The sequence below is a fragment of the Pseudomonas benzopyrenica genome (assembly GCF_036884265.1).
GTDB classification, from domain to species: Bacteria; Pseudomonadota; Gammaproteobacteria; order Pseudomonadales; family Pseudomonadaceae; genus Chryseomonas; species Chryseomonas benzopyrenica.
In genome coordinates, this window is record NZ_CP145723.1 from 1140988 (window position 1) to 1197335 (window position 56348).

General features: G+C 67.0%; 52 protein-coding genes and 1 pseudogene (2 of these 53 only partly in view). 29 read left to right on the top strand and 24 right to left on the bottom strand.

Annotation, left to right across the window (positions count from 1 at the left end; translation table 11 throughout):
- Nucleotides 1-2023 carry the 5' portion of a cellulose biosynthesis protein BcsC gene (locus V6W80_RS05280; protein WP_338546071.1) on the bottom strand. The gene continues 995 nt to the left of window position 1, outside the view, so 2023 of the gene's 3018 nt are visible here — the first part of the coding sequence; the start codon lies at nt 2021-2023; its stop codon lies off the left edge, out of view.
- A gap of 251 nt (nt 2024-2274) precedes the next feature.
- On the opposite strand from V6W80_RS05280, the gene V6W80_RS05285 reads away from it, so the two are divergent.
- From V6W80_RS05285 to lipA, 12 genes are all read left to right on the top strand, one after another.
- Nucleotides 2275-3534 (top strand): glutamate-5-semialdehyde dehydrogenase, encoded by a 1260-nt coding sequence (locus V6W80_RS05285; RefSeq protein ID WP_338546072.1) that lies wholly within the window; start codon nt 2275-2277, stop codon nt 3532-3534.
- Nucleotides 3534-4196: a nicotinate-nucleotide adenylyltransferase gene (gene nadD, locus V6W80_RS05290; protein ID WP_338546073.1), complete on the top strand. Its 663-nt coding sequence runs from the start codon at nt 3534-3536 to the stop codon at nt 4194-4196. The genes V6W80_RS05285 and nadD overlap by 1 nt, the downstream gene beginning before the upstream one ends.
- A 10-nt stretch (nt 4197-4206) precedes the next feature.
- On the top strand, nt 4207-4557 hold the full coding sequence (gene rsfS, locus V6W80_RS05295; RefSeq protein ID WP_017642516.1) for a ribosome silencing factor: 351 nt from the start codon (nt 4207-4209) through the stop codon (nt 4555-4557).
- Between the two features lie 5 nt (nt 4558-4562).
- Nucleotides 4563-5030 (top strand): 23S rRNA (pseudouridine(1915)-N(3))-methyltransferase RlmH, encoded by a 468-nt coding sequence (gene rlmH / locus V6W80_RS05300; protein WP_007159668.1) that lies wholly within the window; start codon nt 4563-4565, stop codon nt 5028-5030.
- A 12-nt stretch (nt 5031-5042) separates the two neighbouring features.
- Nucleotides 5043-6950 carry a penicillin-binding protein 2 gene (gene mrdA / locus V6W80_RS05305; protein ID WP_064307941.1) on the top strand — a complete coding sequence of 636 codons (1908 nt, stop codon included), beginning with the start codon at nt 5043-5045 and terminating at the stop codon, nt 6948-6950.
- A 44-nt stretch (nt 6951-6994) separates the two neighbouring features.
- On the top strand, nt 6995-8098 hold the full coding sequence (gene rodA / locus V6W80_RS05310) for a rod shape-determining protein RodA (protein ID WP_085984320.1): 1104 nt from the start codon (nt 6995-6997) through the stop codon (nt 8096-8098).
- Nucleotides 8099-8137: 39 nt separating this feature from the next.
- A complete protein-coding gene (gene mltB / locus V6W80_RS05315) occupies nt 8138-9142 on the top strand; it encodes a lytic murein transglycosylase B (protein WP_017642513.1) in 1005 nt (334 codons plus the stop codon).
- The gene (locus V6W80_RS05320; RefSeq protein ID WP_064307939.1) at nt 9142-10131 is read left to right on the top strand and encodes a septal ring lytic transglycosylase RlpA family protein; all 990 of its coding nucleotides are present in this window, start codon (nt 9142-9144) and stop codon (nt 10129-10131) included. The genes mltB and V6W80_RS05320 overlap by 1 nt, the downstream gene beginning before the upstream one ends.
- Before the next feature lie 126 nt (nt 10132-10257).
- On the top strand, nt 10258-11418 hold the full coding sequence (locus V6W80_RS05325; protein ID WP_026084012.1) for a D-alanyl-D-alanine carboxypeptidase family protein: 1161 nt from the start codon (nt 10258-10260) through the stop codon (nt 11416-11418).
- A 73-nt stretch (nt 11419-11491) separates the two neighbouring features.
- Entirely contained in the window at nt 11492-11767 is a 276-nt protein-coding gene (locus tag V6W80_RS05330; protein ID WP_017642511.1) for a DUF493 domain-containing protein, read from the top strand.
- Entirely contained in the window at nt 11767-12423 is a 657-nt protein-coding gene (gene lipB, locus V6W80_RS05335; RefSeq protein WP_338546074.1) for a lipoyl(octanoyl) transferase LipB, read from the top strand. Before V6W80_RS05330 ends, lipB begins: the two co-directional genes overlap by 1 nt.
- Before the next feature lies 1 nt (nt 12424).
- Nucleotides 12425-13423: a lipoyl synthase gene (gene lipA, locus V6W80_RS05340; protein WP_017642509.1), complete on the top strand. Its 999-nt coding sequence runs from the start codon at nt 12425-12427 to the stop codon at nt 13421-13423.
- Between the two features lie 116 nt (nt 13424-13539).
- Here lipA and pgm read toward each other — a convergent pair whose 3' ends face one another.
- Together pgm and V6W80_RS05350 are read right to left on the bottom strand one after the other, a co-directional pair.
- Nucleotides 13540-15204 (bottom strand): phosphoglucomutase (alpha-D-glucose-1,6-bisphosphate-dependent), encoded by a 1665-nt coding sequence (gene pgm, locus V6W80_RS05345; protein ID WP_338546075.1) that lies wholly within the window; start codon nt 15202-15204, stop codon nt 13540-13542.
- Nucleotides 15205-15367: 163 nt separating this feature from the next.
- Entirely contained in the window at nt 15368-16117 is a 750-nt protein-coding gene (locus tag V6W80_RS05350; RefSeq protein WP_338546077.1) for a sulfite exporter TauE/SafE family protein, read from the bottom strand.
- Nucleotides 16118-16220: 103 nt separating this feature from the next.
- Between V6W80_RS05350 and V6W80_RS05355 the strand changes: the two genes are divergently transcribed.
- Nucleotides 16221-17120, top strand: a complete 900-nt coding sequence (locus tag V6W80_RS05355; protein ID WP_338546078.1) for a LysR family transcriptional regulator — start codon at nt 16221-16223, stop codon at nt 17118-17120.
- A gap of 45 nt (nt 17121-17165) precedes the next feature.
- On the opposite strand, the gene V6W80_RS05360 is transcribed toward V6W80_RS05355, so the two are convergent.
- The 5 genes from V6W80_RS05360 to leuS all read right to left on the bottom strand — a co-directional run bounded on the left by V6W80_RS05360 (nt 17166) and on the right by leuS (nt 23213).
- Entirely contained in the window at nt 17166-18488 is a 1323-nt protein-coding gene (locus V6W80_RS05360) for a lytic murein transglycosylase (protein WP_338546080.1), read from the bottom strand.
- A gap of 84 nt (nt 18489-18572) precedes the next feature.
- Nucleotides 18573-18734 carry an alternative ribosome rescue factor ArfA gene (gene arfA, locus V6W80_RS05365; RefSeq protein WP_007159657.1) on the bottom strand — a complete coding sequence of 54 codons (162 nt, stop codon included), beginning with the start codon at nt 18732-18734 and terminating at the stop codon, nt 18573-18575.
- An 89-nt stretch (nt 18735-18823) separates the two neighbouring features.
- Nucleotides 18824-19861: a DNA polymerase III subunit delta gene (gene holA / locus V6W80_RS05370; protein ID WP_017642504.1), complete on the bottom strand. Its 1038-nt coding sequence runs from the start codon at nt 19859-19861 to the stop codon at nt 18824-18826.
- A gap of 48 nt (nt 19862-19909) precedes the next feature.
- Nucleotides 19910-20524, bottom strand: a complete 615-nt coding sequence (lptE, locus tag V6W80_RS05375; RefSeq protein WP_017642503.1) for an LPS assembly lipoprotein LptE — start codon at nt 20522-20524, stop codon at nt 19910-19912.
- Between the two features lie 25 nt (nt 20525-20549).
- The gene (gene leuS, locus V6W80_RS05380; RefSeq protein ID WP_064308507.1) at nt 20550-23213 is read right to left on the bottom strand and encodes a leucine--tRNA ligase; all 2664 of its coding nucleotides are present in this window, start codon (nt 23211-23213) and stop codon (nt 20550-20552) included.
- A gap of 177 nt (nt 23214-23390) precedes the next feature.
- Here leuS and V6W80_RS05385 point away from each other — a divergent pair, with 177 nt between their 5' ends.
- Entirely contained in the window at nt 23391-23714 is a 324-nt protein-coding gene (locus V6W80_RS05385) for a hypothetical protein (RefSeq protein WP_237509619.1), read from the top strand.
- Nucleotides 23715-23754: 40 nt separating this feature from the next.
- The gene (locus V6W80_RS05390; RefSeq protein WP_184291655.1) at nt 23755-24516 is read left to right on the top strand and encodes a YdcF family protein; all 762 of its coding nucleotides are present in this window, start codon (nt 23755-23757) and stop codon (nt 24514-24516) included.
- Here V6W80_RS05390 and lnt read toward each other — a convergent pair.
- The 6 genes from lnt to V6W80_RS05420 all read right to left on the bottom strand — a co-directional run bounded on the left by lnt (nt 24507) and on the right by V6W80_RS05420 (nt 30598).
- On the bottom strand, nt 24507-26054 hold the full coding sequence (lnt, locus tag V6W80_RS05395) for an apolipoprotein N-acyltransferase (RefSeq protein ID WP_338546086.1): 1548 nt from the start codon (nt 26052-26054) through the stop codon (nt 24507-24509). The genes V6W80_RS05390 and lnt overlap by 10 nt on opposite strands.
- Before the next feature lie 273 nt (nt 26055-26327).
- On the bottom strand, nt 26328-27164 hold the full coding sequence (locus V6W80_RS05400) for an HlyC/CorC family transporter (RefSeq protein WP_017642498.1): 837 nt from the start codon (nt 27162-27164) through the stop codon (nt 26328-26330).
- 7 nt (nt 27165-27171) lie between these two features.
- Entirely contained in the window at nt 27172-27627 is a 456-nt protein-coding gene (ybeY, locus tag V6W80_RS05405; RefSeq protein ID WP_017642497.1) for an rRNA maturation RNase YbeY, read from the bottom strand.
- A complete protein-coding gene (locus V6W80_RS05410) occupies nt 27617-28633 on the bottom strand; it encodes a PhoH family protein (RefSeq protein ID WP_064308511.1) in 1017 nt (338 codons plus the stop codon). Before V6W80_RS05410 ends, ybeY begins: the two co-directional genes overlap by 11 nt.
- Before the next feature lie 100 nt (nt 28634-28733).
- Nucleotides 28734-30107, bottom strand: coding sequence for a tRNA (N6-isopentenyl adenosine(37)-C2)-methylthiotransferase MiaB (miaB, locus tag V6W80_RS05415; RefSeq protein ID WP_085984318.1), 1374 nt, complete (start codon nt 30105-30107; stop codon nt 28734-28736).
- An 86-nt stretch (nt 30108-30193) separates the two neighbouring features.
- Nucleotides 30194-30598, bottom strand: coding sequence for a RidA family protein (locus V6W80_RS05420; RefSeq protein WP_160923651.1), 405 nt, complete (start codon nt 30596-30598; stop codon nt 30194-30196).
- 119 nt (nt 30599-30717) lie between these two features.
- Between V6W80_RS05420 and V6W80_RS05425 the strand changes: the two genes are divergently transcribed.
- On the top strand, nt 30718-31641 hold the full coding sequence (locus V6W80_RS05425) for a LysR family transcriptional regulator (RefSeq protein ID WP_338546090.1): 924 nt from the start codon (nt 30718-30720) through the stop codon (nt 31639-31641).
- 65 nt (nt 31642-31706) lie between these two features.
- Nucleotides 31707-32042 carry a DUF1820 family protein gene (locus V6W80_RS05430; protein ID WP_007159644.1) on the top strand — a complete coding sequence of 112 codons (336 nt, stop codon included), beginning with the start codon at nt 31707-31709 and terminating at the stop codon, nt 32040-32042.
- A 12-nt stretch (nt 32043-32054) separates the two neighbouring features.
- Here V6W80_RS05430 and V6W80_RS05435 read toward each other — a convergent pair whose 3' ends face one another.
- The 4 genes from V6W80_RS05435 to V6W80_RS05450 form a co-directional block, all read right to left on the bottom strand.
- A complete protein-coding gene (locus tag V6W80_RS05435) occupies nt 32055-32600 on the bottom strand; it encodes a tetratricopeptide repeat protein (protein ID WP_338546092.1) in 546 nt (181 codons plus the stop codon).
- A 212-nt stretch (nt 32601-32812) separates the two neighbouring features.
- Nucleotides 32813-34099: a glutamate-1-semialdehyde 2,1-aminomutase gene (gene hemL, locus V6W80_RS05440; protein ID WP_064308514.1), complete on the bottom strand. Its 1287-nt coding sequence runs from the start codon at nt 34097-34099 to the stop codon at nt 32813-32815.
- 20 nt (nt 34100-34119) lie between these two features.
- Nucleotides 34120-34749 carry a thiamine phosphate synthase gene (gene thiE, locus V6W80_RS05445; protein ID WP_338546095.1) on the bottom strand — a complete coding sequence of 210 codons (630 nt, stop codon included), beginning with the start codon at nt 34747-34749 and terminating at the stop codon, nt 34120-34122.
- Nucleotides 34746-35543 carry a hydroxymethylpyrimidine/phosphomethylpyrimidine kinase gene (locus V6W80_RS05450; RefSeq protein ID WP_042136259.1) on the bottom strand — a complete coding sequence of 266 codons (798 nt, stop codon included), beginning with the start codon at nt 35541-35543 and terminating at the stop codon, nt 34746-34748. Before V6W80_RS05450 ends, thiE begins: the two co-directional genes overlap by 4 nt.
- Before the next feature lie 180 nt (nt 35544-35723).
- Here V6W80_RS05450 and V6W80_RS05455 point away from each other — a divergent pair, with 180 nt between their 5' ends.
- The 7 genes from V6W80_RS05455 to V6W80_RS05485 all read left to right on the top strand — a co-directional run bounded on the left by V6W80_RS05455 (nt 35724) and on the right by V6W80_RS05485 (nt 48014).
- Complete coding sequence (locus V6W80_RS05455) at nt 35724-37457, top strand: ABC transporter ATP-binding protein (RefSeq protein WP_338546097.1); 1734 nt, start codon at nt 35724-35726, stop codon at nt 37455-37457.
- Nucleotides 37454-39199 carry an ABC transporter ATP-binding protein gene (locus V6W80_RS05460; protein ID WP_338546098.1) on the top strand — a complete coding sequence of 582 codons (1746 nt, stop codon included), beginning with the start codon at nt 37454-37456 and terminating at the stop codon, nt 39197-39199. The genes V6W80_RS05455 and V6W80_RS05460 overlap by 4 nt, the downstream gene beginning before the upstream one ends.
- A 72-nt stretch (nt 39200-39271) precedes the next feature.
- Nucleotides 39272-40744, top strand: coding sequence for an AMP nucleosidase (amn, locus tag V6W80_RS05465; protein WP_093250511.1), 1473 nt, complete (start codon nt 39272-39274; stop codon nt 40742-40744).
- A 477-nt stretch (nt 40745-41221) separates the two neighbouring features.
- The gene (locus tag V6W80_RS05470; RefSeq protein WP_007159636.1) at nt 41222-42385 is read left to right on the top strand and encodes a type III PLP-dependent enzyme; all 1164 of its coding nucleotides are present in this window, start codon (nt 41222-41224) and stop codon (nt 42383-42385) included.
- 181 nt (nt 42386-42566) lie between these two features.
- Nucleotides 42567-44783, top strand: coding sequence for a TonB-dependent receptor (locus V6W80_RS05475; protein ID WP_231356675.1), 2217 nt, complete (start codon nt 42567-42569; stop codon nt 44781-44783).
- 64 nt (nt 44784-44847) lie between these two features.
- Nucleotides 44848-45531 (top strand): Fe2+-dependent dioxygenase, encoded by a 684-nt coding sequence (locus tag V6W80_RS05480; RefSeq protein WP_257703971.1) that lies wholly within the window; start codon nt 44848-44850, stop codon nt 45529-45531.
- Complete coding sequence (locus V6W80_RS05485) at nt 45516-48014, top strand: sulfite reductase flavoprotein subunit alpha (RefSeq protein ID WP_338546102.1); 2499 nt, start codon at nt 45516-45518, stop codon at nt 48012-48014. The genes V6W80_RS05480 and V6W80_RS05485 overlap by 16 nt, the downstream gene beginning before the upstream one ends.
- Here V6W80_RS05485 and V6W80_RS05490 read toward each other — a convergent pair.
- Nucleotides 48011-48454 carry a DMT family transporter gene (locus V6W80_RS05490; RefSeq protein ID WP_064308521.1) on the bottom strand — a complete coding sequence of 148 codons (444 nt, stop codon included), beginning with the start codon at nt 48452-48454 and terminating at the stop codon, nt 48011-48013. The genes V6W80_RS05485 and V6W80_RS05490 overlap by 4 nt on opposite strands.
- Before the next feature lie 115 nt (nt 48455-48569).
- Here V6W80_RS05490 and V6W80_RS05495 point away from each other — a divergent pair, with 115 nt between their 5' ends.
- Nucleotides 48570-49061 carry a hypothetical protein gene (locus V6W80_RS05495; protein ID WP_338546104.1) on the top strand — a complete coding sequence of 164 codons (492 nt, stop codon included), beginning with the start codon at nt 48570-48572 and terminating at the stop codon, nt 49059-49061.
- An 8-nt stretch (nt 49062-49069) separates the two neighbouring features.
- The gene (locus tag V6W80_RS05500) at nt 49070-49522 is read left to right on the top strand and encodes a DUF421 domain-containing protein (RefSeq protein WP_017642480.1); all 453 of its coding nucleotides are present in this window, start codon (nt 49070-49072) and stop codon (nt 49520-49522) included.
- Nucleotides 49523-49588: 66 nt separating this feature from the next.
- On the opposite strand, the pseudogene V6W80_RS05505 reads toward V6W80_RS05500, so the two are convergent.
- Nucleotides 49589-49738: pseudogene (locus V6W80_RS05505) on the bottom strand (general stress protein); the annotation flags it as partial.
- Between the two features lie 302 nt (nt 49739-50040).
- Complete coding sequence (locus V6W80_RS05510; RefSeq protein WP_338546108.1) at nt 50041-50904, bottom strand: MBL fold metallo-hydrolase; 864 nt, start codon at nt 50902-50904, stop codon at nt 50041-50043.
- A gap of 198 nt (nt 50905-51102) precedes the next feature.
- Between V6W80_RS05510 and V6W80_RS05515 the strand changes: the two genes are divergently transcribed.
- Both V6W80_RS05515 and V6W80_RS05520 read left to right on the top strand, forming a co-directional pair.
- On the top strand, nt 51103-51483 hold the full coding sequence (locus V6W80_RS05515; protein ID WP_338546110.1) for a GtrA family protein: 381 nt from the start codon (nt 51103-51105) through the stop codon (nt 51481-51483).
- Between the two features lie 8 nt (nt 51484-51491).
- Entirely contained in the window at nt 51492-52421 is a 930-nt protein-coding gene (locus V6W80_RS05520; protein WP_184291875.1) for a glycosyltransferase family 2 protein, read from the top strand.
- Here V6W80_RS05520 and zapE read toward each other — a convergent pair.
- Complete coding sequence (zapE, locus tag V6W80_RS05525) at nt 52418-53518, bottom strand: cell division protein ZapE (protein WP_064308523.1); 1101 nt, start codon at nt 53516-53518, stop codon at nt 52418-52420. The genes V6W80_RS05520 and zapE overlap by 4 nt on opposite strands.
- A 160-nt stretch (nt 53519-53678) precedes the next feature.
- Between zapE and V6W80_RS05530 the strand changes: the two genes are divergently transcribed.
- Nucleotides 53679-54899, top strand: a complete 1221-nt coding sequence (locus V6W80_RS05530; protein ID WP_338546113.1) for a pyridoxal phosphate-dependent aminotransferase — start codon at nt 53679-53681, stop codon at nt 54897-54899.
- Here V6W80_RS05530 and V6W80_RS05535 read toward each other — a convergent pair whose 3' ends face one another.
- Nucleotides 54900-55679: a hypothetical protein gene (locus V6W80_RS05535; protein ID WP_338546115.1), complete on the bottom strand. Its 780-nt coding sequence runs from the start codon at nt 55677-55679 to the stop codon at nt 54900-54902.
- A gap of 153 nt (nt 55680-55832) precedes the next feature.
- Nucleotides 55833-56348, bottom strand: partial view of a sigma-54-dependent transcriptional regulator gene (locus tag V6W80_RS05540; protein WP_160923668.1) — the 3' portion only. The gene runs 822 nt beyond the window's last position; the window shows 516 of its 1338 coding nt (coding positions 823-1338); the start codon falls outside the window, past its right edge — the gene reads right to left on this strand; the stop codon is at nt 55833-55835.

Sequence of the window (56348 nt, forward strand, 5' to 3'; positions counted from 1 at the left end):
TGACGGTGGTCTGACGCGAACTGCCGCTGGGATCGTAGCTGCGTACGCTCAGACCCTGGGTGATGCGGATGCTGCGCTCGCGCTGCAACTGGCCGAGGATCTGCTCGGTGGCCAGGCTGCTCGACAGGCTGCTGGTGGGCACCACGGACAGGTCGTTGAAGGGGTTGTTGGCAGCCTTCTGCGCCTGCAGCGGATCGCTCCAGGCGTAGTCGGCGCCGCCGGCGTTGCCACCCGCGGCGGCCGGAACGGCGGCCAGGGCGTCATCGCTGCGGGTCTGCCCGGGTAGGGTGGCGAAGGGATTGTCGCTGGCACCGGCGGCGCGGGCCGCGGATTCGCGATCCTTGCGCTCCACCTGTACCACCTGCTCCAGCAGGCCGGTCGCGGTACCGGCCATGCCGATGTCGCGATAGAGCAGGGCGGCGCGGCGCAGCACCTGGGGATCGCTCTGGCCGAGCTTGACCGCCTGATCCAGATACTGGCGGGCGGTGACGCTGTCCTGGGACTTGGCGGCGATCTCGGCGGCGCCCAGGTAGAGTTCGGCGTCCTTGGGCTGGTCGCTGAGCACGTCGCGATAGAGCTGGCGGGCCTTCTGGGTGTCGCCACTGGCCAGGTACATGCGCGCCAGGGCGGCCTGGGCGGCCTTGTCGTCGGGACGGGCCTTGAGCGCCGGGGCCAGGGTGTCGTAGGCGGCGGCCAGCTTGCCCTGATCGGTGAGGCGATCGGCCTGGCGGATGCGATAGCGGGCGAGGAGGTCGTCGTACTGTTGCTTCTCGCCACTGTCGAGTACCACGCCCTGCAGGTCGCGCAGGACGTTGCCCACGGTCTGGTCCTGGTTCAGCTGTAGCTGAATGCTGGCGTAGTGCAGCTGCATGGCGGGCGCCGGGCGGGTATCGCCGGAGATCATCGGCTTGAGCAGGGCCAGACCGTGTTCGGGATCGCCAGCGGTGGCGAAGGCCTCGGCCAGATCGCCGATCAGATCCGGATTGCGCCCGGCGCGGGCTTCCAGGCGCTGCATCAGGCTGCGCGCTTCCTCGCGGCGACCCTGCTTGGCCAGGGCCACGGTCTCGGCCAGTTGTTCGTTGAAGGTGATGCGCGCGGCCAGGGCGTTCATATCCGGCGAACGCTGCGCCTGGGGAATGCGCATCAGGGTCTGCATGGCGCGCGGGTATTCACCCAGCTCGTTGGACAGCAGGGCGCTGGCATAGAGCACCTCGGGGCGCTGGGCGCCATCCTTGACCAGACTGTCCACCAGATCGCGGGCGGCGCGCGGCCGGCCCTGACGGACCTCCAGGCGGGCCTGGGCCAGGCGCAGCCAGGGATCTTCCGGGGCTTCCTTGCGGGCCTGTTCCAGCAGGCGCGAGGCGCCCTGCAGATCGCCCCGCGCCTCGGCGGCTTCGGCCTCCTGCATGGCCTGGCCGGCGCGCAGGCGATCCAGGCCCTTGACCTGATTCTTGGCGCTGGGCTGCAGATTCTTGGTGAGTTGCAGGGCTTCTTCGGTGCGGCCCAGCTCGTTGAGCGCGGCGATGCGCCCATAGTAGGCGTCGACGTTGGCCGGCTCGCGCATCAGCACCTGGCGGTAGGTGGCCTCGGCCAGTTCCCATTGGCGCTTCTGGCTCTGGATGCCGGCGAGGAACAGCTGCGCCTCGACCGCTTCGGGCTTCAGCCGGATGGCTTCGACGCTGAGATCCCGCGCCTGGTCCAGCTCGCGCTTGTTCTCGGCCGCATGGGCGCGTTCCAGCAGGTGGTGGTAGCGCGCCTCGTCCAGCGCCGGCTGCCAGGTCTTACCGCCTTTCTGTACGGCCTGGGTCAGCAACTGCTCGGCATCGGTCCAGCGCTGCTGCGCCAGCCGGGCACTGCCCAGCTTGCCCAGGGCATCCGGATCCTGGGGCGTCTTCTTCAGCTGGGCTTCCAGCGCCTGGACGGCGGCCGCGGTCGGCGCGGCGTCGGCAGCGGCGGCCCAGGTCGCGTCGGCATGGATCAGCAGGGCGAGCAGACCAAGGGACAAGGTGAGGTGCTTGGGCATGGTTCTTTCCGTGAAGGCTGGTAGGCGTCGCTGCAGCACCTGGCGCAGAGCTGGAACGATTTCGGCTATTAGGGAATAGCTGAACGCAAGCTGAACGGCAAATACAGCCGCGGATGATTCCCGACAGGCCGTGGCGAGTCAACCAAATCGCGCAGGCGAATGCCATGGCCAAGCCCCTCGGCGCTGGCCGCGCAGGGCCCGGCGACGCTATACTCTGCGGCTTTCCCACCGTCTTTCGCAGGCCGCCGACCATGACCGAGTCCGTCTCCGCCTACATGACCCGTCTTGGCCAGGCTGCCCGTGCCGCGTCGCGGGTCCTTGCTCGTACGTCCACTGGCCAGAAGAACCTGGCGCTGAGCGCCATTGCGGATGCCTTGGGCGAAGATCGCGAGGCGTTGGTCGCAGCCAATGCCGAGGATGTCGTCGCGGCCACAGCAGCGGGACTCGAGCCGGCCTTGCTGGACCGGCTGACGCTGACGCCGGCACGGATCGACGCGATGATCAACGGTCTCAAACAGGTTGCCGCCTTGCCCGATCCCGTGGGCGCCGTTCGCGACCTGAGCGCTCGGCCTTCCGGTATCCAGATCGGCAAGATGCGCGTGCCGCTGGGGGTCATCGGCATCATCTATGAATCTCGTCCCAACGTGACGATCGATGCGGCCAGTCTCTGCCTGAAGTCGGGCAACGCGACCATCCTGCGCGGCGGCTCGGAAGCCATTCGCTCCAATCGCGCCATCGCGGCCTGCATTCAGAAGGGCCTGGCGAAGGTCGGATTGCCCGCCGCAGCGGTCCAGGTGGTGGAGACCACCGACCGGGCTGCCGTCGGCGCCCTGATCACCATGCCGGAGTTTGTCGACGTCATCGTGCCGCGGGGTGGCAAGAATCTGATCGAGCGCATCAGCAACGATGCCCGCGTCCCGGTGATCAAGCACCTCGACGGTATCTGCCACGTCTATGTCGACGAGGCGGCCGACCTTGCCAAGGCCGAGTCCATCGCCTTCAACGCCAAGTGCTACCGCTATGGCATCTGCGGTGCCATGGAAACGCTGCTGGTCGATGCCAAGGTGGCTGAAACCTTCCTGCCGGCCATGGCGCGCCGCTTCGAAGAGAAGGGCGTGGAACTGCGGGGCTGCGAGCGTACGCGTGACCTGATCCAGGCCCTGCCCGCCACCGAGGCCGACTGGTCCACCGAATACCTGGCACCCATTCTGTCGATCCGCATCGTCGAGGGTCTGGACGAGGCAATCGAGCATATCAACCACTACGGCTCCCATCACACCGATGCGATCGTGACGGAAAATCTCGGCCGTTCGCGACGCTTCCTCGCCGAAGTCGATTCCAGTTCGGTCATGGTCAATGCGCCGACCTGCTTCGCCGACGGCTTCGAATACGGCCTGGGCGCCGAGATCGGCATCTCCACTGACAAGCTGCACGCCCGCGGGCCGGTGGGCCTGGAAGGACTGACCAGCGAGAAATACGTGGTCTTCGGCGACGGTCACGTCCGCAGCTGATGAGCAGCCTGCCCACCCGCATCGGCTTGTTCGGCGGTACCTTCGATCCCGTGCACATCGGCCACCTGCGCGCGGCGCTGGAGGTGGCCGAAGCCTTGGCGCTGGACGAGCTACGGCTGATTCCCAGCGCCCGGCCGCCCCATCGCGAAGCGCCCAGCGTCTCCGCCGAGGATCGCCTAGCGATGGTGCGCCTGGCGGTGGCCGACGTCGCGACCCTGGTGGTCGATGACCGGGAACTGCGCCGGACGCGCCACTCCTATACCATAGAGACCCTGGAAAGCCTGCGCGCCGAACTCGGCGATGAGGTGCAGATGTTGCTCATGCTGGGCTGGGACGCCTTCTGCGGCCTGCCAGGCTGGCACCGCTGGCGCGAATTGCTGGAGCTGTGCCACATCCTGGTCCTGCAACGACCCGACGCCGACAGCGAGCCCTGCCAGGAATTGCGTGATTTCCTGGCGGCGCGCAGTCAGCCCGATCCCCAGGCCCTGAAGGGGCCGGGCGGGCAGATCACCTTTATCTGGCAGAACCCGCTCGCGGTGTCCGCCACCCAGATCCGCGGCCTCTTGGCTACCGGGAAGTCCATCCGCTTCCTGGTGCCCGATGCCGTGCTTGACTACATCCGGACGCACGGCCTCTATCCGGCGTCCTCCGAACCGAGGTAAGAGCTACACCATGCAAAGCGAACAACTCGTCCAGGTGGCCATCGCCGCCCTGGAAGACATGAAGGCGCAGGACATCATCTCCCTGGACGTCCGTGAGAAGACCAGCGTAACCGACATCATGGTCATCGCCAGCGGCACCTCCAGCCGCCACGTCAAGTCGCTGGCCGACAACGTGCTGGAAAAGGTCAAGCAGCAGGGCGTGCGTCCGCTGGGCAGCGAAGGCTTGGAAGGCGGCGAATGGGCGCTGCTGGACCTGGGCGACGTGGTCGTCCACGTGATGCTGCCGACCACCCGCGAGTTCTATGACCTCGAGCGCCTCTGGCGCGGTGCCGAGCAGAGCCGCGCCGCCCAAGGCGAATAAGTCCGGTGCGCCTGCGTCTCATCGCCGTCGGCTCGCGCATGCCGCGCTGGGTCGAGGAGGGCTGGCACGAGTACGTCAAGCGTCTACCGCCGGAACTGCCGCTGGAACTCGTCGAGATCCCACTGCAGACCCGCGGCAAGAACGCCGACGTCGCCCGGCTGATCCGCCAGGAGGGTGAGGCCATGCTGGCCAAGGTGCAGCCGGGCGAGCGCGTGGTGACCCTGGAGGTCACCGGCAAGCCCTGGAGCACCGAGCAACTGGCTGAAACACTCCAGCAGTGGCGCCTGGAGGCCCGGACCGTCAACCTCATGGTCGGCGGCCCCGAGGGCCTCGCGCCCGAGGTGCAGGCCCGCAGTGAACAGCGCTGGTCGCTCTCGCCGCTGACCCTGCCGCATCCGCTGGTGCGCATCCTCGTCGGTGAGCAGCTCTATCGCGCCTGGACCGTATTGGCCGGCCATCCGTATCACAAGTAGTCCGTACCTGCGATGTCGCAACCCATACGCCTCAAGGACCACGAGAAAGACGCCCAGCTCGTCCGCGCCCGCGTGACGATCGGGGCGGTGATCTTTCTCGCGCTCGCCTGCGTACTGGTGGCGCGCATGTACTACCTGCAGGTCATCCAGCACGACTACCATTCGACCCTGTCGGAAAACAACCGGGTCCATGTCCAGCCGATCCCGCCCACCCGGGGCCTGATCTACGACCGCAACGGCATCATCGTCGCCGACAACCGTCCCAGCTTCAGCCTGACCATCACCCGCGAGCGGGCCGACAACTGGCGGCAGACCCTCGATACCCTGGTGCAGGTCCTGGGCCTGACCGAGGAAGACCGCGAGCTGTTCGAGAAGCGCATGAAACAGGGCCGGCGTCCCTTCGAGCCGGTGCCGGTGCTGTTCGAGCTGACCGAGGAGCAGATCGCCAAGATCGCCGTCAATCAGTTCCGCCTGCCCGGGGTCGAGGTGACGGCGCAACTGGTGCGCCACTATCCCATGGGCGAGCACTTCGCCCATTCGGTGGGCTATGTCGGGCGGATCAACGAGCAGGAGCTCAAGCGCCTGGATCCGGTCAACTACAGCGGCACCCACCACATTGGCAAGACCGGCGTGGAGCGCTTCTACGAGCCCGAGCTGCACGGTGAGGTAGGCTACGAAGAGGTGGAGACCAATGCCCGCGGCCGGGTGCTGCGGGTGCTCAATCGCACCGACCCCAAGCCGGGCAAGGACATCGTCCTGACCATCGATTCGCGCCTGCAGGCCGCCGCCGAAGCCGCCCTGGGTGGGCGCCGTGGCGCCATCGTCGCCATCCAGCCCAAGACCGGCGAGGTGCTGGCCATGGTCAGCCAGCCGAGCTACGACCCCAATCCCTTCGTCACCGGGATCAGCTTCAAGGAATATTCCGAGCTACGCGACTCCATCGATCGCCCGCTCTACAACCGGGTGCTGCGTGGCCTCTATCCACCCGGTTCGACCATCAAGCCGGCGGTGGCCATCGCCGGTCTCGACAGCGGTGCCACCACGCCCCAGGCGCGGGTCTTCGATCCGGGCTACTACGAGTTGCCCAACTACGATCACAAGTACCGTAACTGGAACCATGGCGGCGACGGCTACGTGGATCTGGACATGGCGCTGATGAGATCCAACGACACCTACTTCTACGATCTCGCGCACAAGATCGGCATCGATCGGCTTTCCGAGTACATGGGCAAGTTCGGCCTCGGGCAAAAGGTCGCCCTGGACATGTTCGAAGAGGCACCGGGCCTGATGCCCTCGCGCCAGTGGAAGCGTGCCACCCGCCGCCAGGCCTGGTTCCCCGGCGAGACGCTGATCCTCGGTATCGGCCAGGGCTACATGCAGACCACGCCGCTGCAGCTGGCCCAGGTCACCACCCTGATCGCCAACCATGGCAAATGGATCCGCCCGCACCTGGCCAAGAGCCTCGATGGCCAGCCGCCGGTGGACAGCAATCCCATGCCCGACATCGAGCTCAAGGATCCCAGCTATTGGGATCGCGCCATCCACGGCATGGAAATGGTGGTGCAGAATCCCCGCGGCACCGCGCACAAGATCAACGTCGGTGCCCAGTACCGCATCGCCGGCAAGAGCGGCACGGCCCAGGTGGTCGCCATTCGCCAGAACGAAAAGTACAACTCGGCGGCGCTCAAGGAGCGGCATCGCGACCACGCCCTGTTCGTCGCCTTCGCCCCGGCCGACAATCCGCAGATCGCCGTGGCGGTGATGGTCGAGAACGGCGAGTCGGGCAGCGGCGTGGCCGCCCCGGTGGTGCGTCAGGTGCTCGACGCCTGGCTGCTCGATGAGCAGGGCCATCTCAAGGCCGAGTACGCCAAGCCGACCACCGCCGGGGCCACCGCCGCCGCGACCAAGGTGCAGCCATGAGTCTCGCTCCCAACTTCGATCGCACCATTCCCGAAGGGGACGTGATGAAGCGGCGGGCTACCCTGCTGCAGCGCCTGCACATCGACGGCCCTCTGCTGATCCTGCTGCTGATGCTGGGGGCGACCGGGCTGTTCGTCCTCTATTCCGCGGGCGGGCGTAATCTCGACCTGCTGTTCAAGCAGGCCAGCTCCTTTGGCCTCGGGCTGGTGGCCATGGCTGTCGTCGCCCAGCTCGAACCGCGCTTCATGGCGCGCTGGGTACCCCTGGGCTATGTGGTCGGCGTGGCCTTGCTGGTGGTGGTGGACGTCATGGGCCACAACGCCATGGGCGCGACCCGCTGGATCAACATTCCCGGGGTCATCCGCTTCCAGCCGTCGGAATTCATGAAGCTCTTGATGCCCATGATGATGGCCTGGTACCTGTCCAAGCGCAGTCTGCCGCCGAACTTCAAGCACAGCCTGATCAGCCTGTCGCTGGTGGTGGTGCCCTTCGTGCTGATCCTCGACCAGCCCGACCTCGGCACCGCCATGCTGGTGCTGGCCTCGGGCGGCTTCGTGCTGTTCGTAGGCGGCCTGCAGTGGCGCTGGCTGATCGGCGCGGTGAGCGCCGCGGTGCCCTTGGCGGTTGCCATGTGGTTCTTCGTGCTGCACGACTACCAGAAACGCCGCGTGCTGACCTTCCTCGATCCGGAAATGGATCCGCTGGGCGCCGGCTGGAACATCATCCAGTCCAAGGCCGCCATCGGCTCGGGCGGGGTGTTCGGCAAGGGCTGGCTGCTGGGTACCCAGTCTCATCTGGATTTTTTGCCGGAAAGTCACACGGACTTTATCATTGCCGTCCTCGGCGAAGAGTTCGGCATGGTCGGTGTCTGCCTGCTGCTGGTGCTCTATCTGCTGCTCATCGGTCGCGGCCTGACCATCACCGTGCAGGCCCAGACGTTGTTCGGCAAATTGCTCGCCGGCGGCGTGACCATGACCTTCTTCGTCTATGTCTTCGTCAACATCGGCATGGTCAGCGGCCTCCTGCCCGTGGTGGGTGTCCCGCTGCCATTCATCAGTTATGGCGGCACCTCGGTGGTCACCTTGCTCACCGGGTTCGGAGTTTTGATGTCGATCCACACGCACCGCAAGTGGATCGCCCAGGTTTAACACGCAACAAAGAAGGGTTAGATGCCGACAATGGGATGGATGCGTCGCTGCTTGCAGAGCCTCGGGCTCGCCACGGCGATGGGCGTGACGACCGGTGTCGTCGCGGGTGACTACGACACGGCACCGCTGACGCGCGACTTCATCGCCGAGATGAGTCAGAGCTATGGCTTCGCCCCGGAACAGTTGCAGGCGCTGTTCGGCGAAGTCGAGCGCAAGCAGGCCATCCTCGACGCCATCTCGCGACCGGCCGAGCGGGTCAAGCCCTGGAGCGAATACCGCCCCATCTTCATCACTGATAGGCGCATCGCCCAGGGCGTCGACTTCTGGAAGACCCACGAAGAGGCGCTGGCCCGCGCCGAGCGCGAATACGACGTGCCGGCCCAGTTCATCGTCGCCATCATCGGCGTGGAAACCTTCTACGGTCGCAATACCGGCAACTACCGGGTGCTGGATGCGCTCTCGACCCTGGCCTTCGACTATCCGCCGCGCGCGCCCTTCTTCCGCAGCCAGCTGCGTGAGTTCCTGCTGCTCGCCCGCGAGCAGCAGGTCGATCCGCTCAGCCTGACCGGTTCCTATGCCGGGGCCATGGGCCTACCGCAATTCATGCCGGGCAGCTTCCGCGCCTATGCGGTGGACTTCGATGGCGACGGCCACATCAACATCTGGTCCGATCCCACCGACGCCATCGGCAGCGTGGCCAACTACTTCAAGCGCCACGGCTGGTCCGGCCGCGGGCCGACCGCCATTCGCGCCCAGGTCAGCGGCGAGCGGGTGGAGGAGGGCGTGGTGGCCGGGATCGAGCCGGTCAAGAGCGTCGCCGAGCTGCGCGCCCTGGGCTGGAACGCTCAAGACCCTGCCCTGCGTGACGATTTGCGTGTAACCTCGTTCCGCCTCGACGGAGACAAGGGACCGGAGTACTGGATGGGCCTGCCCAATTTCTACGCCATTACCCGATACAACCGCAGCGTCATGTACGCCATGGCGGTGACCGATCTGGCGAACGCCATCGCCGAGCGCCATGCCGCGGAGGGTGCCAAGCCGTGATGCGTCTGACTGCCCTGGCGCGCCTGGCCGGCTGCCTGGGTCTCGGCCTGTTGCTGGTGAGTTGTTCCAGCCAGGCGCCCAAGCCGACCAGCAAGGGTGTGGCCGGGCCGGGTGGCTACCTGCGTCCGCACCGTGACGGTGCGCCCTGGTGGGACGTGGACGTCAGCCGCATTCCTGACGCCGTGCCCATGCCCTACAACGGGCCGCTGAAGAACAATCCCTACACCGTGCTGGGCAAGACCTATTTCCCGCTGACCGACTCGCGCAACTACCGCGTGACCGGCACCGCCTCCTGGTACGGCACCAAGTTCCACGGCCAGGCCACCGCCAACGGCGAGACCTACGATCTCTACGGCATGACCGCGGCGCACAAGACCCTGCCGCTGCCCAGCTACGTGCGGGTCACCAATCTGGACAACGGCCGCAGCGTCATCCTGCGCGTCAACGACCGCGGACCTTTCTATTCCGACCGGGTCATCGACCTGTCCTTCGCCGCCGCCAAGAAGCTCGGCTATGCCGAGATCGGCACCGCCCGGGTCAGCGTCGAAGGCATCGATCCGCAGCAGTACTGGGCCCAGCGCGGTCAGGCGGTGCCCATGGTGCTGGCCCAGCCGCGCCAGGCGCCGGTGGCCCAGAAGACCACCGAGACCCAGACCTTCGGCGCCATCGAGACCTATACGCCACCGGTCAACCAGCACGCCGAGCCGGTGACGCCCGCGGCCGTCGACGCAAAAAAAAACGTTTCTGCCCCAGCCGCTGGGCTCTATCTGCAGGTGGCGGCCTTCGCCAATCCGGACGCTGCGGAATTGCTCAAGGACAAGCTCAGCGACCTGACCGGTGCCCCGGTGTTCATCAGTTCGACGGTGCGCAACCAGCAGACCTTGCATCGGGTCCGCCTCGGACCGGTCCAGCCGGCTGAGGTCCCCCAGCTCCAGAACAGCGTACGCGTGGCCCGCTTGGGTCAGGCGTCTCTCGTGCAACCGGATTGAAGCAGGGATGCTTCATGACGCCCAGTCGCCGGCCCCGGCCGTCGTGATCCCCCTCGCGGGGATCGACGTGGACCGTGCGGTCTGGGTCCGCTGCTCCTGCCATACCCCAACCTTTCAGAGATTCGGATGACAATCGCAAAACTCGCTCGACGCCTGCTCCTCCTAGTAACGATCGCCTGTGTCCCGGCCGTCTGGGCGGCCGAGACCATGGTCCCGGCGGCGCCCCAGCTGGCCGCCAAGGCCTGGATTCTCATGGACGCCAACAGCGGCGCCGTGCTCACCGAATCCAACTCCGACCAGCGCCTGCCGCCGGCCAGCCTGACCAAGCTGATGACCGCCTACATCGCCACCCTGGAAATCAACCGGGGTCGCATCAAGGAATCGGACATGGTCACCGTCAGCGAGCACGCCTGGCGTACCGGCGGTTCACGGATGTTCATCAAGGTCGGCACCCAGGTGTCGGTCGGTGACCTGCTGCACGGCATCATCATCCAGTCCGGCAACGACGCCAGCGTCGCCCTGGCCGAGCACATCGCCGGCAGCGAAGACGCCTTCGCCGACATGATGAACACCACCGCGCAGAAGCTGGGCATGCAGAACACCCACTTCATGGACGCCACCGGCCTGCCGGATCCGAACCACTATTCCTCGGCCCATGACATGGCCATCCTGGCGCGCGCCATCATCAACGCCGATGCCCAGCACTACGCCATCTACTCCCAGAAGGAATTCTTCTGGAACAACATCAAGCAGCCCAACCGCAACCTGCTGCTGTGGCGCGACAAGACCGTCGACGGCCTGAAGACCGGCCACACCGACGAAGCCGGCTACTGCCTGGTGGCCTCGGCCGTTCGCGATGGCATGCGCCTGGTCGCCGTGGTGTTCGGCACCAACAGCGAACAGGCCCGTGCCGCCGAGACCCAGAAGCTGCTGACCTACGGCTTCCGCTTCTTCGAGACCCAGTCCTTCTACAAGAAGGGCACCGAACTGGCCAAGGCGCCGGTGTGGAAGGGCGACGCTCGTGAGGTCCAGGCCGGTCTGGCCAACGACCTGACCATGACCCTGCCGCGTGGCCAGGCCAAGAAGCTGCATGCCGAGATGGTGCTCAATCCGCAGCTGACCGCTCCCATCGCCCAGGGCCAGGTGATCGGCAAGGTCGAGGTTAAGCTGGATGACAAGGTGGTGCACACCGCCGACCTGGTCGCCTTGCAGCCGGTCGAGGAGGGTGGCCTCTTCCGTCGCCTGTGGGATAGCATTCGCCTGTTCTTCTACGGATTGTTCAACTGATCCGTTGTCCTGGAAAGGCCCGCGCTCGCGGGCCTTTCACCCCCTGCCGACCGTGATCGGCCTGGAAGTCCGCATGACCGAAGACGTACAACCCCCCAAGATCGAATTTCCCTGCCCGCGCTATCCCATCAAGGTGATCGGCGATGCCGGTGCCGATTTCGCCGAGCTGGTGCTCGACATCGTCCAGCGCCACGCGCCGGACCTGGATCGCGGCACCCTGGTGAGCCGTGACAGCCGCAACGGCCGCTTCCTCTCGGTGCAGGTGCTCATCACCGCCACCGGCGTGGACCAGCTGCAGGCCATCCACCAGGACCTGCGCGCCACCGGCCGCGTGCACATGGTGATCTGATGATGGCTTCCGCCCCGGCCAGCCTGGGCGTGCGCCGCTGGGGCCTGCGGCCCTACGCGGCGACCCTGGAGGCCATGCGTCGCTTCACCGACGAGCGCGGCCCGGCCACCCCCGACGAACTCTGGCTGCTGCAGCACCCTGCGGTCTTCACCCAGGGGCAGGCCGGCAAGCCCGAGCACCTACTCGCCGTGGGCGACATTCCGGTGGTGCAGGTCGATCGCGGCGGCCAGGTCACGTACCATGGACCCGGTCAGCTCATCGCCTATGTGCTGCTGGATGTTCGCCGCAAGGGCCTGGGCGTGCGAGAATTGGTCAGCGCCATGGAAGACAGCCTGATCGCGCTGCTCGCCGACTGGGGTGTGCAGGCCGCTGCCCGGGCCGATGCGCCAGGCGTCTATGTGGATGGCGCCAAGATCGCCTCCCTGGGCCTGCGCATCCGCAATGGCCGGTCCTTCCACGGCCTGGCGCTCAACGTTGACATGGATCTGGCACCCTTCCGCCGGATCAACCCCTGCGGTTATGCCGGCCTGGCCATGACCCAGCTCCGCGATCTGGTGACCGGGCCACTAGCTTTCGACGAGGTCCGCGAGTCTCTGGTCCGTCACCTGAGTCTGCGCCTGGGCTACCCCGAACCGATCACCCTGGAATCGGATTGACATGACCACTACAGTACAAGACAGCGTCCAGACCCTTACCCCGCCCGCCCGCCCCAACAAGGTGGAAGCCGGCGTCAAGTTGCGCGGCGCCGAAAAGGTCGCGCGCATCCCGGTAAAGATCATTCCCACCGAGGAGCTGCCGCGCAAGCCGGACTGGATCCGCGTACGCATCCCGGTCACCCCCGAGGTCGAGCGCATCAAGCAGCTGCTGCGCAAGCACAAGCTGCACAGTGTCTGCGAAGAGGCCTCCTGCCCGAACCTGGGCGAGTGCTTCTCCGGTGGCACGGCCACCTTCATGATCATGGGTGACATCTGCACCCGTCGCTGCCCCTTCTGCGACGTCGGCCACGGCCGGCCGAAGCCGCTGGACGTGGACGAGCCGAAGAACCTGGCGGTGGCCATCGCCGACCTGGGCCTCAAGTACGTGGTGATCACCTCGGTGGACCGCGACGACCTGCGCGACGGCGGTGCCCAGCACTTCGTCGACTGCCTGCGCGAGATCCGCAAGCTGACCCCCGGCATTCAGCTGGAGACCCTGGTGCCCGACTACCGCGGCCGCATGGACGTTGCCCTGGCGATCACCGAGCAGGAGCCGCCGGATGTCTTCAACCACAACCTGGAGACCGTCCCGCGCCTGTACAAGGCCGCGCGCCCGGGTTCGGATTTCGAGTGGTCGCTGGACCTGCTGCAGAACTTCAAGAAGCGCGTGCCCCACGTGCCGACCAAGTCCGGCCTGATGCTGGGTCTGGGCGAGACCGACGAGGAAGTCATCGAGGTCATGCAGCGCATGCGCGAGCACGAGATCGACATGCTGACCCTCGGCCAGTACCTGCAGCCCTCGCGCAACCACCTGCCGGTGCAGCGCTTCGTCCACCCGGATACCTTCGCCTGGTATGCCGAAGAAGGCGCCAAGATGGGCTTCAAGAACGTCGCGTCCGGTCCGCTGGTACGCTCGTCCTACCACGCCGACCAGCAGGCCCACGGCACCAAGATCAACTGATCCTGGCGTCGTCATGGAAAAGGGCAGCCCAGTGGCTGCCCTTTTCCATTGCGGAGATGAACCCCTCACCCCGACCCTCTCCCTTTGGGAGAGGGTCGGGGTGAGAGCGCGCGCCGTCAGCCGCGCAGCACGCCATCCACCAGCGCCTTGGCTTCTTCCTGGATGCGACCCAGGTGGGCTTCGCCCTCGAAGCTCTCGGCGTAGATCTTGTAGACGTCCTCGGTACCCGAAGGACGGGCGGCGAACCAGCCGTTCTCGGTGACTACCTTGAGGCCACCGATGGCGGCGCCATTGCCGGGGGCTTCGGTAAGGATGGCGGTGATCGGCTGGCCGGCCAGCTCCTTGGCGGTGACCTGGGCGGCGGACAGCTTGCCGAGACGGGCCTTCTGCTCGCGGTCGGCGGCAGCGTCGATGCGCTGGTAGACCGGTGCGCCGAAGCGCTCGGTCAGGGCCTGGTAGCGCTCGCCCGGGTCCTTGCCGGTCACGGCGGTGATCTCCGCGGCCAGCAGGCCGAGGATGAGGCCGTCCTTGTCGGTGGACCAGGCGCCGCCGGCCTTGCGCAGGAAGGACGCGCCGGCGGATTCCTCGCCACCGAAGCCCAGGCTGCCATCCAGCAGGCCATCGACGAACCACTTGAAGCCCACCGGCACTTCCACCACCTGGCGGCCAATGCCCTGGGCCACGCGGTCGATCATCGACGAAGACACCAGGGTCTTGCCGATGCCGGCCTGCTGGCTCCACTGCGGACGATGGGTGAAGAGGTATTCGATGGCCACCGCCAGGTAGTGGTTGGGATTGAGCAGGCCCACCGAGCGGGCGACGATGCCGTGGCGGTCGTGATCGGTGTCGCAGGCGAAGGAGACGTCGAATCTGTCCTTGTTCTCGATCAGGCCGGCCATGGCGTGGGGCGAGCTGCAGTCCATGCGGATCTTGCCGTCCCAGTCCAGGCGCATGAAGCGGAAGGTCTGATCGACACGGGTCGACAGCACTTCCAGCGGCAGGCCATAGCGCTCGGCGATGCGCGGCCAGTAGTGCACCCCGGCGCCGCCGAGGGGATCGACGCCAAAGGTCAGGCCGGAGCCACGGATGGCGTCCAGGTCGATGACCTGGCCCAGCCCGCTGACATAGCGGTCGAGGAAATCGAATCTCTGGGTAGTGGCAGCCTTGAGCGCCTGGCGGTAATCCATCCGCTTGACACCTTCCAGACCGTTCGCCAGCAGGGCATTGGCACGGTCCTGAATCCATTTGGTGACGTTGGTGTCGGCCGGGCCGCCATTGGTGGGGTTGTACTTGAAACCGCCATCGGCCGGCGGGTTGTGCGACGGGGTGATGACGATGCCATCGGCCAGGCCCGAGCTGCGGCCGGCGTTGTATTCGAGGATGGCGTTGGACAGCGCCGGGGTGGGGGTGTAACCCGGTTCGCCGTTGGTCTCGGCGCAGCCGGCGTCGATACGGACGTCCACGCCGTTGGCGGCCAGGACTTCCAGGGCGGAGATGAAGGCCGGCTCGGACAGCGCATGGGTGTCCATGCCCATGAACAGCGGACCGTCGACGCCCTGAGCCTGGCGGTATTCGCAGATGGCCTGGGTGATGGCGAGGATGTGCCACTCGTTGAAGCTGCGCTTGAGCGAGGAACCGCGGTGCCCGGAGGTGCCGAAGGCCACCTGCTGACCCGGATCGCTGGGGTCGGGGCGATCGCTGTAGTAGCGTGCCACCAGGCGCGGCAGATGGGTCAGGTTGTTCTCGTCGGGGAGGCGTCCTGCATTGGGAGCGAGCGTCATGAAAGCGTCCTGTATACGTCGGGAAAGGGCAACGGTCGGGCAAGGGGGCCGGGTCTGAAGGCTAACCGCTGTGCGGCGACCGTTCAGCTACGCCCATAGACCGTGACGCCCGCCGAAGGTGCAGCCTACACCGGCTGGGCCAGGCTGCACTGTGATGACGGGCTCAGCCAAGATAGCCCAGGCGCAGCAGATAATGCAGGACGGCGTAGGCACCCAACAGCAGCAACCCCCCAAAGAACAGCCGGCGGAACAACTGCTCGTCGAGTCCTTGACGCACGCGCTGGCCCACCCACATGCCCAGGAGGGCCGGCAGCAGCAGCAGGCTGGAGGCGCCCAGGCGTTCTATGGCCAGCGCGTCCTGCCACCAGAGGCCGATCAGCAGCGCCAGGGAGGCCACGGTGAAGGTCAGGCCCAAGGCCTCGATCAGCCGTTCCTTGTCCAGGGCCAGGCTTTGCAGGTAGGGCACCGCCGGCAGTACGAAGATCCCGGTCATGCCGGTGATCAGACCGGTGACGAAGCCCACCAGGGGCGCGATCTTGCCCTCGTGGCGGCCCGGCACGGGCGGCCGCCAGCCGGTCCAGCCGATCAGGCCATAGGCGACCAGCACCGCACCGAGCGCGGCGGCGAGTCCGGCGCTATCGCTCCCGGTCAGCAGCGGGATGCTGAGCAGGGTACCCGGCACCAGTGCCAGTTGCAGCAGCAACAGGCGTTTGACGCTCTGCCAGGGCGCGGGGCCGGCGCAGAATTGCCAGACATTGGTGAGCAGGGACGGGATCAACAGCAGGGCAGCGGCTTCGGCCGGGGTCATCAGCAGCGCCAGCAGACTCATGGCGACGGTGGGCAGGCCCAGGCCGAGCACACCCTTGGTCAGTCCCGCCAGCACGAAGATCAGGATACAGAGCAGCAGGGTCATGGTCGTCTCCTCGGGTGGAGGCGTTACCATGGGCTCCAGGACCCTGGGTGAGAAGCCGGGATTGGCGAAGGCTGCCTAAGGTCCATACAGAGGCTTTGAGGCGATGCGCTACGACCTGCTCGACCTGCGGCTGTTCCTCCATGTCGTGGAAGCGCGCAGCATCACCCTGGGCGCCGAACGGAGCCACCTAGCGTTGCCCTCGGCCAGTGCCCGCATCAAGGCCCTGGAAGACAGCCTGGGCACGCCGCTCCTGGTTCGTCATGCGCGTGGCGTGCGTCCCACACCGGCCGGCCTGACCCTGGAGCGCCATGCCCGGGCGATCCTGCTGCGGTTGGACGAGATGGCCCAGGATCTTGCCGGCGCGGTGGCCAGCAGCCGCACGCGGGTGCGTTTGTTGGCGAATGGCGCCGCGCTGATGGAGCACCTCGATGAGCCCCTGGCGGTTTTCCTCCAGGCGCAGCCCAGGGTGGATGTGGAAGTCGAGGAATTGCCGAGTTCGCGCATCGTACCGGCGCTCCGCGAAGGCCGTGCCGACCTGGGCCTCTTCGTCGCGGCGCCGGAGGTGGAAGGGCTGCACGTCCGGCCCTTCCGGGCGGACCCCCTGGTGCTGGTCGCAGCACCGGGACGCGTACCGCTGGCCACGGGTGAGGCGATCGAGTTCGCGCGGTTGCTCGAACAGCCCTTCGTCGGTCTGTCGCGTGGCAATGCCTTGCAGCTGCATGTGGAAGCCCAGGCGGCGCAGTGGGGGCGGGAGCTGGCGATCCGTATCCGGGTGCCGAGTCCGGCCCAAGCCTGTGCCCTGGTCGCCCGGGACCTGGGCGTGGCCATCCTGCCCGCGGCGAGTCTGGTCCAGGCGGAAAAGAGATGGGTACTGGCCAGCCATCCGCTGAGCGATGCCTGGGCGCGTCGGGAGCTGGTGGTGGGCTGTCGGGATTTCGCCGAACTGTCGCCAGCGGCAACGGCCCTGCTGGCGGTGCTGGTGGGAGAGGCGCGCTACGCCTGACGCTCGACGACCCGCTCCTGGCTGAGGTACGGGTCGTCGAAGGCCTCAGCCGCGCAGTTTTTCCAGCAGCTGGTGATTGGGATAGCCGTCGGCGGGCCAGCCCTGGGATTGCTGGTAGGCGCGGATGGCCTTGCGGGTGTTGGCGCCGATGATACCGTCGGCACTGCCCGGGTCCAGCCCCAGGGCAGCCAGGCGCTGCTGCAGTTCGACCCGCTCGCTACGGCTCAACGGCAGGTCATCGGTGGGCCAGTTGCCGGCGATCTGGCCGGCGTCGCGATAGCGCTCCGAGAGCAGCGCCACGCCCAGGGCATAGGAGCTGGAGTTGTTGTATCTGAGGATGGTGCGGAAGTTGTTGAACACCAGGAAGGCCGGACCGCGATGGCCGGCGGGCAGCAGCAGCGAGGCGCTGTCGCTGGGCTGGGCGGCCGGTTGCGGCAGGCCGAGGCCCTGGATGCCCAGGGCGTTCCACTCGGCCAGGCTCTTGCGCACGCCCATGTCGGCCAGGCTGTAGTCGAAGTTGGCCGGGACCCGGACCTCGTAGCCCCAGGGCTTGCCGTCCTGCCAGCCGGAGGCCTTGAGGTAGTTGGCGGTAGAGGCCAGGGCGTCGGCGGTGGAGCCCCAGATGTCGCGGCGACCGTCGCCGTCGAAGTCCACCGCGTACTGGTCGTAGGTGGTGGGAATGAACTGGGTCTGGCCCATGGCGCCGGCCCAGGAGCCGATCATGCGGTCGGCGGTGACGTCGCCGTGCTGCAGGATGCCAAGGGCGGCGATGAGCTGGTCCTGGGCGAAGTCCGGGCGGCGACCTTCATAGGCGAGGGTAGCCAGAGAGCGGATGACGCCCTTGTTGCCCATGTTGTTGCCGTAGTTGCTTTCCATGCCCCAGAAGGCCACCAGGCGCGCTGGCTCGATGCCGTAGCGGGCTTCCAGGGAGGCCAGCAGCCCGGCCTGCTGGATCAGCAGGCTCTTGCCGTTGCGCACCCGCAGGGGCGAGACGGCGGATTCCAGGTACTCCCAGACCGGCTTGGTGAATTCCGGCTGGCTGCGATCGGCGGCGATCACCGCCGGATCGGGTTGCACGCCGGCAAAGGCCTGGTCGAAGGTAGCGGCCGAGATGCCCCGGCCCAGGGCCAGGGTACGAAAGCGACTGCGCCATTGCTCGAAGCTCTCATCCGGTTGCGGCAGGGCCTCGGCCGCCGAGGCGGGGGCATTGGCCGCGGGTGCGGGTTTGGACGAGGCGGGTGAAGAGGGCGCCGCGGTGGGCGTCGTCTGGGTCTGGGCGCAGGCGGCCAGGGCGGCGGTCAGCAGGGTGACCAGGGTTCCGGCGAGGAGGCCGCCGGTCTTGAATCCGCGGGTTTTCCCGAATTGCATCTGTCTCCACCGGACGTCTAGGCAGGAAGGCTCACCTTAGCACGGCCCGGGTCCTGACGTCTGTCAGGCGTCTGAGCGCGGCTTTCAGGCGGCCAGAAAGACCGAAGCCTTCTCGTCTTGCAACGAGAAGGCTTCGCGGCGGTAGCTGCCTTTGCCCTTGGCGGGCTTTTCCTGGCGGGCGCGATAACGGGGATCGCTGACGAGGACCTTGGCCTTGTTGGGGCCGCGGCTGTATTTCTTGGCCATGAGTGCGTGCTCCGAGGGGTGGGGACTCCCCCTTGATGGGGGCACGCCAGTCTATTGCAAGGGCCGGCCATTACAAGCGCCGGCCAGCGCTAGGACCTGGGCAGGGCCAGTCGCTTGCCGGCGAGCGTCAGGGCCAGGCTGGCCAGCGTCAGCCAGACCTCGCCGGGCGCCTGGCCCTTGATCTGTTCGTCGGCGACCTGGGCCTCGCGCAGCAGGGCTTCCAGGCGGCGGGCGCCCTGGCGCTGCAGGGCGCGGCTGACCAGGGGGCGACGCTTGTCCCACACCGGCGGCTTGACCTGGGTGAAGGCGCGCTCCAGGGGCGTACCGCTTTCCTGCAGATGGGCCAGGTTGGCCAGCAGCCGCAGTTCCCGGGCCAGGGCCCAGAGCACCACGGCCGCCTCCACGCCTTCGCCACGCAGGCCTTCGAGAATGCGCAGGGCGTGCTCCGCATCGCCGGCCAGGGCGGCATCCAGCAGGCCGAAGACGTCGTAGCGGGCACTGTCGGCCACTGAGGCACGTACGGTCTCGGCGTCCACCTGGGAGCCTTCGATGAGCAGGCGGAGCTTTTCGATCTCCTGGGCGGCGGCCAGCAGATTGCCTTCCACCCGCTCGGCGATCAGTTCGACCGCTTCGGGGGTGGCGGCCAGCCCCAGGCGCGACAGGCGCTGGTTGATCCACTGCGGCAACTGCGCCAGTTCCACCGGCCAGATCTGCACGAATTGCGCCTGCGGGTGCTCCAGCAGGGCCTTGGCCCACTTGGTCTTCTGGGCGGCGGCGTCGAGGCGCGGCAGGCTGATCAGCAGCAGGGTGTCCTCGGCCGGGCGGGCGAGGTAGTCGAGCAAGGCAGCGGAGCCCTTGTCGCCGGGCTTGCCGGTGGGCAGGCGCAATTCGAGGATGCGCTTCTGGGCGAACAGCGAGAGGCTGGCGCCGGCCTCGTAGAGACGACCCCAGTCGAAGCCGGCATCGACGTCGAAGACCTCGCGCTCGTCGAAGCCCTGGGCGCGGGCCGCGCCGCGAATGGCATCGCTGGCTTCCTGGCAGAGCAGGGGCTCATCGCCGCTGACGGCATAGACGGCGGCCAGCGAGCCCTGGAGCTGCTTGCCCAGCTGATTGGCGTTGAGTTTCATGCTGAACCGGAAGGGCAAACCGGAGCCTTGCGGCTCCGGCTGCGGCGCTTAGCGCGCGGGGGTGGGGATGTCGATCGGCGACTGCTGCGGCGGGGCGGACTCGCGGGCGCGGCGGTCGGCTTCGGCCTTGGCGGCGGCGCGGGCATCGGCGTCGCGCTGCAGCTTGTCCAGGCGCTCCGGCGTCAGGGCCTGCAGGCGGGCGGCCAGCTGCTGCACCAGTTCGCGACGCATTTCGCGACGCAGCTGGTCCTTCTGCTGTTCGGAACCGACGATGTTGTTCTGGTCGGTCACGTAGTAGCGCTGGGTTTCCAGATAGTCGCTGACCAGCACCGCCTGGTTCTTGCCGATGATGGTGTAGGGCTGACGGGTGGTCAGCTCGACCTCGGCACTGCGTGCGCCGCTGGTGTAGCTGGCGGTGCGCTCGCTCTGGGCTTCGCCACCCAGATCCAGGGTGTAGGGCGCGCCCGAGGTGATCCGCACATGGGCGTCCTCGAGCATGTCGCGTACGTCCTTGACGGTCTGGCCATAGGCGTCGCGCGCCGTCAGGTTCAGCTCGTTCACGGTCAGGCGGGTTTCGCCGGTGCCACGCAGCTGGAAGCCGCAGGCGGTCAGCAGGGTCGCCAGGCCGACTACCGCAAGGCCGGGGAGAATCCTTTTCTTCATCTGTTGTCTGCTCCGTTCGCGTGTCTTAGTTGGCGACGATGTTGACCAGTTTACCCGGGACCACGACGACCTTGCGGATGGTCAGGCCCTCGGTGAAGCGTGCCACGTTCTCGTTGGCGCGGGCGGCGGCCTCGATGGCCTCGCGGCTGGCATCGGCCGGTACTTCGATCTGGCCGCGCAGCTTGCCGTTCACCTGGATGACGATCTGCAGACTGTCCTGCACCAGGGCGCTTTCGTCCACCTGCGGCCAGCGGGCGTCGATGACCGCATCGCTGTGGCCCAGCTGCTGCCAGAGACCGTGGGCGATGTGCGGGGTGATGGGGGCCAGCAGCAGGGTGACGGCCTCCAGGCCTTCCTGCAGCAGACGGCGATCGGTGTCGCTGTCCTGGGCAGCCTTTTCCAGCACATTCATCAGGGTCATGACCGCGGCGATGGCGGTGTTGAACTTGTGATGCTGACCGATATCCTGGCTGGCCTGGCGGATGGCCAGGTGGATGGCGCGGCGCACCTCCTTCTGGGCCGGCGACAGCTCGCCAAGGGCGTCGGCGCTCGGCAGGCCCTGGGTGACGTGGGCCTGGGCCAGACGCCAGACGCGGCGCAGGAAGCGGCTGGCGCCCTCGACGCCGGAATCGGACCATTCCAGACTCATGTCCGGCGGCGAGGCGAACATCATGAACAGCCGGCAGGTATCGGCACCGTACTGGTCGATCATCGCCTGGGGATCGACGCCGTTGTTCTTCGACTTGGACATCTTCTCGACGCCGCCGATTTCCACCGGCTGGCCGTCGCTCTTCAGGCGCGCGCCGATCACCTTGGCCTTGGCATCGCGCTCCACCTCGACATCGGCCGGGTTGAACCAGTCCTTGCTGCCGTTGGGCAGGGTGCGGTAGTAGGTCTCGGCCACCACCATGCCCTGGGTCAGCAGATTCTCGAAGGGCTCGTCGGAATCGATCAGGCCCTGGTCGCGCATCAGCTTGTGGAAGAAGCGCGAATAAAGTAGGTGCAGGATGGCGTGCTCGATGCCGCCGATGTACTGGTCGACGGGCAGCCAGTAGTTGGCTTCTTCCTTGTCCAGCATGCCGCCGGTGAAGTTCGGCGAGGCATAGCGGGCGAAATACCAGGAGCTTTCGACGAAGGTATCCATGGTGTCGGTTTCACGCCGGGCCGGCTGGCCATTGCGCGGATCGACGGTCTCATAGAACTCGGGCATGCGCGCCAGGGGCGAGCCGGCGCCGTCCGGCACCACGTCTTCGGGCAGCACCACCGGCAGCAGGTCGGCCGGCACCGGGATGTCGATGCCATCTTCGCCGTGGATGATCGGGATCGGGCAGCCCCAATAGCGCTGGCGGCTGATGCCCCAGTCGCGCAGGCGGAACTGGGTGCGCGGCTGACCCAGGCCCTTGGCCTGCAGATCGGCGCCGATGGCGTCGAAGGCGGCGTCGTAGCTCAGGTTGTCGTAGGCGCCGGAATTGATCAGGAAGCCTTCCTTGCTGCCGTACCAGTCCTTCCACTGCACCGGGTCGAACTGGTAGCGCTCGTATTCCGCGGGGCTGTAGTCGTCCGGATTGGCCAGCACGCGGGTGGCCTCGGCGGTATCCACCACCTGGACGATGGGCAACTGGTACTTGTTGGCGAATTCGAAGTCACGCTCGTCGTGACCGGGCACGGCCATGACCGCGCCGTCGCCATAGTGCATCAGCACATAGTTGGCGACCCACACCGGCAGGCGGGCGTCGGTCAGCGGATGGCGGACGAACAGGCCGGTGTCCAGGCCCTTCTTCTCCTGGGTGGCGATGTCGGCTTCGGCGACGCCGCCGCGCTTGCACTCGTCAATGAAGGCTTGCAGCTCGGCATTGCCCTGGGCGGCCTGGGTGGCCAGCGGGTGTTCCGCGGCCACGGCGACATAGGTGGCGCCGAGCAGGGTGTCGGGGCGGGTAGTGAAGACCTTCAGGGTGCCTTCGGCGCCGATGCTGTCCTGGTCATAGGGGAATTGCACCTCCATGCCGCGGGACTTGCCGATCCAGTTGCGCTGCATGGTCTTGACCTGCTCGGGCCAGCCGGGCAGGCCGTCGAGGGAGGTCAGCAACTCTTCCGCATAGTCGGTGATGCGGAAGTAGTACATGGGGATCTCGCGCTTCTCGATCAGCGCACCGCTGCGCCAGCCGCGGCCGTCGATGACCTGCTCGTTGGCCAGTACGGTCTGGTCCACCGGGTCCCAGTTCACCGTGCCGTTCTTGCGGTAGATGATGCCCTTCTCGAACAGCTGGGTGAACAGCCACTGCTCCCAGCGATAGTAGTCGGGCTTGCAGGTGGTGACCTCGCGGGACCAGTCGATCGCCAGGCCCAGGCTCTGCAGCTGGGACTTCATGTAGGCGATGTTCTCGTAGGTCCACTTGGCCGGGGCCACGCCGTTCTTCATGGCGGCGTTTTCGGCGGGCATGCCGAAGGCGTCCCAGCCCATGGGCTGCAGGACGTTCTTGCCCAGCATCCGCTGGTAGCGGGCGATGACGTCGCCGATGGTGTAGTTGCGCACGTGCCCCATGTGCAGCTTGCCGCTGGGGTAGGGGAACATCGACAGGCAGTAGAACTTCTCCTGGCCCGGACGCATGGTGGCCTTGAAGGACAGATTCTGGTCCCAGAAGGACTGGGCGGCGGCTTCTATTTCGCGGGGCTGATAGTGTTCGTGCATGGGCGTGTCGAGGGCTGCAGAGGCGTTTGATCGAGCCGCCAAGCATACATGACCCCCCGAGCGCGGGGAAATGTCCCGGGCTGTCGCTTGTTTCGCACTCCAGGGGAGGCAGGGTCGAGAAGGCCGTACTAGGCTGATCAAACGTCCGTTCAATTACCCGGGAGGATGATCGCCATCATGGGAAAGTTTCGACGCGAGTCCGACAAGCTGCCCGTCGACGTGCGCCTGCAACGGCGCCTGGCGCTGGCGCTGGATGAGGCGGCTACCCAGGAGCGTCTCTATGACAGCGCCGATGGGGAGGTCGAGGTGCAGGGCCTGAGTCCGGCCGAGTACGCCCTGATCAGGCGCTGGCTGGAACGTCACCAGGCGACGGAGGCGGTCATGGCCTGCTGCCTGGGCTGCGGGCGGGTACAGCCGGCGGGATCCTTTTGCAGTCATTGCCAGGGGCGGCAGGTCCTGGTCGAGAGTCCTTCTGCCCGGGTCCGCGCTCCCCTACACTGAGCGCCGCCGCGGCCCGGAGGTCGCCTCGACCGGAGAGACCATGGGTCTGCGCTATTTCTTCAAGCAACTGCTGCTGCCACCGGGCGGCCTGCTGCTGCTCCTGTTGCTGGGGTGGTGGTTGCGTCGTCGCTATCCCCGTTTGGGCCTGGCCTGCTTCCTGGGCGGTCTGCTGGGGCTCTGGGCCAGTACCCTGCCGGTGGTGGTGGAAACCGGCGGTCGCCTGCTGGAGCGCGACGCCGCCCTGCCCGAAGCGCGCTGGGCGACGCTTGCGCAGCAGGCCGATGCCATCGTGGTGCTGGGCGCCGGGCGCGAGGTGGACGATCCGGGCTGGGCCGGCGATGCCGCCAGTCACCTGGCGGTGGAGCGATTGCGCTATGCGGCGCGGCTGGCCAAGGCCAGCGGCCTGCCGGTGCTGATCACCGGAGGCTCGCCCAATGACCGCCCGCTGAGCGAGGCGGCACTGATGACCGAGGTGATGGAGCGCGACCTCGGGGTGCCGGTGCGCTGGCAGGAAGGTGCCAGCCGCACCACCTGGGAGAACGCCACCCTCAGTGCGCCGCTGCTGCGTGAGGCCGGGGTGAAGCGGGTGGTGCTGGTGACCCAGGCCTATCACATGGCCCGTTCGCGTTGGTGCTTCGAACGTCAGGGCTTCCAGGTGGTTGCCGCGCCCATGGGCTTCATCGGTATTCCCAACGCACGGCCCTTCGGTGGCTGGCTGCCGGAAGCCAAGGCGGTCGAGCAGACCGCCCAGTTGCTCAACGAGGCCGCCGGGCTTTTGCTCTATCCGCTCGCTTATCGCTGAGTCACCACCAGCGGTGCCTCTTCGGGACGATCCTGCCGACGCAGCAGCAGGCCCCACAGCAGCACCAGGGCGGAAAAGATCGCCAGCGGCCAGAGGCGGTAGTGCAGATAGGGCGTCAGGCCATCCATGGGCACCACGCTGCCCTGCAGCACGCCGACCTCGAACGCCGGGATCTGCCGGCTGATGCGACCGAAGGGATCGACCAGGGCGGTGATGCCGTCGTTGGTAACCCGTACCAGCCAGCGACCGCTTTCCAAAGCGCGCATCTGCGCCATCTGCAGGTGCTGCTGCGGACCGATGGACTTGCCGAACCAGGTGTCGTTGCTGATGGTGAGCAGCAACTGACTCTGGGCCGCCATGCTGGCGACGAATTCCGGATAGACCACCTCGTAACAGATGTAGGGCGCCACGCGATAGCCCTTCACCAGTAGTGGCTCCTGCTGCTCGGGGCCGCGGACGAAGTCGGACATGGGCAGGTCGAAGAAGCCGATCAGGCCGCGCAGGTATTCCTGCAGCGGCACGTATTCGCCGAAGGGCACCAGCTTCTGCTTGTAGTAGGTACCCGAGCCGTTGCCGACCGCGGTGATGCTGTTGAAGTAGCGCGAATCGCCGTCGGCGTCGCGTTCCCGGGCGGGCAGGCCGGTCACCAGGGCGCCGCCATGGGCCGCCACCTGGGCGCCTTCGGCGGCGAGGAAGTCACTGACGTATTCGCGCAGCACGGGAATGGCGTTTTCCGGCCAGACCACCAGGTCGGCGTCGGTCTGCTCGGCGGTACGGTCGCGATAGAGCGCCAGGGTGGCGCGGGCGTGGTCGGGATTCCACTTGAGTTCCTGGGCGATGTTGCCCTGGATCCCGGCGACCTTGAGCGGCGCGCCGGCCGGTTGCGTCCATACCTGGCCCTGGAAGACATCGCCGGCCACCCAGGGCAGGGCCACCAGCACCAGGGCCGCGACCAGGGCCACCGGTCGCAGGATCAGCCGCGGGGCGTTGACCAGCAGCGCCGCGGTAAAGGCCAGCACGGCCGAGATCAGCCAGACGCCGCCCAGGGGCGCCAGCCCCTGCAGGGGACCGCTGAGCTGGCTGTAGCCCAGCAGCAGCCAGGGAAAGCCGGTCAGCGCCCAGCTGCGAAACAGCTCCAGGGCGAACCACAGGCCGGCGAAGGTGAGGGCGTCGCCCAGGGGTGCCTGGTTGCGTCTCAGGCACAGCGCCCACAGGCCGGCGGGCAGGGCGAAGAACAGCGCGATGCCTGCGCAGAAGCCCACGGTGAGAAAGAGCGCCAGGGGCACCGGCGCGGCCCCGTAGGTGTGGATGCTGACGTAGATCCAGCTGGTGCCGGCGAGAAAGGCGCCGAAGCCGTAGCACCAGCCGCGCAGCAGGGCGCGCCAGGCGCCGAGCCCCTTGAGGCCCAGGTAGAAGAGACTGGCGGACAGCAGTGCCAGCGGCCAGATGTTGAAAGGGGCCAACGCCAGGGGCGTGAGGGCGCCAGCGAAGAGCGCCAGAAGGTTGCCCTTCCAGCCGGGTTGAGAGATCCAGCGCATCGAAAATCCTTGGTCCGATCGAGGCTGCGCAAGCTTACTCGCCAGCGCGAGTCAGTGCCAAAGGCGCTTGAGGGAGAGCGAGCCAGGTCGCAGTTGGGGAGGGGATGGTAAAGGCTATCGCGGCCATGGCGATCCGTCGGTTGGGCTAGGACGATTCTATCGTCGAAGCCCAACAGTCGTGCAGTCGAGGCAAGGCCTGTTGGGCTTCGCTGCGCTCAACCCAACCTACGGCGGTCCGTAGGAGGGCGTGCGATGGGCATTGCCTGGGCCGTGCTAGCGGTTGACCGGGGTCACGCGCAGCAGGTGGATGCGGCGGCCGTCGGCGTTGAGGACGCGGAAGCGGAAATCGTCGATCACCGTTTCCTCGTTGCGCTTGGGCAGGTGGCCCAGGCGATTCATCACCAGGCCGCCGGCCGTGTCGGCCTCGGTGTCGGCGAAGCGAGTTTCCAGAATCTCGTTGAGCGTCTCGATGGGGGTGAGCGCCTTGACCACGAAGTCGCCATTGGGCAGCGACTTGATGAAGCTCTCTTCCTCCACGTCGTGCTCGTCCTCGATCTCGCCGACGATCTGCTCCAGCACGTCCTCGATGGTCACCAGGCCGGCGACGCCGCCGTATTCGTCCACCACGATGGCCATGTGGCTGTGGGTGGAACGGAATTCGCGCAGGAGTACGTTGAGCCGCTTGGACTCGGGCACGAAGGTGGCCGGGCGCAGCGCCGTCTTGAAGTCGAAGACCCGTGCAGGGTCCAGCAGCAGCGGCAGCAGGTCCTTGGCCAGCAGCAGGCCGAGCACGTCGTCGGGGCCATCGCCGATCACCGGATAGCGCGAGTGGGCCGCCTCGATCACCGCCGGCAGGAATTCGGCGGGGGTCTGCTGGGCGCGAATGCTGATGATCTGCGAGCGCGGCACCATGATGTCGCGCACCTGCAGGTCGGCCACCGAGATGGCGCCTTCGACGATGGACAGCACCTCGCTGTCGAGCACCTTGTTCTCGTGCGCTTCGCGCAGCAGTTCCAGCAGTTCCTGGCGGCTCTTGGGTTCATGGGCAAATGCCTGGACGATGCGTTCCAGCCAGGAACGATGCCCAGTGCCTGATCGATCTTCGTTCATGTGTGTGTCATTCACCGTAGGGATCGGGGTAGCCCAGTTCAGCGAGCAATTGGCGTTCCAGGTCTTCCATCTCCTCGGCTTCGTCATCTTCCAGATGATCGTAGCCGAGCAGGTGCAGGCAGCCGTGGATGACCAGGTGCGCCCAGTGCGCCTTGGCGGGCTTGCCTTGCTCGGCGGCCTCGCGGGCCACCACGGGGGCGCAGATCACCAGGTCGCCGAGCAGGGGGATATCGAGGAATTCGTCCGGCACGTCGGCCGGAAAGGACAGCACGTTGGTGGCGTAGTCCTTGTGCCGCCAGGTGCGATTCAGCTCGCGGCCTTCGTCTTCGTCCACCAGGCGGATGGTGAGTTCCGAGTCGCCCTGGCGGGCGCGCAGGGCCAGTTCACACCAGCGGCGTAAGTCCGGCTCCTCGGGGAGGTCGGCCGCCTCGCTGGCGACCTGGACGTCCAGTTCAATCGCCATGGCGATCCTCTCCAGACGCACGCGGCTGGTCCTGCAGCGCCTCGAAGCGGTCGTAGGCCTCGACGATGCGCTGCACCAGCGGATGGCGCACCACGTCCTTGGACTCGAAGTGGGTGAAGCCGATGCCGGGCACGTCGCGCAGGACCTCGATGACGTGCTTGAGGCCCGACTTGGTGCCGCGCGGCAGGTCGACCTGGGTGACGTCACCGGTGATCACCGCGGTGGAGCCGAAACCGATGCGGGTCAGGAACATCTTCATCTGCTCGAGGGTGGTGTTCTGACTCTCGTCGAGAATGATGAAGCTATTGTTGAGGGTGCGGCCACGCATGTAGGCCAGCGGCGCGACCTCGATGACCTGGCGCTCGATGAGCTTGGCCACCTGCTCGAAGCCGAGCATCTCGTAGAGGGCGTCGTACAGCGGTCGCAGATAGGGGTCGATCTTCTGTGCCAGGTCGCCGGGCAGGAAGCCCAGCTTCTCGCCGGCTTCCACCGCCGGACGCACCAGCAGGATGCGGCGGATCTGCTCGCGCTCCAGGGCGTCCACGGCGCAGGCCACGGCCAAGTAGGTCTTGCCGGTACCGGCCGGACCGATGCCGAAGTTGATGTCGTGATCGAGGATCGACTTGACGTAGCGCTGCTGGTTGGCGCCGCGCGGGCGGATCATGCCCTTCTTGGTGCGCAGGGCGACGCTGGTGTCGCCACCGCTGCGGTGCTCTTCCTGCAGGGCTTCCAGACCGGATTCCTGCAGATAGAGGTGCACCAGTTCCGGTGCCACCGCCGTGCCGCTGGCGGTCTCGCGATAGAGGCGCTGCAAGAGATTCTGCGCTGCGCGGGTGCGCTCGGGCTCGCCGACCAGTTCGAACTGGTTGCCGCGATTGCGGATCTCGATGCCGAGACGGCGTTCGATCTGGCGCAGATTTTCATCGAGCTGGCCGCACAGGTTGGCGAAACGGTCGGCATCGAAGGGTTCGAGGGTGAAGTGCTGGAGCGTCTGGGGGGTATTCAAGGTGTGCTGGGAAACCCTTTGGATTGGCTTTACGAAAACTTGACGTAGCGTGAGAGTAACCTGGGTCGCGCCCTTGGCAAAGGGCGCGTGTGACCATCCATCAGGCCAGCGCGACGGCGACGGGCGGGCGCGCACCGCTGGCGACGGGGGCCAGCAGGGTGCCGCGCAGGGAGTGCGGCAGGGCTTCGTCGATGTGCACCTGGACGAACTGGCCGATCAGGCTGGCATCGCTGCAGCGGAAGTTGACGATGCGGTTGTTCTCGGTGCGGCCCTGCAGCATGCCGGGATCGCGCTTGGAGAAATCGCTGACCAGGATGGTCTGGACGCTGCCGGCCATGCGCCGGCTGATCTCGAAGCCCTGCTGGTGGATGCGCGTCTGCAGGATCTGCAGGCGCTGCTTCTTGACCTCGTCGGGGGTGTCGTCGACCAGGTCCGCCGCCGGGGTGCCGGGGCGGGCGCTGTAGATGAAGGAGAAGGAGAAGTCGAAACCGACGTCCTCTATCAGCTTCATGGTCTGTTCGAAGTCCTTCTCGGTCTCGCCGGGGAAACCGACGATGAAGTCCGAGCTGATGCAGATGTCCGGCACCGCCGCCTTGAGCCGGCGGATGCGCGACTTGTATTCCAGCGCCGTGTGGTTGCGCTTCATGGCCGCCAGGATGCGATCCGACCCGGCCTGCACCGGCAGGTGGACGAATTTCACCAGTTCCGGGATCTCGGCATGGGCCTGGATCAGGGCGTCGGAGAATTCCAGCGGGTGCGAGGTGGTGTAGCGGATGCGGTCGATGCCGTCCACCGCCGCCACCACATAGAGCAGCTCGGCGAAGTCGGCGATGCGGCCGTCGCCGGTGGCGCCCCGATAGCCGTTGACGTTCTGGCCCAGCAGGGTTACCTCGCGCACGCCGTGCTCGGCGAGGTGGATGATCTCGGCGAGGACGTCGTCCAGCGGCCGGCTGACCTCTTCGCCGCGGGTATAGGGCACCACGCAGAAGGTGCAGTACTTGCTGCAGCCTTCCATGATGGAGACGAAGGCGCTGGGGCCGTCGATGCGCGGCTCGGGCAGGCGGTCGAACTTCTCGATCTCGGGGAAGGAGATGTCCACCTGGGGCGCCCGGGTGGTGCGCGCGGCGTCGATCATCTCCGGCAGGCGGTGCAGGGTCTGGGGCCCGAAGACCACGTCGACATAGGGCGCGCGGTCGCGAATGGCAGCGCCTTCCTGACTGGCCACGCAGCCACCGACACCGATCACCAGATCGGGATTCTCCAGCTTGAGTTCGCGCCAGCGACCGAGCTGGGAGAACACCTTCTCCTGCGCCTTCTCGCGGATCGAGCAGGTGTTGAGCAGGATGACATCGGCCTCGGCCGGATTCTGGGTGACTTCCAGCGGCTCCCGTTCGCCGAGCAGGTCGACCATGCGCGACGAATCGTATTCGTTCATCTGGCAGCCATGGGTTTCGATATAGAGCTTCTTGGACATGCGCGGCAGGGAGTCGGTGGCGAGTGGACCGCGCATTATAATGATGGCCTTCCGGGCGGGGAAGAGCCGCCCGGAAGGCGGTCGGTCTAGGCCTGGGCAGCGTCCTCCGGCAGCCGGGCGATGACCTTGATTTCGAAGCGAAAGCCGGCCAGCCAGGTGGCGCCGACCGCGGTCACCGTGGGGTAGGGCGCCGTGCCCCAGTGCTCCAGCAGCACCGGCCAGATCCGCTCGAAGCTGGCTTCGGCATCGACCATGAACAGGGTGACGTCCACCACGTCGGCAAAGGTGGCGCCGGCCGCGGCGAGGACGGCGTCGAGATTGGCGAAGGCCAGGCGGACCTGATCCTCCAGCTCCGGCTCGGGTGAGCCATCGGCGCGGCTGCCGACCTGGCCCGAGACGAAGAGAAAGCCGTTGGAACGGATGGCTGGCGAATAGCGGTGCTGTTCGTAGAGGGCGTGGCGCTGGGCGGGAAAGACGACGTCGCGGGTCATGCTGGGGCTCCGGTAGGGATCGCTGGAGCCACCTTAGGCGCCGCTCGCCAGGGGATAAACCCGGCCAGGCGGTCAGCATTGTTTGTACAATCCAAACAATCCCCTGTTCAGGAATCGGCATGGATCTGTTCGCCGCGATGCAGACCTTCGTGCGGGTGGTGGAAGCCGGCAGCTTCACCCGCGCGGCCGAGACCCTCGGCAGCAGCCGCACCCGCGTCACCCAGCAGGTGCAGCAGCTGGAGGCGCACCTGCAGGTGCGCCTGCTCAATCGCACCACCCGGCAGGTGCAGGTCACCGCCGACGGCGCGGCCTATTACGACCGCTGCCTGGGCGTGCTGGCAGCGGTGGACGATGCCGAGACGGGGCTTTCGGTCGCCACCCGCACGCCCCGTGGCCGCCTGCGGGTGGACGTGCCCAGCCCGCTGGCGCGGCTGATCCTGATCCCGGCCCTGCCGGACTTCTTCGAGCGCTATCCGGATATCCAGCTCGAGCTGGGCGTCAGCGATCGCCAAGTGGATCTGATCGGCGATAACGTCGATTGCGTGATCCGCGGCGGGCCCATCCGCGAGCAGTACCTGGTGGCCCGGCCGCTGGGAGCGCTGCAACTGGGGTGCTATGCCGCACCGGCCTATCTCGCCGCCCAGGGTGTGCCGGTTCATCCCGCCGACCTGGCCGAGACGCCGCACCGGGTGGTGCGGTTTCTCTGGGGTAGGGGCAAGGGCTTTCCCTATGCCCTGCAGCGCGGCGCCGAGCGCCTGGAGCTGCAGGGCCGCCACAGTCTGGAGGTGGACGACGGCAATGCCTGCCTGGCGGCGGGGCAGGCCGGACTAGGGGTGGTCTGCCTGCCGCACTACCTGGCAGCGGAAGCGGTCGATCGTGGCGAACTGGTCAGGCTGTTCGCGGACTGGCAGGTGGCATCCCTGCCGCTGTATCTGGCCTTCGCGCCCAATCGTCATGTCAGCGCCAAGTTGCGGGTCTTCATCGACTGGGTGACAGTCGTGGTGGCCGAGCGGGCCTGGCTGGAAACCCCTGGCGAACGCTGACGGCTGCCGGGGCCGGCGTGCTATGCTCGCTGCCCCCTTTTTCCTCGGCGAAACCCGCGTCCACCATGAGCTCATCCCCCAGCAAGCCGGCCATCTACAAGGTCATCTTCGTCAACCAGGGTCAGGTCTTCGAGATCTACGCCAAGCAGATCTTCCAGAGCGATCTCTGGGGCTTCCTGGAAATCGAGGAGCTGGTGTTCGGCGAGCGCACCCAGGTGGTGGTGGATCCGAGCGAGGAAAAGCTCAAGGCGCAATTCGAAGGCGTGGTGCGCAGCTTCGTGCCCATGCATTCGATCATCCGCATCGATGAGGTGGAGCGCCTGGGGCAGCCCAAGATCAGCGAAGCCAAGGGTGGCACCAATGTCATGCCGTTTCCCATGCCCATGCCCGACAAGCCCTGACCGGGCTCGCCGTCAGTTCTGCGGCGGCTGGAAGGGATTGAGATTGTCCGCGGTCTGCATGTCCTGCAGATAGTCGCGGAAGATCTGGCCCAGCACCTGGGTGGCCATCTCCAGCTCGTCACGGCGCATCTGGGCGCTGACCAGGTCGGCGGTGTCCATGGCTTCGTCGTTGCCGTTGATGGCGGCCATCTTCAGCACGATGTAGGCCTGGATGTTGTTGGGTGGTACGCCCTCGCCACGAAAGAACATGTTGCCGAGGCGATTCTGCGCATCGGCATTGCCCTTGAGCGAGGCCTGCTCGAACCACTGGCGCGCCTGGTTGAGATCCTTGGGCGTCTGCTTGCCTTCGTAGTAGAAGTCACCGAGTTCGTACTGCGCCTGGGAATCGCCTTCATGGGCGATCTGCTGGCAGCGGGCGATCGCCTGCGCCAGGGCTTCGTTGGCCAGATTCAGGTTGCAACGGCTGGTGCTGGGGACGAGCAGCGAATTGCCTCCGGCCAGGGCGGCCAGGGGCATCAGGATCAGGGCTGCGCACAGGGTACGACCAGCGCGGTGCATGAAGCGCCTCCACGAGCGAGGCAGGTTCGGAGAACCCGGTCGGCGAAACGCGCCGACATCTCATTATGGGTCAAGCCGACGCACGCTTTCAAAACCTTTACGCGCAACGGCGGAACTTTTTTACCCGTGACGCCGGCTACTCAACTAGTGTGTGAGGCCGGCGGGGCAGAGAGGTTCCACAGGCGAGACGAACGACACCTGTCAGACGGGTCCTAGTCCTTGAAGGTGGCGAAGGCGCGCTCGGCGGCGTCCAGGGTGATGCGCAATTCCTCGTCGCCGTGGGCAATGGAGGTGAAGCCGGCTTCGAAGGCGCTGGGCGCCAGGTAGACGCCACCGTCCAGCATCAGGTGGAAGAAGCGCTTGAACCTCTCGCTATCGCTGGCCATGACATCGCTGAAGGTAACGATGTCTTCGGCGCCGCTGAAGTAGAGACCGAACATGCCGCCTGCCTGGGTGGTGACGAAGGGCACACCGGCGGCATCGGCGCGGTCCTGCAAGCCTTGCAGCATTCGCGTGGTGTAGTCGGTCAGCTCGGCGTGGAAGCCGGGACGGCGGATCAGTTGCAGGGTGGTAAGGCCGGCGGCCATGGCCAGCGGATTGCCCGACAGGGTGCCGGCCTGGTAGACCGGGCCGAGCGGGGCGATCTTCTCCATGATCTCGCGCTTGCCGCCAAAGCAGCCGACCGGCATGCCGCCGCCGACGATCTTGCCGAAGGTGGTGAGGTCCGGGCGGATGCCGTAGTGCGCCTGGGCACCACCCAGGGCGACGCGGAAGCCGGTCATGACCTCGTCGAAGATCAGCACCACGCCGTAGCGATCGCAGAGGCTGCGCAGCCCCTCCAGGAAACCCGGCGCCGGCGGTACGCAGTTCATGTTGCCGGCCACCGGCTCGACGATGATGCAGGCGATCTGGTCGCCCACCTTGGCCAGGGTTTCTTCCACTTCGCCCAGGTCGTTGTAGGCCAGGGTCAGGGTGTGCTGGGCGAAGGCCGCCGGGACGCCGGGGGAGCTGGGCACGCCCAGGGTCAGGGCGCCGGAACCGGCCTTGACCAGCAGGCTGTCGGAGTGACCGTGGTAGCAGCCCTCGAACTTGATGATGGTGTCGCGCCCGGTGTAGCCGCGCGCCAGGCGGATGGCGCTCATAGTGGCCTCGGTGCCGGAGCTGACCATGCGCACCATTTCCATGGACGGCACGATCTCGCAGATGAGGTCGGCCATGGTTGTTTCCAGGGCGGTCGGCGCGCCATAGGAGAGACCGTGTTCCAGCTGGCGGCGCACGGCGTCGAGCACGTCCGGATGGCTGTGGCCGAGGATCATCGGACCCCAGGAACCGACGTAGTCGACATAGCGCTTGTCATCCTCGTCGACGATATAGGCGCCCTGGGCGTGCTTGAAGAACAGCGGCGTGCCGCCGACGCTCTTGAAGGCGCGGACCGGCGAGTTGACGCCACCGGGGATGTGGCGCTGGGCCTGGTCGAAGAGTTGCGCGGAGCGGGACATAGGGGTCTCCTTGAAGGGGATCAGGCCGTGAATAGCCGGGCGAAGGCGCGCGCGCGGCGCTCCACCTCGCCCGCGCTAGCGGCGGAAAACAAGCTGTGGATGACGGCGAGCAGGTCGACGCCGTGGGCGAGCAGATGTGGGGCATTGTCCAGGGTGACACCGCCGATGGCGCAGACGGGCAGAGCGAAACGACTGCGGGCTTGGTCGAGCAATTCCAGGGGCGCTGGCGGGGCATCCGGCTTGGTGCTGGAGGCGAAGAAGCGACCGAAGGCTAGGTAGCTGACGCCGGCCTGGACCGCGGCCTCGGCCAATTCCAGACTGGCGTGGCAGGTGCCGCCGAGGATGGCCTCCGTACCCAGTTCGGCGCGGGCCGCGGCTAGGGAGCCGTCTTCCTGACCCAGGTGCAGGCCGACGCCCAGCTGGCGAGCCAGGGGCAGGTCGTCATTGATGATCAGCTGGGCCTGATGCTGCCGGCAGAGTTCGGCAAGAGCCGCGGCTTCGTCATGACGACGGTTGGCATCCCCTGACTTGTCGCGGTACTGCACCAGGCGGGCACCGCCCTGCAGGGCAGCTTCGACATAGGGCAGCAAGCGACCCTCGGCGAGCAGCACGCTGTCGGTGATGGCGTAGAGGCCGCGCAGGGGGCTCATGAGCAGAAGTCCAGTGGCAGGCGCCGCGGCACGTACTGGCCGCGACCGGGGCGCTCGGCGTCTCTCAGGGTGCGCCAGGTGTAGTCCAGGGCGCTGCGCACCGCACTGGGCAGGGCTTCGCCCAGGGCCAGGCGCCCGGCCAGGGTGCTGGCCAGGGTGCAGCCGGAGCCGTGGTAGCTGCCGGGCAGGCGCTGGCAGACGTGTGTCTCGCAGCCACCGGCACGGTCATAGAGGCGGTTGTGCACCTCGTGTTCTTCGCCATGGCCGCCGGTGATCAGGAGGTGGGCGCAAAAGGGCAGCAGGCGCTCGGCGCATTGCTCCGGGGTGCCCTCGGGCAACTCGGCGAGGATGCGCGCCTCGGGCAGGTTGGGGGTGGCGATGGTGGCGCGCGGCAAGAGGCGCTCGCGAATGGCGTAGCCGACCTCGTCCTTGCCCAGCGCGCCGCCACCGCCAGCGCGCAGCACCGGATCGCAGACCAGGGGCACGCCAGGGAGCGCTTCCATGATCTCCAGCACCGTCTCGACCATCTCCACCGAACCGAGCATGCCCAGCTTGACCGCCGCCACTGGCAGGTCGGCGATGATCGCCCGGGCCTGGGCCAGCACCCACTCGCGATCCAGCACCCGGAAGTCCCGCACGTCGACGGTGTCCTGCACGGTCAGCGCGGTGACCGCCGGGGCGGCATGGCAGCCCTGGGCGAGCAGGGCTTCGATGTCGGCCTGCAGCCCGGCGCCGCCACTCGGATCGTGGCCGGACAGGCAGAGGACGACGGGACGTTGGGGTTCGAGGGTCATGGACGTCAGCCTAGCAAAGGGAAAAAGGGGCGCCGCGGCCGGGCGCCGCAGGGAGTGGCACCCTACAACGACCTCGCGCCCCGCGCCACCCGTTGACATGGGACCCGGATCGGGACGAAGGAACTCCGCTGCCGGTTGGGTAGCCGATATACTGCACCTTTGCTCGGGTAAGGCGGTTCTATGGCGTTGTGGCGGTTGTTGCGTGATTTCTTCCTGCGCCAACGGCGTGCCTACGGGACGGCCATCCTCTGCCTGCTGGGCGTCGGTCTGCTCAACCTGACCCTGCCCTGGTGGATCGGCAAGGCCATCGACGCCCTGCGTGCCGGCGAGCTGGATCAGACCGGCCTGCTCTGGCGCGTCGCCCTGATCGTGGCGGTCGGCTGTGGCCTCTATGTGCTCCGCTATCAGTGGCGGGTGCGCCTGTTCGGCACCTCCTACCAGGTCGGCGTGGAGCTGCGCGATGCCTTCTTCGCCAAGCTGGCGCGGCTGGATCCCGGCTTCTTCCAGTCCAGTCGTACCGGTGACCTGCTGGCCCGCGCCACCCAGGACATCGACGCCGTGGAGACCGCCGCCGGCGAAGGGGTGCTGGCCAGTTTCGATGGCATGCTGACCCTGCTGCTGGTACTACTGGCCATGTTCATCGGCATCGACGCACCCCTGGCCGCCCTGGCGCTGTTGCCCTTTCCCTTCATGGCCTGGGGTTTCTATCGCGTGGCGCGGCGGGTGCAGCAGCGCTTCGGCCTGGCGCTGGCCGGCTTTTCCGCCCTCAACGACCGTACCCAGGAAGCCCTCAGCGGCCTGCGCATGCTGCGCCAGCATGCCCTGATCGAAGCCGAGCTGGATGACTTCGACGCCCGCGCCCGCAGCGTGGCCAAGGCCGACTACCAGGTGCAGCGCACCGAGGCGCGCTACGAGCCGATCATCTTCGTCGCCCTGAGTCTCGCCACCCTGCTGACCCTGGTCATGGGCAGCTGGCGCTATCTCGATGGCCACATCACCCTGGGCCAGCTGACCAGCTTCAGCCTCTATCTCGTGCAGCTGATCTGGCCGATGTTCGCCATCGGCTGGTGCTTCAACCTGCTGCAGCGCGGCGAAGCGGGTGCCCGTCGGCTGGAGGAGGTGTTCGCCGTCACCGAGCGCATCCGTGACGAAGGCACTCAGACGCCGCCGGACCAGGCGGATCTGTCGGTCTATATCCCGGCCTTCACCTATCCCCAGGCGCGCCAGCCGGCCTTGCAGGACGTGGTCATCGACCTGCCCGCGGGCGATACGCTGGGCATCGTCGGTGCCACCGGCAGCGGCAAGAGCACCCTGCTGCGCCTGCTGCTGCGCCAGTTTCCGCTGGAGCAGGGCTGCATTCGCCTGGGGGGGGTGCCGCTGGAGGACTATCGGCTGGGCGACCTGCGCGCCCAGTTCGCCTATGTGCCCCAGGATCCCTTCCTGTTCGCCCGTACCCTGGGCGAAAACGTCGCCCTCAGTCGCCCCGACGCCACCGCCGGAGAGATCCGCGAAGCCCTCGACGCCGCCGCCTTCGGCACCGACCTGGCGGGCCTGCCGCAAGGGCTGGATACGCCGGTGGGCGAGCGCGGCCTGACCCTCTCCGGCGGCCAGCGCCAGCGGGTGGCCCTGGCGCGGGCGCTGCTCTCTCCGGCGCCCATCCTGCTGCTGGACGACACCCTCTCGGCGGTGGATACCGCCACCGAAGCCCGTCTGCTCAAGACGCTGGCCGGACTGCAGGGGCGTACCACCCTGATCGTCAGCCACCGGCTCTCGGCCGTGCAGCACGCCGACGAGATCATCGTGCTCGACCAGGGCAGCCTGGTGGAGCGGGGCCGCCATGGCGAGCTGCTCGCCGCCGGTGGTCTCTATGCCCGACTCTGGAATCTGCAGCAGGCGGAGGAGGCCGGCCAATGACCAAGACCCGCGTGCTTTCCCTGCTGCTCAAGCCGGTGCTGGCCAATCCGCGCAAGCTGGCCGGCACCCTGGCGATCCTGGTCGTGGCGACCCTGTTCGATGTGTTGGGGCCCTGGCTGACCAAGCACTACCTGGACAACTACCTGGTGCCCCACGACCTGCGCCTCTGGCCGCTGGTGGGCCTGGTCGCCGCCTATGTGGTCTCCCAAAGCCTGGCCGCCTATGGCCGCTACCTGCAATCGCTACGCTTCGCCGAGATCGCCATGGACGTGGTGCTCCTGCAGCGGCGTCGGCTGTTCCGCCACGTGCTGAGCCTGCCGCAGAGCTTCCACGATCGCACCGCCACCGGCGAACTGGTGGCGCGGGTCACCAACGACACCGATGCCCTGCGCGAACTCTATGTGGCCTTTCTCGGCAACATGGTCGGCAACATCGTGCTGTTGATCGGCATCCTGGTGGCCATGGCGCTGCTCGACGTACGCCTGATGGCCATCGCCGTGCTGCTGATCCCGGCCGCGGTGCTGATCGTCTGGGCCTATCAGCGATACAGCGGGGCGGCGGCCATGGAGGTGCGGATGCTGCGCGCCGAGCAGAGCGCCCGGCTGGGCGAGGCCATCGGCGGCATGGGTCTGTTGCAGGCCTTCAACCAGACCGAGCGCTTCCGCCAGGATTTCCAGCGGCTCAACCAGGCCCAGTACGGCGCGCGCATGCGCACCATCCGTGTCTCCGGCCTGCTGCTGCGCTCGGCGCTGGATCTGGTCAGCGTGGCGGTGCTGGCGGTGCTGCTGCTGGTCTACGGTATGGGGCATCTGCAGGGCGGCGCCGAGATCGGCGTGCTCTATGCCTTCGTCACCTACCTGGGCCGGGTGACCGAGCCGCTGATGGACATCACCCAGAGATTCAACCTGTTCCAGCAGGCCACGGTGGCCGGCACCCGGCTGCTGCACCTGCTGGAAGAGAAGCCGGCGCTGAGCGGCGAAGATGACCGCCCCATCGCGACCGCGCACTTCCATCTCGACGCCGTGCGCTTCCGCCATGCCGGCGCCGGGCACGACACTCTGCACGGCATCGACCTGGACATCGCTCCGGGCACCTTTCTCGGTATCGTCGGCCCCACCGGCAGCGGCAAGTCGACCCTGCTCGACCTGCTCGCCGGACTGCAACCGGTCACCGGCGGCCACCTCTGCCTGGACGGTCGCGAACTGGGCACGCTGACTCCGGAAGTGCTGGGCGCCGCCTTGGCCAGCGTGCCCCAGGAGCCCTTCATCCGTTCCAGCAGTCTCAGGGACAACCTGCTGCTGGGTAGCCAGGTGCCGGATGCGCGCCTGCGCGAGGCCCTGGCCGCCGCCCACCTGGATGACCTGGTGGCACGGTTGCCGGAAGGCCTGGATACCCTGCTGGGCGAGCGTGGCTTCACCCTGTCCACCGGCGAGCGGCAGCTGCTGGCGCTGGCCCGGGCGCTCTTGCGCGAACCCAAGGTGCTGCTGCTGGACGAGGCCACCGCCAGCATCGACAGCGCCACCGAGGCGCGGCTCCAGGGGGCGCTGGACGAATTGCGTGGCCAGGTCACCCTGATCGTGGTGGCGCACCGGCTGTCCACCATCCGCCATGCCGATCGCATCCTGGTGCTGCGCGACGGCCGCAAGGTGGAGGAGGGTAGTCACGAATCGCTGCTGCAGCGGCCCGACGGCCACTATCGCCGGCTGTGGGAGCAGCATGCCCAGGGTGACAAACCCCTATGAGCCGTCACAGCCGTTGTCACCCAGGGGTGTTAGGGTGTCAGCTATAGCCAGCGCCCCAACAAGGAAACCTGCATGACCTCCGTATCCGAGGATTTCACCGTCGTCGCCACCGCCAGCGAGGCGGTCGACCGGCTCGCGGCGCTGCACCAGGAGGCCACCCAGGCCCTGGATGCGGCGCTCAAGCGCTATCTCAAGGATCGCGTCGAACCCAGCGCCGCCGAGCGCCAGCTGTTCCGCTATCCCGAGATCCGCATCCGCTATCGCGCGCCCGGCGTGCCGCCGGCCACCACCCGCGCCTACGCCAAGATCCAGCTGCCCGGCACCTATGTGGCCACCGTGACCCATCCGGCGGCCTTTCGCGGCTATCTGCTGGAGCAGCTCGAACCCCTGATGCGCGACTATGACGTCCAGGTCGAGGTCGGTCGCAGTCGCCAGGACATCCCCTACCCCTATGTGGTGGAGCAGGGCGACGAACTGGCCGGTAGCGGCGTGACCGCCGCCGAGCTGGCGCGGGTCTTTCCCAGCACCGATCTCTCCGCCGCCCACGACGACATCGCCGACGGCCACTACGACTGGGAGCGCATCGATCCGCTGCCGCTGGCCTTGTTCGATGCCGCCCGTACCGACTTCTCGCTGAGACGCATCGTTCACTACACCGGCAGCGACTGGCGCCACGTGCAGCCCTGGATCCTGCTGACCAACTACCATCGCTACGTCGACCAGTTCATCCAGCATGGCCTGGAGCAACTGCGCAGCGATCCGCGCTTCGAGCGCCTGGTGCTGCCGGGCAACGTCATCATCGAGCGCGACATGGACCCCACCGAGGCCCAGGCGGTCATCGCCGCCATCGCCTGGCACCGCTTCCAGATGCCGGCCTACCACCTGATCGCCGGCGACGGCCATGGCGTCACCCTGGTCAACATCGGCGTCGGCCCGTCCAACGCCAAGAACATCACCGACCACCTGGCGGTGCTGCGTCCGCACTGCTGGCTGATGATCGGCCACTGTGGCGGCCTGCGGCAGTCGCAGACCATCGGCGACTACGTGCTGGCCCACGCCTACATGAGACGCGACGGCATCCTCGACCGCGTGGTGCCGCCGCACATTCCCATCCCGGCGCTGGCCGAGGTGCAGGTGGCCCTGCAGGAAGCCGCCGCCAGCGTCACCGGCGAACGTGGGGAAGCGCTCAAGCGGCGCCTGCGTACCGGTACCGTGCTGACCTACGACGACCGCAACTGGGAGTTGCGCTGGGCCCAGGAACGCCCGCTGATCAACCTGGCGCGCGCCGTGGCGGTGGACATGGAGAGCGGCACCATCGCCGCCCAGGGCTATCGCTTACGGGTGCCCTACGGCACCCTGCTGTGCGTGTCCGACAAGCCCTTGCACAGCGAGATCAAGCTGCCCGGCTCGGCCAACGCCTTCTATGCCCGCGCGGTGAGCCAGCACCTGGCCATCGGCATCGCTGCCCTCGACCAGCTGCGTACCCAGCTCGACTCCCTGCACTCGCGCAAGCTGCGCAGCTTCGACGAGCCGCCGTTCCGGTAAGGCGCTGGGGTTGGGCGTGTTGGGCTTCGCTGCGCTCAACCCAACCTACGGGCCCAGGCTCTGGTAGGTTGGGTTGAGACGGCTCCATCGTCGAAGCCCAACGCTGCAACCTTCCCCACCTTCTCTGCCCGCTCGGCAACCCCCTGTCATCGCCCCTCCGGAACATCTCGTCGCCCGCTCCGGTCGGTTGCAGGAGTGGGGGTGAGTCCGCGCGCGTCACCGTTCGGTAAAGATCACGGATTTAACATTGATCTCTGGGACGTCTGGCCCTAAAGTTCGCGCCCGAACGTCCATGCTGGAAACGATCCATCCGGCTCAAGTACCGACGACGAGACAGCGAGGTCAACGCCAGTACGCGTTGACCTTTTTGCTTTCGGCGATGTGCCTTGGGAAGTAGGCGAACCAAAGTGGGGAAACGGATTAGGCGTTCAGAACACCCCCTCCTTCAATTTGTTCTGCCCATCGGGAGTCCGACGCATGTCCATCAAGGTCGAAGATTACTATTCTCGCGAAACCTTCCAGAAGATGAAGGCCTTCGCCGACCAGCAGGAAACCCCCTTCGTCGTCATCGACACCGCCACCATCGGCCGGGCCTATGACGATCTCGTTGGCAACTTCCCGTTCGCCAAGATCTACTACGCGGTCAAGGCCAACCCGGCCATCGAGATCACCGAGCTGCTGCGCGACAAGGGCTCGAATTTCGACATCGCCTCCATCTACGAGCTGGACAAGGTGCTGTCCACCGGCGTCGAGCCTGAGCGCATCAGCTACGGCAACACCATCAAGAAATCCAAGGACATCCGCTACTTCTACGAGAAGGGCGTGCGCATGTTCGCCACCGACTCCGAGGCCGACCTGCGCAACATCGCCAAGGCCGCCCCGGGCTCGCGCATCTATGTGCGGATCCTCACCGAAGGCTCCAACTCCGCCGACTGGCCGCTGTCGCGCAAGTTCGGCTGCCAGCCCGACATGGCTCTGGACCTACTGATCCTGGCCCGTCAGCTAGGCCTGGAGCCCTATGGCATCTCCTTCCACGTCGGCAGCCAGCAGCGCGACATCGACGTTTGGGACGCCGCCATCGCCAAGGTCAAGGTGATCTTCGAGCGCCTCAAGGAAGAAGACGGCATCACCCTGAAGATGATCAACATGGGCGGTGGCTTCCCGGCCAACTACATCCAGCGCACCAACAGCCTGGAGACCTATGCCGAGGAGATCATCCGCTTCCTCAAGGAAGACTTCGGCGACGAACTGCCGGAAATCATCCTGGAGCCGGGCCGTTCGCTGATCTCCAACGCCGGCATCCTGGTCAGCGAAGTGGTGCTGGTGGCGCGCAAGTCGCGTACCGCCGTCGAGCGCTGGGTCTATACCGACGTGGGCAAGTTCTCCGGCCTGATCGAAACCATGGACGAATCCATCAAGTTTCCGATCTGGACCGAGAAGAAGGGCGAGATGGAAGAAGTCGTCATCGCCGGGCCGACCTGCGACAGCGCCGACATCATGTACGAGCACTACAAGTACGGCCTGCCGCTGAACCTGGCCAGCGGTGACCGCCTGTACTGGCTGTCCACCGGTGCCTACACCACCAGCTACAGCGCGGTGGAATTCAACGGCTTCCCGCCGCTGAAGGCCTTCTACCTCTAAGGCCTCTGGGTGTCGATCGAGCCCGCGTCCCGCAAGGGACGCGGGCTTTTTCATGCCTGTCGCCAGGGCGCCTGTCAGGCAACGTCAGAATTTGTTAAGAATAGTTTACATTCGCTATGGATTTGATAATCGTTTGCAAATAGAATCGCGCCGCATTCACAAAAGGAGGCGGCTCGCCATCATGTCCAAGGAACTTTCCTCGCTGTCCCAGCGCCGTTTGCTGGTTTCTACCTTCAGTGTCGCCGTCGCTTCGCTATCCCTGGGGGTACAGGCCCAGGATGCCAAGGAGCCGGTGACCCGGCTGGAAAGTCTGACCATCGAGGGTCAGGCGCAGCAGGAGGGCTTCAAGGCCGAACAGTCCGCCTCGCGCAAGTACACCGCCCCCTTGCTGGACACCCCGCAGACCGTGACCGTGGTTCCCGCGCAGGTCATCCAGGACCAGCAGGCGCTGAGTCTGAGATCGGTGCTGTCCAACGTCTCCGGCATCACCTTCAACGCCGGTGAGGGCGGCGGCGGCTCCGGCGACAGCATCAACATCCGCGGCTTCAGCGCCAACTCGAACATCCAGATCGATGGTCTGCGCGACAGCACCCAGACCAACCGTACCGACACCTTCAACCTGGAATCGGTCGAGGTCATCAAGGGCCCCAACTCGGTGTTCGGCGGCGCCGGCACCACCGGTGGCTCCATCAACCTGATCAGCAAGAAGCCCCAGGAGCGCCAGTTCACCCGCATCGGCGCGGGCCTCGGCACCGACAGCTATCGCCGCCTGACCCTGGACACCAACCAGCCGCTGCAAGGCGTGGGTACCGACAGCGCCTTTCGCCTGAACCTGATGGCCCACGAGAACGACGTGCCCGGCCGCGACCAGATCGACCGCGAGCGCTGGGGAATCGCGCCGTCGCTGGCCCTGGGCCTGTCGGACGATACCCGCCTGACCCTGAGCTACTTCCACCAGACCGACGACAACCAGCCCGACTACGGGGTGCCGGCGTTCAACGGCAAGCGCCTGGGCGGGGTGGATCGCGATGCCTATTTCGGCTTCAAGAACATCGACAAGGAAGACATCAATAACAATGTCTTCACCGTGGAGCTGGAGCATCGCTTCAACGACAACCTGAGTCTGCAGAACCTGACCCGCTACAGCCGCATCGAACGCGACGCGGTGATCTCCGCTTCCCACGTCAACCTGAGTGGCGTAGCCGCGGGCCGCTATCGTCCGGCCGGTCCCCAGGGCTATGGCCGCGACGTGACCTCGGAGATGTGGATCAACCAGACCAACCTGACCGGCACCGTCGATACCTTCGGCCTGGGCCATTCCTTCGTGCTGGGCGCCGAATTCTCCCGCGAGGACTACGACCGCGACACCTACAGCTATGGCCTGACCTTCCCGGCCGCCGGCTATGCCCTGGCTGCACCGCCGGAGCGCTACGACGGCGCGACCGACAAGCAGACCTCGGCCATCGCCAACAACGTGCTGACCGACAAGGCCATCTATGCCTTCGATACCATCGCCCTCAATCAGTATTGGGATCTGAACCTGGGGCTGCGCTATGACTGGTTCGACGGTGACAGCGACACCACCCCGGTCGCCAACGGCGTGCGTGGCGCCAAGACCCAGCTGAGTTCCGATGACGCCAAGTTGAGCGGGCGCGCTGGCCTGGTATTCAAGCCGGCGCCGAACGGCCGTGTCTATGTGGCCTATGGCACCTCCTTCAACCCCTCGGCGGAAAGCCTGACCTCCACCGGCGCCGGCCTGAGCGCGGCCAACCAGGATCTGGGTCCGGAAAAGAACAAGACCTGGGAACTGGGCACCAAGTGGGAATTCCTCGACAGGCGCCTGGAGCTGGACGGCGCCCTGTTCCGCGTCGAGAAGAGCAATGCCCGGGAAACCCTGGCCGACGGCAGCACCGCCCTGGCAGGCGAGCAGCGCGTGCAGGGCATCGAACTGGGCGCCACCGGGCGGATCACCCCGCAGTGGAACGTCTACGCCAACTTCACCTTCCTCGACAGCGAGACGCTCAAGGCCGCCGATACCCTGGATGGACGCAATCGCGAAGGCCAGGCGCTGGCCAACACCCCGCCGCGTTCGCTCAATCTCTGGACCACCTATGAGCTGCCGGCCGGTTGGCGGGTGGGCTATGGTGCCCGCTACGTCAGCGAGCGCAACGTCACCTCCAGCAACGACGGCGCCAAACTCGACGACTACTGGCTGCACAACGCGATGGTCGGCTATCGCGTCAATCGCAACGTCGACCTGCAACTCAACGTCAACAATGTCTTCGACAAGGACTATGTGGAGCGGGTGCGCTCGCAACTGGGCGTGAGCACGAGGTCGTCGGCCATCGAATATGGCGATGCCCGTTCCGCCATCCTGACCGCGACCTACAGCTTCTAAGGTCGTCCGCCAGACGCCGAGCCCTGCACCCGCGGGGCTTTCGGCTTTGAGGAGAACAGCGCCAATGATGATCAGCGTTCCGGGTGTGCTCACGCCCGAGCAGGTAGGGGAGTGCCGCCAGCGACTGGAAGCGGCGGCCTGGGCCGATGGCCGGCACACGGCCGGCTTCCAGTCGGCCATGGCCAAGGACAATCTGCAGCTGCCGGCGGACGAGCCGGCGGCGCGGGCGGTGGGTGAACTGATCCAGCAGGCGTTGGCGCGGCATCCGCTGTTCGTCGCCGCGGCGCTGCCGGCGCGGGTGTTTCCGCCGCTGTTCAATCTTTATCAGGGCGGCCAGTCCTTCGGGCTGCACGTGGACAATGCGCTGCGGGCCCTGCCGGATGGTAGCGGCTATCTGCGTACCGACCTGTCGGCCACGCTGTTCCTGTGCGAGCCGGACACGTACGACGGCGGCGAGCTGGTGGTGGAAGACACCTATGGCGCCCACAGCGTCAAACTGGCGGCCGGCGACCTGATCCTCTATCCGGCCAGCAGCCTGCACCGGGTGCTGCCGGTCACTCGAGGCGCGCGGCTGTGTTCCTTCTTCTGGATCCAGAGCCTGGTGCGCGATGCCGGTCAGCGCAGTCAGCTGTTCGAACTCGACCAGGGCATCCAGCGGGTGGCCGCCGAGCTGGGGCAGGGCCATGAGGCCTGCCTGCAACTGACCGGCGTCTATCACAACCTCCTGCGCCAATGGGCTCAGCCCTGATCCGCAGGGGCCTCTTCCAGCTGCACAGCCTGCTCGGGCTGGCAGCGGGCCTGGTGCTGGTGGTGCTGGGGGTGACGGGGGCGCTCTACAGCTTCCAGCTGGAGCTCTTGCAACTGCTCAATCCGCCATCGACCACCGCCGCTCCGGACCAGCGTCCGCTGACGCTGCCGGAGGTGCGGCAGCGTCTCGTGCCTGCAGATCGGGAGTTGAGCTTCGTTTCCAGCATGGCGGGGGAGGACTACGGCCTGCTCGGTCTGGCACCGGCGAAGGGTCAGGGCCGTGGCGAGGTGCAGCTGTTCGATCGCTACACCGGCGAGGTGCTGACGTCGCCCCGTGGCCAGGCGTTCTTTCGCCTGATCCTTGACCTGCACCGCTCCCTGGCCCTGGGACCGGTGGGCAAGGCCCTGACCGGCGCCGCCACCCTGATCCTGCTGGTGCTCTGTCTGTCCGGGCTGTACCTGCGCTGGCCGCGTCAGGTACGCCGCTGGCGCACCTGGCTGACCCTGGACTGGCGCCGCCGGGGGCGCAGCTTCCACTGGGACCTGCACGCCGTGGCGGGCACCTGGTGCCTGCTGCTCTATCTGCTGGCGGCGCTGACCGGTCTCTATTGGTCCTATGACTGGTACCGCGAGGCCAGCGAGCGCCTGCTCGGCGCCGCCCCGGAGCCCCAGACTGCGGGGGTGGTGGCGCGCCAGGACGTGGATCTGGACGCGCTCTGGCAGAGCTTCCGCGCAGAGACCGGTGGACGCATCGAGGGCTACGGCCTGCTGCTGCCCAATCCGGCGCGCAAGGTCAGCCATCCCACCCTCTGGTACCTGCCCGAGGATGCCGAGCACCTCCGCGCCCTCAATCGCATCGTCTTCGATGAGCAGGGGCGGGTGCTCGACCATCGCCGCTACCGCGAGCAGCCGCTGGGTGCCCGGCTGTTGCTCAGCGTCTATGCCCTGCATTCGGGGGAGTATTTCGGCCTGGGGGGCCGGATAGCTCTGCTGCTCGCCAGCCTGGCCATGCCGCTGTTCATGGTGACCGGGCTCTGGCTCTATCTGGATCGCCGGCGCAAAGGCCGCCAGGCGCGCCAGGCGCAGATCGGGTTCACTCCGGCCGCGGCAGGGAGCGCCGACTGGCTGATCGGCTATGCCAGCCAGAGTGGCCAGGGCGAGGCGCTGGCCTGGCAGGCCGCCGGCCAGTTGCAGGCGGCGGGGCTGAGCGCCGAGGTGACAGCGCTGGGGCGGCTCTCGGTCGAGCGGCTGCAACGGGCCACCCGGGCACTGTTCGTCGTCGCCACCCACGGCGACGGCGAGGCCCCGGATGCCGCGCGCGGCTTCGAGCGGCGCATGCTGACCCAGGCGGCGACGCTGCCAAGTCTGAGCTATGGGGTGCTGGCCCTGGGCGACCGGCGCTATCCGGCCTACTGCGCCTTCGCCCGTCGGCTGGACGCCTGGCTGGCTGGGCAGGGCGCCCGATCACTGTTCGCCCCGGTGGAGGTGGACAATGGCGATCCCCTGGCGCTCGCCGTCTGGCAGGGGCAGTTGCAGGCCCTGGGCGCTGCGTGTGCCGAGCCACTGCCCGAGCGTCCGCTGCAGTCCTGGCAGCTGGCGGCGGTGCAGCGGCTCAACGCCGGCAGCCCCGGTGGAGCTGCCTTCGAGCTGCAGCTGCGGCCACCGCCTGGAAGCCACTGGGCACCGGGTGACCTGCTGGAGATCGCGCCGCGCCAGCGCGCCGAGCGTGTGGCGGCCTGGCTGCAGCCCCTGGCCGCTGACAGCAGGGTCGAGATCGGGGGGGTGACGCTCACCTTGGCGACGGCTCTGGAAACCCGTCTGCTGCCGGAAGACCAGACCGCGCTGCCGGGCCTGGACGCCCAGGCCCTAGTCGACGCCCTGAAGCCGCTCGCCGTACGTCAGTACTCCATCGCCTCGCTGCCCGGCGAAGGCGCCTTGCGGTTATTGGTACGCCAGGAGCGCAAGGCGGATGGCCGCCTGGGCATCGCCTCCGGTTGGCTGACCACGGCGCTACGACCCGGTGACCAGGTGCAGGCGCGGCTACGCGCCCATCCCGGCTTCCGACCGCCGCTGGACGAGCGCCCACTGATCCTGATCGCTGCCGGTACCGGCCTGGCCGGGGTACGCCCGCTGCTGGCCGCCCGCATCGCCGCCGGACACCGGCGCAATTGGCTGCTGTTTGGCGAACGCACGGCGGCGCACGACGATTTCTATGAAGCGGAGCTGGATGCCTGGCAGGCGCAAGGCGAGTTGGCCCGGCTGGACCGGGTGTTCTCGCGGGACGGCGACGGCTATGTGCAGGAGCGCCTGAGCGCGCAGGCGGACCTGCTGCTGGACTGGCTGGCGGCGGATGCCGTGATCATGGTCTGCGGCAGTCTGCAAGGGCTGGGGCGTGGCGTGCACGCCACCCTGCAGGGGCTGCTCGGCGAGGCCGAGGTCCAGCGGCTGTTGGAGGATGATCGCTACCGCCGCGATCTCTACTAGGCCCGGGCGATGCACCAGACGCCGGCGCCGATCAGCACCACGCCGGCCAGCTTGCCCAGGGTGACCGGGTCCTGACGAAAACCGGCCCAGCCGAAGTGATCCAGACTCAGGGACATGGCCAGTTGGCCAGCGATCACCAGCGCCATGAACAGGGTGGCGCCGATGCGCGGACCGGCAAAGGCGGCCATGGCGATAAAGAACATGCCCAGCAGGCCGCCGCACCAGTGCCACCAGTGCAACTCGCGCAAGGCCCCCAGGGTGGGGACGCCGCGCTGCCAGAGCGTCAGGCCCAGCAGGGCCAGTAGCCCGACCAGGAAGGAAATGGACGCCGCGGCGAAGACACTGGACAGCTGGCGGGCCAGTTGACCGTTGATGCCGGCCTGCAGCGGCAGGCAGGCACCGGCGATGAAGGGCAGGACGAGCAGCCACCAGACGGGCATCGACCGGACTCCGGGTAGAAAGGGGGCGCGCAGTATGCCCCAGGGTGGGGCGAAGCGGTCGAACCGGCGACCTTCGGTCAGGCTCCAAGGGCTATCGCATTCCGGAGCAACCGTCATGGCGTCACCCTTGGAGAAGCGCCTGCCGATCCGCGAGGAGCCGGGCCTGCAACGCTGGATCTGGCGCTGCGAGCGGCTGGGCTGGGTACTGCTGGCCCTGTTCGTGGCGCTGGCCCTGGCCGGGCTGTTCGCCAGTGGCGGGCCCTGGGCCAAGGCGACGCGGATCAGCGACGATGGCCAGCTCAAGGTCGACTACGAGCGTTTCCAGCGCCGCGGGGCAGCGGCGACCCTGACCCTGGAACTTGCGCCCGGCGTCAACCGCGTCGGCCTCGACGAGCGCCTGGTGGCCGACTGGACGGTGGAAGCTCTCTATCCGCAACCCCTGCGCATGACCAGCAGCGACGGGGTGCTCTGGTTGGAACTGGCCGGCGGTACGGGGTCGAATCGTGTGCACCTGGCGCTGCGTCCTGACGCCCTGGGCACGGTCGACTGGCGCATCCTGCGACCCGGCCAGCCACCCCTGGAACTCTCTGCCTTCGTCTATCCCTAGGAACTGCCATGGAATCCGTCCTGCGCGCCGCCGCGATCTACGTCTTCTTGCTGGTGCTCTTTCGCATCACCGGGCGCCGGGCGCTGTCGGAGATCACCACTTTCGATTTCGTCCTGCTGCTGGTGATCGGCGAGGCGACCCAGCAGGCGCTGTTGGGGGATGATTTTTCGGTGATCAACGCCTTCGTGGTGATCGCCACCCTGGTGCTGATCGACATCCTGCTTTCGTTGTTCAAGGAGCGCTCACCCAAGGTGGGGCGCTTTCTCGATGGCGTGCCGCTGATCGTGGTGGAGTACGGCAAGCCGTTGACCGCGCGGCTGCGCAAGGCCCGCCTGACCGAAGAGGACATCCTCGAAGCGGCGCGGCAGAGTCAGGGGCTGGAGCGGCTGGAGCAGATCCGCTTCGCGGTGCTGGAGAAGAATGGGCAGATATCAGTGATACCCGAGCCCGGAGCGAAGTAACGGAGAGGTGAAAGGCAGAAAGGGCAGGATGATCCTGCCCTTGGTCATGGTCTGAATGACGCCGGGTTACCGCTGGCCGCCACCCCTGTTCTGACCGCCCTTGCGACCGGCCTCGGACGCTTTCTCGCGGTCATTGGCGAAACTGCCGCCGCTGTTCTGACCGCCCTTGCTGCCGGCTTCGGCGGCTTTCTCGCGATCATTGGCGAAGTTGCCTGGATTGGAATTCGATTGCTTGGTGGTCATGGTCGCTCTACCTCTCGTGGGAATGTAGTGCAGAACGCATTGCCTGCCTTGGTATGGAGGGGCGAACGCGGCAAGGTTTCCCGGTCGGAGGATGGGCGGTCGCTGGCCAGGCGCCACTGTCTGGACCGTATCTAGCTTTGGCCGAAGGCCTGTCCAACCTGGCCGCTGGGTTGCAAGGTGCGCCAGGTGTGCCCCGCCCGGAAAAGCCTGGACGCAGCGGTGTCGCTGCGTCCAACTCCTGTGGCTATTGGCTTGTACGACAGATGGCGCCTGCGCTAGAAACCGTCGATGGGAATCTTCAGGTAACGGCGGCCATTGGCCTCGGCCGGCGGCAGGGTACCGGCACGGATGTTCACCTGGATCGCCGGCAGGATCAGCGTCGGCATGGACAGGGTGGCGTCGCGGCGGGTGCGCAGGGCGACGAAGGCGTCTTCGTCCACCCCATCGCGAACGTGGACGTTGAGGGCGCGCTCTTCACCCACGGTGGTCTCGTGGCGTGCCTCGCGACCCGCCGGCGGATAGTCGTGGCACAGGTAGAGGCGCGTGGCCTCCGGCAGGGTCAGCAACCGGCGGATCGAGCGATAGAGGTCGCGGGCGCTGCCACCGGGAAAGTCGCAACGGGCCGAGCCGACGTCGGGCATGAACAGGGTATCGCCAACGAAGACGTGTGCTTCTTCCACCTGATAGGCCATGTCGGCCGGGGTATGGCCAGGCACGTGCAGGGCGCGGGCGCTGAGGGCGCCGATATGGAAGACCTCGTCGGGCTGGAACAGGTGATCGAACTGGGAGCCGTCGAGGCGGAATTCCGGCTCCAGGTTGAAGACCTCCTTGAAGGCGCCCTGGACCCGGCGGATGCCTTCGCCGATGGCGATGCGACCGCCCAGTTGCCGACGCAGATAGGGCGCGGCGGAAAGGTGGTCGGCATGGGCGTGGGTCTCCAGCAGCCACTCCACGGTCAGTCCCTGATCGCGCACGAAGCGGGCGACGCGATCCGCCGACAGGGTAGCGGTCCGGCCCGAATGCGGATCGTAGTCCAGCACCGAATCGATGATGGCGCAGCGACTGCCGGGGGCCTCATAGATCACATAGGTGAAGGTGGACGTGGTGGCGTCGAAGAAGGGTTCGATGCGCGGAGTCATGACCGGGCCTCGTGAAGAGAAAGGACGTCCCACCTTAACACGGGGCCCTGCCGCTCCGTGGCGTGCCTCGTCGCCACACCTGTTGCGACGGCATCGACCGCTGGTCGCCATATGACGGAATTGCAACGGATGCAACAGGATGTTTCGACGCTGGCAGGTTAACGTTCGCCGGTCTCTAGTGCTGCGCCGAGGTCTAGCGTGTCTTCATCCGGTTCCTTGGCTAAGTCTGCAGGTAAGCCCCTGCGTTTCGCCCTGGTCGGTGCCGCCGCCACCCTGGTGCATATGGCTGTCGCTACCCTGCTGCTGGGTCTCTGCAGTTGGCCGGCCTATCCCGCCAATCTCGGCGCCTTCCTGGTCGCTTTCGGCGTGTCCTACCTGGGTCACCGGCATATCACCTTCGCCCGCGCTGGATCGCCTTGGCGCTTCCTGCTGGTCGCGCTCGCCGGCTTCGGTCTCAACAACCTGTTGCTGACCGGTTTGCTTGCCTGGGGCGTGCCGCCCCTCTATGCGCTGCTCGCCGCCACCGCGCTGGTGCCAGTGTTCAGCTATCTGCTGTCGTCCCTGTGGGTGTTCAGATGAGTGATGCCGTGAAGCTGTCCCTTGTAGTGCCGGTGTTCAACGAAGAGTTGGCCATCGAACTCTTCTATCACGCGGTCTGCGCTCATCCGGAACTGACCCGTCACGACCTGGAACTGCTGTTCGTCGACGATGGGAGCCGCGATGGCAGTGCGCGGGTGCTCGAACGCTTGCGTCAGGGGGATCCGCGAGTACTGGTGCTGCAGCTGTCGCGCAATTTCGGCAAGGAGGCCGCCCTGTTCGCGGGCATCGAGCATGCCAGCGGCGATGTGGTGGTACCTCTGGACGTCGACCTGCAGGATCCCTTGGACGTCATTCCCCGGCTGCTTGAACAATGGCGCCAGGGCGCCGAGGTGGTGCTGGCCAAGCGCATCGACCGGCGCAGCGACAGTCCGCTCAAGCGGCTGACAGCCGAGGGCTTCTATCGCCTGCACAACCGCATCGCCCAGACGCCCATCGAGGAGAACGTCGGCGATTTCCGCCTGATGAGTCGGGAGGTGGTGGATGCCATCAGAGAACTGCCAGAGCGCAACCTGTTCATGAAGGGCATCCTTTCCTGGGTTGGCTTCGAAACCCGGGTGGTGGAGTACGAACGCGCCCCGCGCAGTGCCGGCAGCAGCAAATTCAATGGCTGGAAACTATGGAACCTGGCCCTGGAGGGCTTCACCTCCTTCAGCACGGTGCCGCTACGTCTCTGGACCTACCTGGGTGGCTTTGTCGCCCTGGTGTCCCTGGCCTATGCCGGCTACCTGATCTTCGAGAAGTTGGCCTTCGGCAACCGTGTACCCGGTTATCCCTCGTTGATGACCGCCATCTTGTTCTTTGGCGGCGTCCAACTGATCGGCATCGGTGTGCTCGGCGAATACATCGGTCGCATCTACATCGAAACCAAGCGCCGGCCGCGCTATGTGCTCAAGCGCGGGGCGAGGCGCGATGCCTAGTACCGCGCCTGCTGCATCTCCCTGAGTCGGCTCAGGGTGCGGCGGAAAGGAAATTCCAGAAAGCCGCGGGTGTACAGCTGCTCCAGGGGCACGGCGGCGTTCAGGTAGAGCGGGCGGCGGCGGTCGTAGGCTTCGTCGACCAGGGCGATGAAGCGGCGCACGGCGTCGTCCTGGGGCGCCAGGCGCGGCAGTTCGCGGTCGCCGGCCAGGACGCGCGTCGCGCCGTCTTCGGTGCCCCGAGCGATGCGGCCTGCGCGGGGATCACCGGACAGGCAAGGCACGCCGCCCAGCAGCAGGGCAGGGAAGCGGGTGCAGAGATCGATGTAGTCGGTGGTCGCCCAGGCGCCCTGGCAGAGGGTGGCGAAGTCCAGCCAGATCGCGCCGGGTGCACGCTGGATAACCGGCAACAGGCGCTCGCCGAGGGTGAGGGGCTCATCGGTCGCGGCTTGGCCGACGGTGAGCTGGGCGAAGGTCGCGGCCAGGGCGGTGGGATCGTCCACCCAATAGCGTGGTTCGGCTTGGCCTTCATGCAGACGGTGGTCCTGGCCGCCGTCCACCTCCAGCACGTCCAGCTGCGCCTGGAGCGCGGCGATGGCCGGCAACAGGCGCTCGCGATTGAAGCCGTCGGCATAGAGCTGCTCCGGCGGCTGGTTGGAGGTGACCACCAGCACCAGGCCCTGGTCCAGCAGGGCGCGCAGCAGGCCGCCTACCAGGATGGCGTCGCCGATGTCGCTGACGAAGAGTTCGTCGAAACACAGCACCCGCACCTCGGCGGCCAGCTCCCGGGCCAGCACCTGCAGGGGATCGCGGGTGCCGCTGAGCTGGAACTGGCGCTGGTGCACCCAGCGCATGAAGTGATGGAAGTGCTGGCGGCGGGCGGGCACCGGCAGGTTGGCGTGGAACAGGTCCAGCAGCCAGGTCTTGCCGCGGCCGACCGGACCCCAGAGATAGAGACCGCGTGCCGGACGGCCGGCCAGCAGCGCCGCGTGGCAGGCTTCCAGCTGGCGCGCAGCGGCCTCCTGGGCGGCATCGGGCAGGCGGTCCCCCTGGGCCAGGGCCTGGCGGTAGGCGGCGAGGGGAGAGAGGGCATTCGACATGGTCGCCACTCTAGCGCCCGTGCAGTCAGCAGACCATGCCCCAGCGGAATGACATGAGTCCTTTATAGCGTTTGAAGGCCAGCCGCGGCGGTTCGATAGTGCGAGACGACCCTGCCGGACGCCGCCGGCACCCGCTTTCATCTCTGCCTGGAGCCCTGTCATGGCCGCCGATTCGACCCTGCACCTCGCCCACTGCCTCGCCTCCGTGGGCGTCTCCGAAATCCTCAAGATCACCGAGCGCGCCAACGCCTTGCGCCGCCAGGGCGCCGATCTGCTGGTACTAGGTGCGGGCGAGCCGGACTTCGATACCCCGGAGCACATCAAGGAGGCGGCGATCCAGGCCATTCGCGCCGGCCAGACCAAGTACACGGTGCTCGACGGCAGCCCGGCGCTCAAGGAAGCCATCCGCCGCAAGTTCGCGCGGGAGAACGATCTGGTGTTCGCCCAGGACGAGGTGACGGCCTCGGCCGGTGCCAAGCAGGTGATCTTCAACGCCATGATGGCGACCCTGGACGCGGGTGACGAGGTGATCATCCCCGCGCCCTTCTGGGTGACCTATGCCGACATCGTCACCATCCTCGGCGGCACGCCGGTGGTGCTGCCGTGCCACGAGGAGGATGGCTTTCGCCTGACCGCCGAGGCCCTGGAAGCGGCCATTACCCCGCGCACCCGCTGGGTGATGCTCAACTCGCCGTCCAACCCCTCGGGGGCAGCCTATGGCGAGGTCCACTATCGCCCGCTGCTGGAGGTGCTGCTGCGCCATCCGCAGGTCTGGCTGATGGTCGACGACATGTACGAACACATCCTCTACGACGGCTTTTGCTTCGTCACCCCGGCCGCCCTGGAGCCACGGCTGCGCGAGCGGACCCTGACCATCAACGGCGTCTCCAAGGCCTATGCCATGACCGGTTGGCGCCTGGGCTATGCCGGCGGACCCAAGGCGCTGATCCAGGCCATGGCCAGTGTGCAGAGCCAGGTCACCTCCTGCCCCTGCTCGGTCAGCCAGGCCGCGGCCATCGCCGCCCTGGATGGGCCGCAGGACATCGTGCGCGAGCGCTGCGAGCTGTTTCGTCAGCGGCGGGATCTGGTGGTGGACGCGCTGAACGCGGTGCCGGGCCTGTCGGCGCGGCGGCCCGAGGGGGCCTTCTATGTCTACGCCAGTTGCGCGGGGATATTGGGTCGGCGGACGCTGGGCGGGGAGGTGATCGACAGCGATACGGCCTTTGCCCGCTACCTCATGGACGAGGGCGGGGTGGCGGTGGTGCCAGGCTCGGCCTTTGGCCTGGCGCCTTACTTCCGGGTTTCCTACGCCACCTCGCGGGAGGTGCTGGAGGAAGCCTGCCGCCGGATCGCCGAGGCGACCCAGCGACTGCTGGCCTGATCAGCCAGCCGGCGGAGCGGGCGGCGCCGGCGGTTGGGCACCCGGCGCGACCGGCTGGACGCCAGGGGGCGGGGGTGGCGGCAGACGACCGGGGCCACGGGGCGCCGGCGGGGTATCCAGGGTCTGCAGCGAGTTGGCGTCGGCGCCGAGGGCGCTGACCCGGAAGGCACGCCCCTGGGCATTGGCCACCAGCTCGCCGCGCACGGCCACGTTCTGACCCGGCTTGAGCAGGGCTTGCAGGCGCAGGGCTTCATGGGGCGGCAGGCGCAGGGCGGTACCGTCCTGCAGCAGGGCGCCGTTCACGTCGCCACGGGGACCGTGCAGCAGCTGGACGATCTGGCCTTGGAGGCTGTCGTTATCGCGTTCGGCGCCCGGACGGGGCGGCGGCGGACGCGGTTTGCCGCTGCGCTCGGGGCCTTCGTCGGTGACTGTCTTGCCGGTCTGGACATTGGTCAGGGAGACCGCCTGCACCAGCGGCAGGCTGGCGGCGCGCAGGCCGGCGACATTGATGCTGTCACCTGGCTTGAAGGTGGCGGCCAGTTGCTCGGACAGGTGCGGCGGGGTGTTGACCTCGGTGCCGTCGGCCAGGATCAGGCCGTCGATGTCGCCGCGGGGGTTGAGCAGGAACTGCTTGAGCTGGCCCTGCTGGGTGGGAATCTGGGCACCGGCAGCGGTGGTGGTGGCCGCGCTGCCGGCGGGTGCGGTCTGTGCCAGGACGAGGCCGCTGACGGACAGCAGGGCGAAGGTCCCGATCACGAGGGTTTGGGTCTTGGTAGGCATGGATGACTCCTGCAGTGGTTGACGATTAGGCTATTGCAGGGCCTGTGCCAACATTTATTTTGTATGTAAATCAATAGCTTGAGATTTCTGGTGGCCATCCGGACCAGGCAGTGCGTCCGGTTGGCGGACAGACCTGTCGGCAAAGCGGACAGCCTAGATCCCGCTGTCTTCTTCGCCGACACCCAGGCCCAGTCGACTCAGTTTGGTGTAGAGCAGCTGGCGATGAATGCCCAGCCGGCGGGCCGCCTCGGCGCGATTGCCGCCGCTGCGTTGCAGGGCCCGCTCGATCAGCAGCCGCTCCAGGCGCGCGGTGGCTTCCGCCAGGGTCTCCTCCGGCCAGCTGGCGTCGATGGTGACCGCATCCGAGGTTTCGCTCTGCAGGAAGGCCAGGTCGGCGGCGACGATGCGCTCGCCTTGGGCCAGGGTCGCGGCGCGCTGGATGGCGTTGCGCAATTCCCGCACGTTACCCGGCCAGGGGTGGCGCAGCAGCAGGGCGGCGGCATCGTCCGCCAGGACGCGACCGCTGGGCGCGAGGAAGTGCTCGGCCAGCGGCAGGATGTCGGCACGGCGCTCGCGCAGGGCCGGCAGGTGGATGGGCACCACATGCAGGCGATAGAAGAGGTCTTCGCGGAAGTCGCCACTGGCGACGCGCTGGGCCAGGTCGCGGTG

Coding starts and splice junctions, on each gene's coding strand:
- V6W80_RS05285 (WP_338546072.1), top strand. CDS start 2,275: ATGACCGAGTCCGTCTCCGCCTACATGACCCGTCTTGGCCAGGCTGCC.
- nadD (WP_338546073.1), top strand. CDS start 3,534: ATGAGCAGCCTGCCCACCCGCATCGGCTTGTTCGGCGGTACCTTCGAT.
- rsfS (WP_017642516.1), top strand. CDS start 4,207: ATGCAAAGCGAACAACTCGTCCAGGTGGCCATCGCCGCCCTGGAAGAC.
- mrdA (WP_064307941.1), top strand. CDS start 5,043: ATGTCGCAACCCATACGCCTCAAGGACCACGAGAAAGACGCCCAGCTC.
- rodA (WP_085984320.1), top strand. CDS start 6,995: ATGAAGCGGCGGGCTACCCTGCTGCAGCGCCTGCACATCGACGGCCCT.
- mltB (WP_017642513.1), top strand. CDS start 8,138: ATGCGTCGCTGCTTGCAGAGCCTCGGGCTCGCCACGGCGATGGGCGTG.
- V6W80_RS05320 (WP_064307939.1), top strand. CDS start 9,142: ATGCGTCTGACTGCCCTGGCGCGCCTGGCCGGCTGCCTGGGTCTCGGC.
- V6W80_RS05325 (WP_026084012.1), top strand. CDS start 10,258: ATGACAATCGCAAAACTCGCTCGACGCCTGCTCCTCCTAGTAACGATC.
- V6W80_RS05330 (WP_017642511.1), top strand. CDS start 11,492: ATGACCGAAGACGTACAACCCCCCAAGATCGAATTTCCCTGCCCGCGC.
- lipB (WP_338546074.1), top strand. CDS start 11,767: ATGATGGCTTCCGCCCCGGCCAGCCTGGGCGTGCGCCGCTGGGGCCTG.
- lipA (WP_017642509.1), top strand. CDS start 12,425: ATGACCACTACAGTACAAGACAGCGTCCAGACCCTTACCCCGCCCGCC.
- pgm (WP_338546075.1), bottom strand. CDS start 15,204: ATGACGCTCGCTCCCAATGCAGGACGCCTCCCCGACGAGAACAACCTG.
- V6W80_RS05350 (WP_338546077.1), bottom strand. CDS start 16,117: ATGACCCTGCTGCTCTGTATCCTGATCTTCGTGCTGGCGGGACTGACC.
- V6W80_RS05355 (WP_338546078.1), top strand. CDS start 16,221: ATGCGCTACGACCTGCTCGACCTGCGGCTGTTCCTCCATGTCGTGGAA.
- V6W80_RS05360 (WP_338546080.1), bottom strand. CDS start 18,488: ATGCAATTCGGGAAAACCCGCGGATTCAAGACCGGCGGCCTCCTCGCC.
- arfA (WP_007159657.1), bottom strand. CDS start 18,734: ATGGCCAAGAAATACAGCCGCGGCCCCAACAAGGCCAAGGTCCTCGTC.
- holA (WP_017642504.1), bottom strand. CDS start 19,861: ATGAAACTCAACGCCAATCAGCTGGGCAAGCAGCTCCAGGGCTCGCTG.
- lptE (WP_017642503.1), bottom strand. CDS start 20,524: ATGAAGAAAAGGATTCTCCCCGGCCTTGCGGTAGTCGGCCTGGCGACC.
- leuS (WP_064308507.1), bottom strand. CDS start 23,213: ATGCACGAACACTATCAGCCCCGCGAAATAGAAGCCGCCGCCCAGTCC.
- V6W80_RS05385 (WP_237509619.1), top strand. CDS start 23,391: ATGGGAAAGTTTCGACGCGAGTCCGACAAGCTGCCCGTCGACGTGCGC.
- V6W80_RS05390 (WP_184291655.1), top strand. CDS start 23,755: ATGGGTCTGCGCTATTTCTTCAAGCAACTGCTGCTGCCACCGGGCGGC.
- lnt (WP_338546086.1), bottom strand. CDS start 26,054: ATGCGCTGGATCTCTCAACCCGGCTGGAAGGGCAACCTTCTGGCGCTC.
- V6W80_RS05400 (WP_017642498.1), bottom strand. CDS start 27,164: ATGAACGAAGATCGATCAGGCACTGGGCATCGTTCCTGGCTGGAACGC.
- ybeY (WP_017642497.1), bottom strand. CDS start 27,627: ATGGCGATTGAACTGGACGTCCAGGTCGCCAGCGAGGCGGCCGACCTC.
- miaB (WP_085984318.1), bottom strand. CDS start 30,107: ATGTCCAAGAAGCTCTATATCGAAACCCATGGCTGCCAGATGAACGAA.
- V6W80_RS05420 (WP_160923651.1), bottom strand. CDS start 30,598: ATGACCCGCGACGTCGTCTTTCCCGCCCAGCGCCACGCCCTCTACGAA.
- V6W80_RS05425 (WP_338546090.1), top strand. CDS start 30,718: ATGGATCTGTTCGCCGCGATGCAGACCTTCGTGCGGGTGGTGGAAGCC.
- V6W80_RS05430 (WP_007159644.1), top strand. CDS start 31,707: ATGAGCTCATCCCCCAGCAAGCCGGCCATCTACAAGGTCATCTTCGTC.
- V6W80_RS05435 (WP_338546092.1), bottom strand. CDS start 32,600: ATGCACCGCGCTGGTCGTACCCTGTGCGCAGCCCTGATCCTGATGCCC.
- hemL (WP_064308514.1), bottom strand. CDS start 34,099: ATGTCCCGCTCCGCGCAACTCTTCGACCAGGCCCAGCGCCACATCCCC.
- thiE (WP_338546095.1), bottom strand. CDS start 34,749: ATGAGCCCCCTGCGCGGCCTCTACGCCATCACCGACAGCGTGCTGCTC.
- V6W80_RS05450 (WP_042136259.1), bottom strand. CDS start 35,543: ATGACCCTCGAACCCCAACGTCCCGTCGTCCTCTGCCTGTCCGGCCAC.
- V6W80_RS05455 (WP_338546097.1), top strand. CDS start 35,724: ATGGCGTTGTGGCGGTTGTTGCGTGATTTCTTCCTGCGCCAACGGCGT.
- V6W80_RS05460 (WP_338546098.1), top strand. CDS start 37,454: ATGACCAAGACCCGCGTGCTTTCCCTGCTGCTCAAGCCGGTGCTGGCC.
- amn (WP_093250511.1), top strand. CDS start 39,272: ATGACCTCCGTATCCGAGGATTTCACCGTCGTCGCCACCGCCAGCGAG.
- V6W80_RS05470 (WP_007159636.1), top strand. CDS start 41,222: ATGTCCATCAAGGTCGAAGATTACTATTCTCGCGAAACCTTCCAGAAG.
- V6W80_RS05475 (WP_231356675.1), top strand. CDS start 42,567: ATGTCCAAGGAACTTTCCTCGCTGTCCCAGCGCCGTTTGCTGGTTTCT.
- V6W80_RS05480 (WP_257703971.1), top strand. CDS start 44,848: ATGATGATCAGCGTTCCGGGTGTGCTCACGCCCGAGCAGGTAGGGGAG.
- V6W80_RS05485 (WP_338546102.1), top strand. CDS start 45,516: ATGGGCTCAGCCCTGATCCGCAGGGGCCTCTTCCAGCTGCACAGCCTG.
- V6W80_RS05490 (WP_064308521.1), bottom strand. CDS start 48,454: ATGCCCGTCTGGTGGCTGCTCGTCCTGCCCTTCATCGCCGGTGCCTGC.
- V6W80_RS05495 (WP_338546104.1), top strand. CDS start 48,570: ATGGCGTCACCCTTGGAGAAGCGCCTGCCGATCCGCGAGGAGCCGGGC.
- V6W80_RS05500 (WP_017642480.1), top strand. CDS start 49,070: ATGGAATCCGTCCTGCGCGCCGCCGCGATCTACGTCTTCTTGCTGGTG.
- V6W80_RS05510 (WP_338546108.1), bottom strand. CDS start 50,904: ATGACTCCGCGCATCGAACCCTTCTTCGACGCCACCACGTCCACCTTC.
- zapE (WP_064308523.1), bottom strand. CDS start 53,518: ATGTCGAATGCCCTCTCTCCCCTCGCCGCCTACCGCCAGGCCCTGGCC.
- V6W80_RS05530 (WP_338546113.1), top strand. CDS start 53,679: ATGGCCGCCGATTCGACCCTGCACCTCGCCCACTGCCTCGCCTCCGTG.
- V6W80_RS05535 (WP_338546115.1), bottom strand. CDS start 55,679: ATGCCTACCAAGACCCAAACCCTCGTGATCGGGACCTTCGCCCTGCTG.